We start from the raw sequence: 54,109 nt of genomic DNA on the forward strand, positions 1-54,109 counted from the left end.
GTTACATTTCGAACCCGGAAGCTAAGCCTTACAGCGCCGATGGTACTGCAGGGGGGACCCTGTGGGAGAGTAGGACGCCGCCGAACAATTCTTATCAGGGAAACCCCCGCATCGTCAGATGCGGGGGTTTTCTGCGTTCAGGGCCGGCAGGCGTAAATGAGGTGAGGAAGGTCGGGCCGGGGTACTACCTTGACCGGCATGACTTCCTCGCCTCCTGGTGACTACCTGATCCGGCCGATCCGTGCCGACGAGTGGACGGCCGTGCGGGAGTTGGCCCTGCGCATGCTGCGGGACCCGGTCGCGCACATCGCGTTCCTGGACACGTATGAGGAGGCCGTGGCGCGGCCGGACGTCTTCTGGCAGGAGCGGGCCGCCGGGGGCGCGGAGGGCTCGGAGCGGGTGCGGCAGGTGATCGCCGAGGGGCCGGGCGGGGCATGGCTCGGGACGGTGACCGTGCTGATCGAGGAGCCCGGGACGACGGACTGGGCCGGCTGTCCCGTGGAGCGCCGGCAGGGGCATGTCGTCGGGGTGTATGTGCGGCCCGAGTGGCGGGGGAGCGGGCTGACCAAGGCGCTGTTCGCCGCCGGCCTGGAGTGGGCCTGGCAGCGCCAGGTGGAGCGGATGCGGCTCTACGTGCACCAGGACAACGGGCGGGCCCAGGGGCTGTACCGCAAACTCGGGTTCATGCCGAGCGGGCGGACGGTGACCCTGCCGACGGACGCCGCGGGGAAGTGCGAGCTGGAGTACGTGCTCGACGAACGGGGCTGAGTCAGACCGGCAGTTCGTCGTGCGGCCAGCGGGCGCGGGCCTGCTCGCGGGAGCGGAGCAGGGCCAGCGTGGGCAGGCCCCGGTCCGCACCGGTGGCCAGCAGCTCCGGCAGCTGGGGGAGCGGGGCCACCGCGGCGACGTCGTCGAGGACGAGTGTCAATGGTGGGTCGAGCCGACCGGAGGATGACCGTTCGGCCATGCGCCGGCCGTGCTCGACCACGCTGGAGACGAGGGCCGTCAGGAGCGGCATCGCGCCCGGGGATGTCCTGGGGTCCTCGATGGGTTCACCTACCACGTAAAGCGTTCCCCCTTCCTGGATGAAGGAATCCAGGGCGAGGGTGTCATTTCGGTGCGGGGTGCAGCTCTCCCGGATGTTGAGGGTGGAGAGGGCGGCCAGCGCACGGGTGATCAACTGGTGGGCCATGTCGCGGCGTTCGGGGTGGGCGGTGAGGGCCGCTTCGAGTTCGCCGGCCGCGCCGGGAGCCGTTCTGGGATTGGTGCGGAGGATGCGTACGGCGTCCTGGACCTGGGTGCCCTGGGACCAGCGGTGGACGTGGCGGACGGTGCGGGTGTCCACGGCGGCGGCGTGCAGGTAGCTGCGCAGGAGGGTGACCGCGGTGTCGGTGATCGCCTGGTCCAGGCGGGCGGTGGGGCGTACGGGGGCCAGCAGGGCGGTGGCTCTGGCGGTGGCTGTTTCCTTTTCCTCGCAGCCGGTGGTGGGGGACCAGTGGAGGCGGTCCGGGGTGTCGCAGCGGTGGCTGGGGTCGTAGAGGTGGACGGGGCCGAGTTTGGCCCGGGCGTCCTTTGTCTCCTGCCAGAGGGCGGGGTTCGAGGTGAGGACGAGGGCGGGGCCCTCGGCGTCGGTGAGCGTTTCGGTCGCGGTGGTGTGGTGGGTTTCGCGGGGTGCGTAGTGGACCGCGCCCTCGGGGCGGCTTGTCTCCCACCCACCCCCACCCAGCCGTTTGCCCTCGGCCGCGGAGGTGCGGGGCTCGGGCGCGGCTTGGGTCTCCGGCAGCGGCGCCCTTGGGGTGGGGACCTCGTACGGCGGCGGTGGGGTTTCCCGCCTGCGCTGCCGCACCGCCCGCCATCTCGCCAGGGTGCCAAGGACGAAGACGGTGAGGACCACCAGGATCATCAGCTGGCCGATGAACAGGCCCCAGAACAGGCCGTAGCCGGACAGGGCGGCGGCGGGGATGCCGGGCCAGGCGCCGGGGAGGTCGTGCGGGTGGGCGATCAGGTGCCGCATGGCCAGCGGGGTGTGGGTGAAGGTGAGGCCGCCGGGCCAGGCGCCGTGCGCGAACAGGGCGGACAGGCCGGTCGCCGTCCACACCAGCACGGTCATGCCGAGGAGGAAGCCGAGGAGGCCGAGCAGCAGCCCGTCGGGGATGCCGCCGCCGCTGTGGCCGTCCGTCCGCCGGTCGTCCGGTCTCATCGGTTCGTTCCCCTTCTACGCCACCGTCGATTCGGACGAGTCGCCGAGGTGCTGTTCCACGAAGGCCGCCGCCCGTTCCTCGGCCTCCAGTTCGGCGGCGCGCAGGGCGTCGTCGGCGAAGTCGGCGGAGGACTGGGTCATCGCGCGGTCGGTGAAGACCAGGGGGCGTTCGGTCTCGGTGATCAGGTGTTTGACGACCTGCACATTGCCGTTGACGTCCCAGACGGCGATGCCGGGAGTCAGGGTCGGGATGATCTCCACCGCCCAGCGGGGGAGGCCCAGGACACGGCCGGTGGCGCGCGCCTCGTCGGCCTTCTGCGCGTAGATCGTCCTGGTCGAGGCCATCTTCAGGATCGCGGCCGCTTCCTTCGCCGCCGCGCCGTCCACCACGTCGGAGAGGTGGTGGACGACCGCGACGAAGGACAGCCCGAGCCGGCGGCCGAACTTCAGCAGGCGCTGGAAGAGCTGGGCCACGAACGGGCTGTTGATGATGTGCCAGGCTTCCTCGACCAGGAAGATGCGCTTCTTGCGGTCGGGGCGGATCCAGGTGTGCTCCAGCCACACGCCGACGATCGCCATCAGGATCGGCATGGCGATGGAGTTGCGGTCGATGTGGGAGAGGTCGAAGACGATCAGCGGGGCGTCCAGGTCGATGCCGACCGTGGTCGGGCCGTCGAACATGCCGCGCAGGTCGCCGTCGACCAGGCGGTCCAGGACCAGGGCGACGTCCAGGCCCCAGGCGCGTACGTCGTCTATGGCGACGTTCATCGCCTCGGCCGACTCGGGCTCGGGGTGGCGGAGCTGTTCGACGATGTCGGTGAGGACGGGCTGGCGTTCGACGATCGTCTCGTTGACGTAGGCGTGCGCGACCTTCAGGGCGAAGCCGGCGCGTTCGTCCAGGCCGTGGCCGAGGGCCACCTCGATGATCGTGCGCAGCAGGGCCAGCTGGCCGGTGGTGGTGATGGCCGGGTCGAGCGGGTTGAGGCGGATGCCGAGGTCCAGGGCGGCCGTCGGGTCCAGCCGGATGGGCGTTATGCCCAGCTCCTCGGCGATGAGGTTCCACTCGCCGACGCCGTCCTCGCCCTGCGCGTCCAGCACGACGACCTGGCGGTCCTTGAAGCGGAGCTGGCGCATGACGTACGTCTTCTCCAGCGCGGACTTGCCGTTGCCCGACTCGCCCAGGACCAGCCAGTGCGGGGCCGGCAGCTGCTGGCCGTAGAGCTGGAAGGGGTCGTAGATGTAGCCCTTGCCGGAGTAGACCTCGCGGCCGATGATCACGCCGGAGTCGCCGAGGCCGGGGGCGGCGGTGGGGAGGTAGACGGCCTGGGCCTGGCCCGTGGAGGTGCGGACCGGCAGGCGGGTCGTCTCCACCTTCCCGAACAGGAAGGACGTGAAGGCCTCGGTGAGGATGGTCAGCGGATCCCGCATCAGGCTCAGCCCCTACCTTCGGATGCCGGTGGCGAACGGAAGCGTGTTCACGAAGGCGCGATGGTGCTCGCGGTCGCACCACTCCAGTTTCAGGTACGACTTGCCGGCCGACGCCCTTATCGTCCGCTTGTCGCGGGCCAGGGCCTCGGGGTTGCGGGAGGAGACGGTGATGTAGCCGACCAGGTTGACGCCGGCCGCGCCGCTGGCCAGGTCCTCGCCGCGCTGGTCCAGGCGGTCGTGGGCGGCCATGTCGCGCGGGTCGACGGTGCGGTTCATCTTGGCGGCGCGGGACTGCTCGGCCACGTCGTTGGTCTTCTCGGTCAGCATGCGCTCGATGGCGACCTCGGTGGGTTCGAGGTCCATGGTGACGGCGACCGTGCGGATGACGTCCGGGGTGTGCACGAGGAGCGGGGCGAGGAAGTTGACGCCGACCGGGGTCATCGGCCACTCCTTCACCCAGGCGGTGGCGTGGCACCAGGGGGCGCGGGTGACCGACTCGCGGGTCTTGGCCTGGAGGTAGGTGGGCTCCATGGCGTCCAGTTCGGCCGGCCAGGCGTTGCGCTTGGTCATCGCCTGGATGTGGTCGATGGGGTGGTCCGGGTCGTACATGGAGTGGACCAGGGAGGCGAGCCGGCCCTGGCCGAGCGGCTGGCGGACCCGGATGTCGGCCTCCTGGAGGCGCGAGCAGATGTCGGTCAGCTCGCGGGCCATGACCACCGCCAGACCGGCGTCGCGGTCCAGCTTGCGGCCGCCGTGCGGGCGGGAGGCGCGGGCCATCGCGTTGGCCTCGGCGGCCAGTTCGCGGGTGAAGTGCATGCAGGCGACCAGGTAGGCGCGGTGCTGCTCGCTGCTCGTGGAGACCATCGACTGGAGCTGGTCGTAGGACTGCTGGAGCCAGGGCGGGGACTTCTCGTCGCCGCGCTGGGAGACGTCCTTGGCGTGCGCGTCGGGGTCGGCGGGCAGGGTGCGGGCGAGCATCTGGAGGCGGGTGACGAAGCCGTCGCCGTTGGCCACGTGCTTGAGCAGCGTGCCGAACCGGTCGACCAGGGCCTCCTGGTCCTCGGAGTCGCGCAGGCCGACGCCGGGGCCCTCGATCTCGATGGCGGCGGTGACCGTCTTGCGGTCGGCGTGCAGCAGTACGGCGATCTCGTCGGGGCCGAAGGGGGCGGCCAGCCAGGTGATGCGGCCGATGCCGGGCGGCGGGCCGACCTCGACCTCGCGGCCGTCGATGCGGGTGCCGGCCTCGACGGCGCCGGAACGGTAGGTGGTGCCGGTGCGCAGGGTGCGCTTGTAGCTGCGGTTGATCTCGAACCACTTGTAGAAGGTGCGGTGCTTGTACGGCACGTAGACCGCGGCCAGCGCGAGCATGGGGAAACCGGCGAGCAGCACGATGCGCAGGGCGAGGACGGGGACCAGCAGCCCGCACATCATGCCGAGGAAGGCGCCCACCACGATCAGCGCGATCTCGCCGGTCTCGCGGTTGCGGCCGACGATCGCGTTCGGCCGGGCGCGGCCGATCAGATACGTACGGCGGGGCGTGACCGGATGGGACACGTGGGACTCGGTCGTCAACGCCCGTCACCTCCTGTGCTCTTGCTGTTGCGGGTGTTGCCGGCGTGGGGGGAGTTCAGCGGGTTGCCGGAGCGCGGCGCGGGGGCGGCGGAGGGGACGTTTCCGCCGCCGCCCGAGGGGCGGGTGCTGTGCGCGGCGACGCCGCCGGAGGCGGGGTTGGACGGGCGGGCGGCGGCGGACTGGCCGCCGCCCCCGTCGCCGTTGTGCCGGGTGCTGTGGGTCTTGATGCCCTGGGCGACGAGGGTGGCGGGGCTGCTGATCACGGCGGCGGCCTTGTTCTCGGCGCCCTGCATCAGACGGTTGTTGCGGGAGCCGGCGATCTCGTCGCCGAAGCCGGGGACGAAGCGGTAGATCATCGCGGAGGCGAAGATGGCCAGCAGGATGATGGCGAGGCCGGAGACGACGGCGGAGAAGGCGTCCGGTCCGTCGTCGGCGGAGAGCGCGCCGGCCAGGCCGAGGACGATCACGATGACCGGTTTGACCAGGATCACGGCGATCATGATCCCGGCCCAGCGGCGGACGTGGCCCCACAGGTTCTTGTCGACCAGGCCGGCGTAGACCACGGTGCCGAGCAGGGCGCCGACGTAGAGCAGGGCGGCGCGGATGACCAGTTCCAGCCACAGGACGCCGGCCGCGAGGATGGAGACCAGGGAGACCACGATCAGCATGATCGGGCCGCCGCCGATGTCCTCGCCCTTCTCCAGGGCGCCGGAGAAGGTGCCGAAGAACGTGTCCGTCTGGTCGCCGGTGGCCTTGGCGAGGACCTCGGTGACGCCGTCGGTGGCGGAGACGACGGTGTAGAGGATCAGCGGCGTGAAGGCGGAGGCGAGGACGGTCAGCCAGAGGAAGCCGACCGCCTCGGACAGCGCGGTGGCCAGCGGGACGCCGCGCACGGCGCGCTTGGCGACCGCCAGCAGCCACAGCACCAGGGTGAGGATGGTGGAGGCGGCGAAGACGACGGCGTACTGCTGGAGGAACTTGGGGTTGGTGAAGTCGACGTTGGCGGTGTCCTTCACCGCCTCGCTGAGCTTGTCCACGGTCCAGGCGGCGGCCTCGGCGCAGCCCTTGGCGAGGGAGGAGAGGGGGTCGGCGGTGCTGTCGACGGACGGGGTGGTGCCGTCGGTGATGCCGTTGCCCTGCTCGCAGAGGTCCTTCGCCTCGCCGGAGATGTTGCTGCAGTCGAACGACGACGACGGCGAGGGGCTGCCGCTCGGTGAGGGGTCGGGGGTGGGCGCGGCGACGGCTCGCGTCGCCAGCAGGACGACAGCGGTCTGTACGGCCGTCAGCGCTCCGGCCAGCTTGAGTGCACGACGCGGGTTACCGGGCATACGTGAACCCTCCGTACTCCTCGATGGCCTTGCTGATCTCTTCGGACGTGGCGGCCCGGTCGTCGCCGGGGACCGGGGCGGGGCCGTCTTTCTGTGTGTCCTTGACGATCTTCCAGTCGCCGTCGGTCCAGCGCAGGTCGGCCGTCCAGGTGTGCCACGTCGTGGTGACGGGGAGGGTGGACTTCTCGCCGGCCATGCCCAGCAGGCCCATGGACCAGACGGAGACCTTGGCGTCGGTGGCGGTGTAGCTCTCGACGGTGGCGCCCAGCGGAGTCGTCCGGGAGACGAAGGTGCTGCCCTCGGGGGCCCCGCCGTCGGCGTCCAGTCCCAGCTTGGCGAGGAACGCGGCCGAGTACGCCGCGTCCATCGGGCCCTTGAGTTCGGCCGCCGCGGCCGGTGTGTACAGCGCGTCGACGATCTCGTGCCGGGTGTCCTTGGCGAACATGCCGGCGGAGCCGAGGGTCACCGCGTAGTTGGCCGCGGCGCTCTGCGCGCCCTGTTCGTCGTGGGCGAAGCCGGCGCCGACCGGCTGGTTCCCGGTCGGGGCGGTCGCCGAGGTCTTGGGCTTGTCGGCGGATTCCGCCGAGGTCGCGGAACCGTCTGGGCCACGGTTCGCGAAGGCGATCGCGGCGATCAGGGCGACCACCACGCCGACCACCGTGACCAGGCTCCGGGAGGAGGACCGGCCGCCTCTGCGCGGGGCGCCGTACGGGTCGCCGTCGCCCTCGGGCAGCCGGGTGCGGGTGCCGCCGTAATCGCCCAAGGCTCGCTGGTCGTCTCCGAGACTCATGCCGCGTACGCCCCCTCGACGTCGTGGGTGACCTCGTGCCCGTACCCCGTGCCGTAGTAGTACGACGGTAGCCGCGCTGGTTGCCGCGCGGGCGCGGTGTGGTGACTCGACATCAGGGTGACGCAACCTCAGCCGGGGGGCACGACGGGCGGGTGGTGGTTGGGGAGGAAGGAAACGGGAGGCCGGCGGGCCCGTGGCGGCGGGCTTCTCGGACCGGAGGCCGGCTACACGGCCATGCCGTAGACGATGGTGAACAGCGTGCCGAGCGATCCGATGATGAAGACGCCCGTCAGACCGGCGATGATCAGGCCCTTGCCCTGCTCGGCGCTGAAGGTGTCGCGCAGCGCGGTGGCGCCGATGCGCTGCTTGGCGGCGCCCCAGATGGCGATGCCGAGGCAGAGCAGGATGGCGACCGCCATGACGACCTGGACCATCGTCTTCGCCTCGGTCCCCAGCGCACCGAAGGGGCCCCAGTCCGGAGCGATCCCGCCGATGATGGTGTTGATGTCTCCCTTGTCGGCCGCAAAGAGCATGTAAGTCACCGCCCCTGGTGGGTAGTTCCGCATCCTCTGCGGTCGTGCAGAGGTCAAGCCTCATTGTCGCCGACAATGCCGCTGTCGTATGTCGACTTGGCGTCATTGATTGGCGGGTTTCGTACGAATACCTTGCCACCGGTTCACGCCGGGCGCTCACGCAGGCGCGGGGTCCGAGGGCAAGGCATCACATGGTGACTCTGTGTATCACGGCAGGTCACGCCGGGCAATCAGGCTGAAGCGGAACCTGTCGTGTGGTTTCGTCGTTAGGCCCTCCTACGGTCCGTCAGGTCCACGGGTTGGCCGGGCCGTCGGGCGAGTGGGTGAGCGGGTTCACTCGTTCCGTGGGCGAAGGCTACCTCTGTTGTGTGAGGGCCTTCGGTGCGGAGGGCGGGGGACCGGCGGTCTGTCAAGACGTCAGGTCGGTCGGTTCAAGGCTGAATAACGCCACTCTTGCGGGAAGGAGTGCTGAACAGCGGCTGGGTGGGGCAAGGTTGAGCCGTGCGAAAAGTGTGGGTGCTCGGTGGTGCGGCGGTCGGTCTCGGGACCGGCTTCGTCATGCTGCTCGTGGTCGGCGTGTACATGGTCGCCGGGAATCTGGCCAACGGCGTGAGCGGCGGCACGAAGAATCTGGCCAAGGGGTCGGTGCCCGCCGCGTACGAGGGGATGGTGGCCAAGGCGGGCCGGCTCTGCGACGCCATCAACCCGGCACTGCTCGCCGCGCAGCTCTACCAGGAGAGCGGCTTCAACCCCAAGGCGCAGAGCGCGGCGGCGGCGCAGGGGATGGCGCAGTTCATTCCCAGCACCTGGGCGGTGCACGGGGTGGACGGGGACGGGGACGGGGACCGGGACGTGTGGGACCCGGCCGACGCGATCGCGTCGGCGGCCGCCTACGACTGCTCGCTCGCGTCGTACGTGAAGTCCGTTGCCGGGAACTTGACCGAAAACATGCTGGCCGCCTACAACGCCGGTCCTGACGCGGTGATCCGCTACCGGGGCGTCCCGCCGTACGCGGAGACCCAGAACTACGTCAAGACGATCACCACGCTCGCGGAGAGCTTCGCGGCGCCCGAGACCCGGGTCGACCCCTCCGAGCAGGCCGCCGGCGCCATCACCTACGCCCAGGGCAAGCTCGGCACGCCGTATCTCTGGGGCGGCACCGGCACCGCTGACCAGGGCGGACGCTTCGACTGCTCGGGTCTGACGCAGGCCGCCTACGAGTCGGTGGGGATCACCCTGCCCCGGGTCGCCAACGACCAGTACAACGCGGGACCGCACCCCGCCCGGGACGAGCTGCTCCCCGGCGATCTGGTGTTCTTCTCGGACGACCTGACCAATTCCCGCGCAATCCGGCATGTCGGGATCTATGTCGGCGGCGGCTACATGATCGATGCGCCGCGTACGGGTGCCGTGATCCGGTTCGACCCGATCGACACCCCGGACTACTTCGGTGCCACCCGGGTGACCGAGGATGGCGCGAAAGCGCTCCCCGGCAACGCCTGAACCGAGCGTGAACCCCTCCCCTGAGCTGCGGTGATGAGTCTCTCTTCGATAACGTCTGCGTGATCATTCGGTGGAGTGTGGAACGGAACAACGGGGGCCGTGCGTTCCTGTTGGCGTAGGTGTGCGAACCGGCGGACGCCCAGCGGATCTACAACCACGGGGGTGGCAGGGGCGGCGCGCGCAAGGACGCGCCGAAGAACATGACGAAGGGGCCGCAGCACCATGGCTGGACTCGCCGAATCCGGGTCGAACCCCGACGTCGACCTGCTCTACGACATCAACGGCCTGGCCAAGGACGCGCCGCACTGGTTCGACCGGATCATGGAGTTCGTCGGCGAGTACGGGCTGCTGTTCGCCATCGTCGCGCTGGTCCTGTGGTGCTGGTGGGGCGTGCGGCGGCGGGGTGGCGAGGACGCGGCCCCGGCGGTGGCCGCGCTGGCCTGGGCACCGCTCGCGGCCGGCATCGCGGTCCTGGTCAACGTGCCGATCCGGGGGTTCGTGGAGCGGCCCCGGCCGTTCAAGGACCACCAGGGCCTGGACGTCCTCGTCGACGGCAAGAACGACTTCTCCTTCGTCAGCGACCACGCCACCCTGCTGATGGCGATGGCCATCGCGCTCTTCGTGACCCGCCGCAAGTTCGGCGTCGTCGCCATCGTGCTGGCGCTGCTCGGCGGGCTCTGCCGGGTCTACATGGGCGTGCACTACCCGACCGACGTGGTCGGCGGCTTCGCGCTGGGCACCGCGGTGGCGCTGCTGCTGTCGCCGGTCGCCATGGCCCTGCTGACCCCGCTGGCCCGGGCGATCGAGCGCTCCCCGCGCGCCGGGTGGCTGATCAGCGCGCGGGGGCGAGCCGCGCACGGGGGACGGGACGCGGTGATCCCGGGCGCCCGCGCCGAGCGGGAGCCGGCCGAGGCGGGCGAGCGGGACCTCGCCGCGTAGCCCGCTGCAGGGCCTGCCCGCTACATGGCCTGCGGGAAGGTGAACAGGCGGTCCGGGTCGTAGCGCTGCTTCACCTTCGCCAGCCGGGGCGCGGCGGCCCCGTAGTACGCCGTCCGCCAGTCCGTCAGCTCCGGGTCGGTGTAGTTCTGGTAGGCGGCGCCCGAGGCGTGCGGCCGCATGGCGCGGTGCGCGGCCCGCAGCCAGGACCGGCCGGTGGCGCCGCTCTCGCCGGCCGGCCAGGCGACCAGGTACTGGGCGAGCAGCCGGGAGCGGCGGTGCACGAAGGCGGTGGCCGTCGGGGCGACCCGGTTGACCGCCCCGCCGAGCGCGGTGAGCGCGACGCTGCCGGTGCCGCCGCGCACCGAGCGCAGCCGCGCCAGCAGGGTCTGGATGCCGGCCGCCGACAGCGAGCGGTCGAAGAAGTCCGAGCGGGCCGCGTACGTCTCCCGCTCCAGGGCGCCGTCCGGGGAGCGGCCCGGGACCGTGCCGGGCAGCCGGCACCGGGTGCCCTGGGAGAAGGCCGCGCAGCCGGCGTACGCGTCCATCGTCTCCTGGTAGGTGTGCCGGTTCAGGGTGACGCCGCTCGCCGGGGCGCCGATCCGGTCGGCGAGGCGGTCGACGGCGTTCTGGAGTCCGCCGTAGCCGCCGAGCGAGAAGGCGGAGACGGAGACGGTGGGCGGGCCGCCGGCCGCGCTGTCCAGGTGCAGTGACGACCAGATCTCGTCGGGCTGGTCCGGCCCCCACTCCTGCCAGGCGCCGACCACCGCCGCGGCCCGCTGCCAGGGCCAGGTCAGATACGCGGTGACGCCCCGGGCCGCCGGGTGGGTACGGAACCGCAGCTCGGTCACGACGCCGAAGTTGCCGTTGCCGGCGCCGCGCAGCGCCCAGAACAGGTCGCGGTGGTCGTCGGCGGTCGCGGTGAGCAGGGTGCCGTCGGCCGTGACCAGCGTCGCGCCGGTCAGGCTGTCGCAGGTCAGGCCGTAGGCGCGGGAGACGACACCGTGGCCGCCGCCGAGCGCGAGGCCGCCGATGCCGACGGTGGGGCAGGAACCGGCCGGGACGGTGACGCCCTTGGCGGCCAGCCCGCGGTAGACGTCGATCAGCCGGGCCCCGGCACCGACGACGGCCTCGTCGCCGAAGGCGCGCACCCCGTCGAGCCGCGACACGTCGACGATCAGCCGGCCGTCGCCGGAGGACCAGCCCGCGTAGGAGTGGCCGCCGCCCCGGATCGCCGGGCGGACCCCGTGGGCGCGGGCGTAGGCCAGGGCGGTGCGGATGTCGTCGGCGTGGGCGACGTAGGCGACGGCGGCGGGCCGCAGGGTGTCGAAGCGGGTGTTGTAGAGCTGCCGGGCGGGTGCCCAGCCGGCGTCGCCGGGGCGGATCAGGGTGCCGTCGAGGGAGCGGGCGAGGGCGGTCCAGTCGGCGGGGGCGGACGCGCGGGCGGAGCCGCTCGCCGGTGAGCGGCTGTTCTTGCCGTCGCCCGCGCCGCCGTCGCCCGTGCCGTCGTCGCCCGCACCGCCGCCCGCGCCGCCGCCGGTGTCGCAGGCGGCCGTCGTCGCCACCGTCGCCGTCAGGCCGGCGCCCGCGGCGCCGCCGAGGAAAGTAGCCGGTCCATGTGGAACGAGACGGGCGGCGGGGGCCGGAGGTTCCGGTGGGGGCCGGCCGGTCAGGGGCCGGCGTGCTCGCGGGCGTCGGTTCTGGCCAGACTTCTGGCCCGGCGGGCCGGGCCGCGCCAGCCGCAGGAGCAGCGGGCCGAGCAGAACGGGCCCTGCTCGACCGTCGTAGTGGTGTGTTCCGGAAGGTCCGGGAGGTCCCGGGGAGCGTCAAGACCGTCCTGCTGTGCCACGGCGACCACGTTACCGGGGTCGGCCGGGCGTCGTTAGGCCAGCCGACGGGTGGCCCGGGACGAGGGTGGGCAGGCGATGACCAGGCGGCAGGGACAGCACCGGCGGCTGGGCGCGGCGGGCGCCGCGGCCTGCCTCGCGCTGAGCGCCGGCGGCTGCTCCGACACCGCCGCCGTGGCGCCCGGGGCCCGCTCCGGCGACCCGGTCCGGACGCTGCGCGGCGCCGCCGACCGGCTGACGGCCGCGGGCAGCGCCAAGGCCCGTACGTCGATGCAGATGGCCAGCGGCGGCACCCGGGTCACCATCCGCGGCGAGGGCGTCTACGACTTCGCCGGGCGGCGCGGGCGGCTGAAGGTCCTGCTGCCCGAGGACCCGGCGGGCAGCAGCGACCGGCGCCCGATCACCGAACTGCTGACCCCCGGCGCGCTCTTCATGAAGAACCGGGGCGCCGGCGTCCCGGCCGACAAATGGGTCCGGGTCGAGACGGCGACGCTGGCCGACGGCAACCTGGTGACCGGCGGCGCCACCGATCCGCTCGCCGCCGCTGAGGTGCTGCGCGGCACCCGAAAGGCGCGGTACGTCGGACGGACGGCGGTCGCCGGGACCCCGGTGTCGCACTACCGGGGCACCGCCGACCTGGCATGGGCCGCCGCGCGGGCCACCGGCGGTGCCCGGACCTCGCTGCGCGCGGCGGCGAAAGGGTTCGCCAGCGCCCGGGTGCCGTTCGACGTCTACCTCGACGACCGGGGCCGGGTCCGCAAGCTCCGGCACCGGTTCGATTTCGCCAACAGCCGGCGGGCCGGCCCGGTCGCCGTGGCCTCGACGACCCTCCTCTACGACTTCGGCGTCCCCGTCGCCGTACGTCTGCCGGACGCGGACGACATCTACACCGGCAAGATCGCCGAGGAGCCCGCTGTCAAGGAGGACTAGCCCGTCCGTGCCATGCGCGGTGGGTGAAGCGCTCCCTACTCTAGGAAGCCGGTACTGGCAGAGACGAGGTGATGCGCGTGGCTCCGGTCGGCGGTACGGCGGTTCAGGACCACGTGGCCCTCGCCGAGATCGAACTGTGCGGGGACCTGATCATCGCCGCGTCGGCGGCGCGGGACCGGCTCAGTCCGGAGAGCATCGACGAGGTGCTGCGGGTGGCCGAGGAACGGGAACGCGCCAGGCGGGCCACCGGGAGCTGACCGCCTCAGGTGCGCAGCAGCCGCCCGATCGCCTTGGTCGCCTCCGCCACCTTGGCGTCGATCTCGGTGCCGCCCTTGAGGGCCGCGTCCGCGACGCAGTGGCGCAGGTGCTCCTCCAGCAGCTGGAGGGCGAAGGACTGGAGGGCCTTGGTGGAGGCGGAGACCTGGGTGAGTATGTCGATGCAGTAGACGTCCTCGTCGACCATCCGCTGCAGGCCCCGGATCTGGCCCTCGATCCGGCGCAGCCGCTTGAGGTGCTCGTCCTTCTGCTTGTGGTAGCCGTGCACCCCGCGGTCGTGGTCCGTGACCACGTCGGTCCCGGTGGCGGGCGCTGCGGCGCCGGCCTCTGTGGTCGTCATCGCGTCCTCCTGTGAGACAGCTCGCCGAGATATACCCCGGGTGGGTATATGGTAACGAATTTCACTGGGTATAGGGCCCTTGGCGGACAGGCCCCGAGTCGCCCCCCTGCTCATCACTGTGCCTGATGGGCGACACTGGGGGACGGCCCGTTAGCCGTGGCCGGATGATGCGCCTAGCATCAGCCTGACCGAAACCGATGCATACCGAGGACCCCACGTGCGCTTTCGTCTGACCCCCAGGGAGACGAGCTTCTACGACATGTTCGCCGCGTCCGCGGACAACATCGTCACGGGCTCGAAACTCCTGATGGAACTGCTCGGGGCGGACGCATCCGCCCGGGCCGAGATCGCAGAGCGTATGCGGGCCGCGGAACACGCCGGTGACGACGCGACGCACGCGATCTTCCACCAGCTGAACTCCTCGTTCATCACCCCGTTCGACCGTGAGGACATCTACACCCTCGCGTCGTCCCTCGACGACATCATGGACTTCATGGAGGAGGCCGTCGACCTCGTCGTCCTCTACAACGTGGAGGAGCTGCCCAAGGGCGTCGAGCAGCAGATCGAGGTGCTGGCCCGGGCCGCCGAGCTGACCGCCGAGGCGATGCCCAACCTGCGCACGATGGACAACCTCACCGAGTACTGGATCGAGGTCAACCGGCTGGAGAACCAGGCCGACCAGATCCACCGCAAGCTGCTCGCCCACCTCTTCAACGGCAAGTACGACGCGATCGAAGTGCTGAAGCTGAAGCAGATCGTGGACGTCCTGGAGGAAGCGGCCGACGCATTCGAGCACGTGGCGAACACGGTGGAGACCATCGCGGTCAAGGAGTCCTGAGCCCACGTCATGGACACCTTCGCTTTGATCGTGACCGTCGCGGTCGCGCTCTTCTTCACCTACACCAACGGCTTCCACGACTCGGCCAACGCGATCGCGACGTCCGTGTCGACCCGGGCGCTGACGCCCCGCGCGGCGCTCGCGATGGCCGCCGTGATGAACCTGGCCGGCGCGTTCCTCGGCTCCGGGGTCGCCAAGACGGTCAGCGAGGGGCTGATCGAGACGCCCGAGGGCTCGACGGGGATGGGCATCCTCTTCGCCGCGCTGATCGGGGCGATCGTCTGGAACCTCGTCACCTGGTACTTCGGCCTGCCCTCGTCCTCCTCGCACGCGCTGTTCGGCGGGATGGTGGGCGCGGCGCTGGCGGGCGGTACGAAGGTGTACTGGGGCGGCGTCGTCGACAAGATCATCCTGCCGATGTTCATCTCGCCGGTGGTCGGTCTGGTCGTCGGCTACCTGGTCATGACGGCGATCATGTGGCTGTTCCGGAAGTCCAACCCGCACAAGGCGAAGCGGGGTTTCCGGATCGCGCAGACGGTGTCGGCGGCGGGCATGGCGCTCGGGCACGGCCTCCAGGACGCGCAGAAGACGATGGGCATCGTGGTGATGGCGCTGGTCATCGCCGACGTCGAGGACTACGGCGACGCGATTCCGGTCTGGGTGAAGATCGTCTGCGCGCTGATGCTGTCGCTGGGCACGTATGCCGGCGGCTGGCGGATCATGCGGACGCTGGGGCGGAAGATCATCGAGCTGGATCCGCCGCAGGGGTTCGCGGCGGAGACGACCGGCGCGTCGATCATGTTCGCCACGTCGTTCCTCTTCCACGCGCCGATCTCCACGACGCATGTCATCACCTCGTCGATCATGGGTGTGGGAGCGACGAAGCGGGTGAACGCCGTGCGGTGGGGGGTCGCCAAGAACATCGTCCTGGGGTGGTTCATCACGATGCCGGCGGCCGCGGTGGTGGCCGCGGTGTCGTTCTGGATCGTTCGACTGGCGGTGCTCTGACGGGGGCCGGCGCCTCGGCTGTGTGTACCCGCGCCCAAGACAATGGGCCCGCCCCCGGGAGCCGGGGGCGGGCCCTTTCCTCGTGGTGGCACCGCCATGCAGCACCACGAGGAGTCGGAGAGGGCAGGCTCAGCCGAAGCGGCCGGAGATGTAGTCCTCCGTGGCCTGCACCGACGGGTTGGCGAAGATCCGCTCCGTCTCGTCGATCTCGATGAGCTTGCCGGGCTGCCCGACGGCCGCCAGGTTGAAGAACGCCGTGCGGTCCGAGACCCGGGCCGCCTGCTGCATGTTGTGCGTCACGATGACGATCGTGAAGCGCTCCTTCAGCTCCCCGATCAGGTCCTCGATGGCGAGGGTGGAGATCGGGTCCAGGGCCGAGCAGGGCTCGTCCATCAGCAGGACGTTCGGCTCGACCGCGATCGCGCGGGCGATGCACAGCCGCTGCTGCTGGCCGCCGGAGAGACCGGAGCCCGGCTTGTTGAGGCGGTCCTTCACCTCGTTCCAGAGGTTCGCGCCCTTCAGCGACTTCTCGACCACGTCGTCCATCTCGGACTTCTTGTACCGGCCGTTGAGCTTCAGGCCCGCCGCCACGTTGTCGTAGACGGACATGGTCGGGAACGGGTTCGGGCGCTGGAAGACCATGCCGACCTCGCGCCGCACCGCCACCGGGTCGATCCCGGGACCGTACAGGTTCTCGTCGTCGAGCATGACCTTGCCGTCGACCCGGCCACCGGGGGTGACCTCGTGCATGCGGTTGAGCGTGCGGAGGAACGTGGACTTGCCGCAGCCGGACGGGCCGATGAAGGCCGTCACGGAACGGGGCTCGACCGTCATCGAGATGTCCTCGATGGCCAGGAAGGAGCCGTAGTAGGCGTTGAGGCCGCTGACATCGATGCGCTTGGCCATGTGAATCACTGCTTCTTTCGGGTCGGGTCGAGGGCCTTAGCGACCGGTCTTGGGAGCCTTCCAGCGGGCGATGCCGCGGGCCACCAGGTTGAGGATCATGATGAACGCGATGAGCGTCAGGGCCGCCGCCCAGGCACGGTCGTACGCCGCGCCCTGGCCGCCGCTGTTGGTGAACTGGAGGTAGATGTACATCGGCAGCGACGCCTGCGGGTCCTTGAAGGGGTTGCTGTTGATGAAGTTCGAACCCCACACCAGCAGCAGCACCGGAGCCGTCTCACCGGCGATGCGGGCCACGGCCAGCATGATGCCGGTGGTGATGCCGCCGATGGAGGTCGGCAGGACCACCTTCAGGATCGTGCGCCACTTCGGGATGCCCAGCGCCAGCGACGCCTCGCGCAGCTCGTTCGGGACGAGCTTCAGCATCTCCTCGGTCGAGCGGACCACGACCGGGATCATCAGGATGGTCAGCGCCATCGAACCGGCGAAGCCGGAGTAGCCCATGTCCAGGATCAGGATCCACAGGCTGAGGATGAACAGACCCGCGACGATCGACGGGATGCCCGTCATCACGTCGACGAAGAAGGTGACCGCCTTGGCGAGCCGGCCCCGGCCGTACTCGACCAGGTAGACCGCGGTCAGCACACCGATCGGCACCGAGATCACGGTGGCCAGGCCGACCTGCTCCAGGGAGCCGAGGATGGCGTGGTAGATGCCGCCGCCGGGCTCGGTGTCGGCGACCACGCCCATCGAGTGGCTGAGGAAGTACCCGTCGAGGACCTTGACGCCGCGCTTGACGGTCGTCCAGACCAGGGACAGCAGCGGGATCACGGCCAGTACGAAGGCGACCCAGACCAGGCTGGTCGCCACCCGGTCCTTGGCCTGCCGGCGGCCCTCGACCCTGGCCGAGATGCCGTAGGAGCCGGCCACGAAGAGGACCGCCGCGATCAGCGCCCACTGGATGGAGCTGTCCAGGCCGGCCGCGAAGCTGATGCCGATGCCCAGCAGGACCGCGCCCGCGGCCACCGCCCACGCGAACCACTTCGGCAGGGTCGCGCCCTTGAGCGAACTGGGCGGGCGGTTGTCGGTGAGAGTCGCGTTGCTCATGCGTTGGCCCCCGAGTACTCCTTGCGGCGGGCGATGATCAGGCGGGCCGCGCCGTTGACCAGCAGGGTGATCACGAAGAGCACCAGACCGGACGCGATCAGCGCGTCCCGGCCCATCTCGGTCGCCTCGTTGAACTTGCTGGCGATGTTCTGGGCGAACGTGCCGCCGCCCGGGTCGAGCAGGCTGGCGGTGATGTCGAAGCTCGGCGACAGCACCATCGCGACGGCCATCGTCTCGCCGAGCGCGCGGCCGAGGCCCAGCATCGAGGCGGAGATGACGCCGGAGCGGCCGAACGGCAGCACCGACATCCGGATGACCTCCCAGCGCGTGGCGCCGAGGGCGAGGGCCGCCTCCTCGTGCATCTGCGGAACCTGCCGGAAGACCTCACGGCTCACGTTGGTGATGATCGGCAGGATCATGATCGCGAGCAGGATGCCGACGGTGAGCAGCGAGCGCGGGGCGCCGCCGTTCCACTGAAGGATGCCGGTCCAGCCGAGGTAGGTGTCCAGCCAGCCGTAGAGGCCGTTGAGATGCGGTACGAGGACCAGGGCGCCCCACAGGCCGTAGACGATGGACGGCACGGCGGCGAGCAGGTCGATCACGTAGGCGATCGTGCCGCCGAGCTTGCGCGGGGCGTAGTGGGTGATGAACAGCGCGATGCCGACCGCGACCGGGACCGCGATGGCCATGGCGATCACCGACGACACGACGGTGCCGAAGGCGAGGACCGCGATGCCGAACTGCGGCGGCACGCCGCTGGGGTTCCAGTCGAAGCTGGTGAAGAAGTTGGCCTCGTCCTTGCTGATCGCGATCACGGCGCGGTAGGTCAGGAACGCCGCGATGGCGGCCATCAGGACCAGGACGAAGATGCCGGAGCCGCGCGAGAGGCCGAGGAAGATCCGGTCTCCGGGGCGGGTGGCGCCGCGGGCGGCGCGCTTGGCGTCGGCCTCGGTCGGCTGCGGAGTTGGTGGGGCTGCGGGATTCTGTGTCGATATGTCCATCGGGTTCTCCGGTCTGCGGAGCCGTCGTGGGGGACGGCCCGGACGGAGCCGCCCGCGTCTCGGGGGCTCCTGGCGGCGGTGCACCGGACGGTGCGGTCAAGTCCTCCGGCGGACCGGGGAACCTGACCGCACTCGGGTCAGCTCAGGCCCGAGATGGTCTCGCGGACCTTGGTGATGATCTCGTCGGGCATCGGGGCGTAGCCGGCGTCCGCCAGCAGGCCCTGACCGTCCTCGGAGGCGATGTAGTTCAGGAAGGACTTGGTGGCCGGGAGGGTCTCGGCCTTGTTGCCCTTGTCGCAGACGATCTCGTACGTCACCAGGGTGATCGGGTACGCGCCGTCGGCGGAGGGGGTGTAGTCCAGCTCCAGCGCGAGGTCCTTGCCGGTGCCGACGACCTTGGCGGCGCCGATGGCGGCGGTCGCGTTCTCGACGGTGGCCTTGACCGGCTCGGCGGCCTCGGTCTTGATGTCGACCGTGGAGATGTCCTTGGCGTAGGACAGCTCGAAGTAGGAGATGGCGCCGGAGGTCTGCGTGACCTGCTGCGCGAGGCCGGAGGAGCCCGAGGCGGACTGGCCGCCCTTGGCCTCCCAGGACTTGCCCGGCTCGTAGCTCCAGTCGTCGGGCGCGGCGGCCTTCAGGTACTTGGTGAAGTTGTCCGTGGTGCCGGACTCGTCCGAGCGGTGGAACGCCTGGATCTTCAGGTCGGGAAGCTTCGCGTCGGGGTTGAGCTTGGCGATCGCGTCGTCGTTCCAGTTGGTGATCTTGCTGTCGAAGATCTGCGCGAGGGTGGCCGCGTCCAGGGTGAGCGAGTCGACGCCCGGGACGTTGAAGGCCACCGCGATCGGGCCGCCGACCATCGGCAGGTCGATGCCCTGGCCGCTGGAGCAGACCTTCTTGGAGGCCGTGATCTCCTCGGGCTTCAGCGCGGAGTCCGAACCGGCGAACGCGGTCTGGCCCTGGGTGAACGCCGTGACACCGGCGCCCGAACCCGTGGGGTTGTAGTTGATCTGCACGCTCTTGCACGCCGCGGCGAACTGCTTCACCCAGGCGTCGATCGCGTTCTTCTGGGCGGACGAGCCGGACGCCTGGAGCTGGCCCGAGGCGTCGCCGCAGTCGATGCTGTTGGCCTGGGTGGTGGCCGACGCGTCGCCGCTGCCGGTGTCACCGGTGTCGTCGGAGCCGCACGCCGTGAGGGCCAGGGCGCCGGAGACGGCGAGAGCACCGAGAGCGAGGGCCCGCCGGTTCTTGCGCTGAAGCTTCACTTGAGGAATTTCCTTCCTGAGGCCGCCGTCCTGATCCGGCGGCGTGCGAAAGCTGGGTTGCTGCTGGTGATGAAGACTGGGCGATACGGACGCGTTTTCTAGGTGCGACCCGTATCGGGTAAGGCCGAAATTAGGCAGAACAGGTGAAGGCGCCGATGGCCGTAAATGAACGTGGGGTGAACCCCTGGGGACGGTGCGGTGAGGTCACGGAACGCTTACGTCGAGGACACGGGGTGATTCCGGCGGGCTGTCGCGACGACTATGGCAGGCGGGCCGTGGTCAGCAGGGCGTCGACCAGGGTGCGGTCCCTCGGTCGAGTGAGCCGGGCCCGGGCGGCGTCGGGGGTCAGCCACCGGACCCGGTCGACCTCGTCGTTCGGACGGAACGCGCCGGAGACGGCCTCGGCGGCCCAGTAGCGCACCTGCTTGAGGCGGCCGTCGGCCAGGTAGCGCACGGTGGGCAGTTCCGGGCCCGGCGCGGCGGTGTGCCCGGTCTCCTCGGCGACCTCGCGCAGGGCGCCGGCGAGGGCGTCCTCGCCGCGCTTCAGCTTTCCCTTGGGGTGGGACCAGTCGTCGTACTTCGGCCGGTGGACGAGACAGATCTCGATGTCCGCCGGGTGGGCGGCGGGGTCCGGCCGGGGCGTGCGGCGCCACAGGACGCAGCCGGCTGCCAGCACCGTGCGGTCGTCCGGGCTGCTCACGGGGGCCTCCCCTGCGGTGCTCGTCTGTGGTGTTCGGCTGCGGTGCTCGGCTGCGGTGCTCGTCTGTGGTGTTCGGCTGCGGTGTTCGTCCGGGTGTTCGTCTGCGGTGCCTTTTACAGGGTGGCGGCCGGTTCCTTGCGCCAGCAGTGCTGGAACGCGTACCTCGCCGCCTCCACCTCATGCCGCTGGTCGGCGTGGAGCACGCCCAGCGCGTACGCCGTCGCCGGGGCGATCCGCGGGGTGCGGGCCGCCTGCGCGGCCGCGGCGGCGGCCTCGGCGGCGTCCCGGTGCCGGTCCAGGGCCTCGCCGGCGGCGAGCAGGCGGACACCGACGGGGGTGTCGTCGCCGACGACGGCCTCACGGGCGTAGCGGTGCAGCCGCAGCAGCAGGCGGACCTGGTGCCAAGGGGTGTCCTGCGGGTGCGGCGACGGGTCCGGGGACAGGCCGTGGATCAGGGCCGCCGCGTTGTACGGGCTGCCGGCGGTGACCAGCGGCAGCGCGGCCACGGCGTCGGTGAGCCGGTCCTCGGCGGCGGCGGCCAGCGGGCGCAGGTCGGCGCCGGCCGCGCCGGCGGCCAGCGGGACGTCGCTGGCCAGCACGGCGACCTTGTCGGCGACGGCGTGGAAGCGGCTGCTGCCGAGGGCTTGCAGCGCCGTGGAGTGGGCCCGGGTACGGGCCAGGGTCAGCTGGCGGTCCAGCAGGGCGCCGGCCTTCGCGGCGCCCACCGTGAGGGCACCGCGGTCGGGAGCGCCCCGGTCCGCGGACTGCTGGGCGGGCAGGCCGGGCGGCGGCGGGTCCGGATAGCCGGGAGAGACCGGGGAGGCCGAGCCGGACAGCCGGTGCAGGGCCTGGAGCAGGCGGTCCAGCCGGGATGCGTACGCGTGTTCGAGCGCCAGTGTGCCGGACAGCCAGGCCAGCTCCGGGCGGATGGCCTCCGACCAGTCGCCGTCCAGCAGCGTCTGGAAGGTGTGCAGGCTGCCGCTGATGCGGCGGGCCGCGCGGCGCAGGGCGCGGGGCGCGTCGGTGCCGTCCCCGACGGGGGCGCCGGCGCCGTTCTCCCGGTGCAGGCGCAGGGCGCGGAGGAACTCCGTGGCCTGGGCGCGCAGGTAGTGGGCGAGGGCGTCGGCGTCGGCGGTTACGGGGCCGGGTGCGGGTGCGGGTGCGGTGAGTGGTGCGGGTGCGTTGGGGTTCACTGGTGCCGCGTCCGGCTGGGACGGGTGCGTCGGTTCAAGGTGTCGCTGTGCCACGCCGGCGCCTCCGGGCGTCTATGAGCATCTCCTGGACGTTGCGCAGGGGGTGGCCGTCCGCGTCGGTCGCGTGCCGGGTCCACTCGCCGTCCGGGCCGAGGTGCCAGGACGCGGTGGTGTCGGACATGCCGGTTTCCAGCAGCCGGCACAGGGCCGCGCGGTGGGCCGGGTCGGTGACCCGGACCAGGGCCTCTATCCGGCGGTCGAGGTTGCGGTGCATCATGTCGGCGCTGCCGAACCACACCTCCGGCTCGCCGCCGTTGCCGAACGCGAAGACCCGGGAGTGCTCCAGGAACCGGCCGAGGACCGAGCGCACCCGGATGTTCTCCGACAGGCCGTCCACGCCGGGGCGCAGCGCGCAGATGCCGCGCACCCACACGTCGACCGGGACGCCCGCCTGACTGGCCCGGTAGCAGGCGTCGACGACGGCCTCGTCGACCATCGAGTTGACCTTGATGCGGACGTACGCGAGGCGGCCGGCGCGGTGGTGCTGGATCTCCTTGTGGATGCGGGAGACCAGGCCGTCGCGCAGCGACTTGGGGGCGACCAGGAGCCTGCGGTACGTCTCGCGGCGGGAGTAGCCGGAGAGGCGGTTGAACAGGTCCGAGAGGTCGGCGCCGACCTGCGGGTCCGCGGTGAGCAGGCCGAGGTCCTCGTAGAGGCGGGCCGTCTTCGGGTGGTAGTTGCCGGTGCCGACGTGGCTGTAGCGGCGGAGGGTCTCGCCCTCCTGGCGGACGACGAGCGAGAGCTTGCAGTGGGTTTTCAGGCCGACCAGGCCGTAGACGACGTGGCAGCCCGCCTCTTCCAGTTTGCGGGCCCACTTGATGTTGGCGTGCTCGTCGAAGCGGGCCTTGATCTCGACCAGGACCAGCACCTGCTTGCCGGCCTCGGCGGCGTCGATGAGCGCGTTGACTATGGGGGAGTCGCCGGAGGTGCGGTAGAGCGTCTGCTTGATGGCGAGGACGTCCGGGTCCTCGGCGGCCTGCTCCAGGAACGCCTGTACGGAGGTGGAGAAGGAGTCGTACGGGTGGTGCAGGAGGACGTCGCGGCCGCGCAGCGCGGCGAAGATGTCGGGGGCGGAGGCCGATTCGACTTCGGCCAGGTCGCGGTGGGTGCCGGCGACGAACTTCGGGTACTTCAGCTCCGGGCGGTCCAGGCTGTGGATGCGGAACAGGCCGGTGAGGTCGAGCGGGCCGGGGAGCGGGTAGACCTCGGCTTCGGTGATCTTGAGTTCGCGGACCAGGAGGTCCAGCACCTCGCGGTCGATGCTCTCCTCCACCTCCAGGCGGACCGGGGGGCCGAAGCGGCGCCGCATCAGTTCCTTCTCGAGGGCCTTGAGGAGGTTCTCCGCGTCGTCCTCCTCCACTTCGAGATCCTCGTTGCGGGTGACGCGGAAGGCGTGGCTCTCCAGGACCTCCATGCCCGGGAAGAGCTCTTCCAGGTGGGCGGCGATCACGTCCTCGATGGGGACGTAGCGGCCCGGGGACGCTTCGAGGAAGCGGGACAGCAGCGGGGGGACCTTCACACGGGCGAAGTGGCGGTGGCCGGTGACCGGGTTGCGGACGACGACCGCGAGGTTGAGGCTGAGGCCCGAGATGTAGGGGAAGGGGTGCGCCGGGTCGACCGCGAGCGGGGTGAGCACCGGGAAGATCTGGTGGCGGAAGAGGGTGAACAGGCGGGCCTGTTCCTTCTCGGCCAGTTCCTTCCAGCGGACCAGGTGGATGGCCTCGTCGGCCAGGGCCGGCTGGACGTCCTCCTGGAAGCAGGCCGCGTGCCGGGCCATGAGCTCGCGGGAGCGGGCCCAGATCATCTCCAGCACCTCGCGGGGCTGGAGGCCGGAGGCGGAGCGGGTGGCGACGCCGGTGGTGATACGGCGCTTGAGGCCCGCGACGCGGACCATGAAGAACTCGTCCAGGTTGCTGGCGAAGATCGCGAGGAAGTTGGCCCGCTCGAGGAGGGGGGTGTTCGGGTCCTCGGCGAGTTCCAGAACGCGTTCGTTGAACGCCAGCCAGCTGCGTTCGCGGTCGAGGAAGCGGCCCTGCGGGAGCGGGGAGCCGTCCGCCGCCCGGGCGTCCTCGGACTCCTCGTACGCGTCGAGGTCGGAGTCGATGTCCGGCTCCAGGTCGGAGACGGCGGCGGCCACCGTGTGCGGGCGGTGCGCGGCGATGGAGCCCACGGAGGGCTGCGTGTGCTTGACCTCTGCCTGGCTGTTCGGCTGGCTCATGAACCCATTCTTCCGCGCTGTCGGCGAGACAGGCGCGTCGGACGTCGCGGGTGGGAGCACGGGCTTCATTCGGTGAGCGTTGCAAGCTTGTCTGAATCGGTGGTTACGGGGAGATGGCGTGGGGGATAGCGGGGGGCGGCTTGGGGGTGCGGGGGGCGCCTCGCGGCGGGGTGGTGGGGCAGTGGGGCGGTGGGTGGCGGGGCGGTGGGTGGGTGGGTCGGGGCCGTGGGGGTACGGCGAGCCCGCCGCCGACGGACGCCCGGGTTGGGGGGAGGGGTTCTGTTCGTTGCGACCGCGTAAGCGGCGGGCTGCGCCGTACCCCCACGGCCCGCTCCCGTTGTCGGGCGGCCGCCCACCGGCCCGGGGGGCCCGGGGGGGCTTGTGAACCGGGTGAGGGGGCTTGTGCGATGAAAGGGGCGTGAGCGGAACGAGAAGCGACGGGGAGCTGTTGCGGGCCGTCGCGGGTGAGGGTGACCGGCGGGCCTTCGAGGAGCTGTACCGGCGGTACGCGCCGTGGCTGACGGCCCGGCTGCGGGGGCGCTGTGCCGATCCGGGGGTCGTCGACGACGTGGTGCAGGAGACCTTCCTCGCGGTGTGGCGCGGCAGCGCGCGGTACCGGGCGGACGGGGACGTCGCCGGGTGGCTGTGGCGGATCGGGTCGCGGCGGCTGATCGACGTGCTGCGGGGGGACGGGGCGCGGGGGCGGCTGCGGCAGGCGCTGGGGCGGCTGCGGCACCGGGAGGAGGTCTCGGCGGAGGAGCGGGTGCTCGCCGGGGTCGAGCACGGGGATCTGGCGGGTGCGCTGGTACGGCTCTCGCCCGAGCTGCGGGCGGTGCTCCAGGCGACGGTCGTCGACGGGCTGACCACCCGCGAGGCCGCCGTCCTGCTCGGTATTCCGCCGGGCACGGTCAAGACGCGGGCGATGCGGGCCCGCAAGCAACTGCGGGAGGCGCTGGCATGACGGCGGACATCGGTGACGGCGGCTGGCACGTGGGTGCGCAGGAGCTGCGGGCCTACGCGGGGGGTGGGCTGGTGGCTCCGGCGGTGTGGTCTGTCGACGCTCACCTGGCGGGCTGCGCGGTGTGCCGTGCGGCGCTCGCCGGGGTGGTCGATCCGGAGCGGGTCGAGGCGGGGTGGGAGCGGCTCGACGCCGAGCTGGACGCGCCGCGGGCCGGGTGGTTCGAGGGGCTGCTGGTGCGGGCGGGGGTGCCGGATCACACGGCTCGGCTGCTGGCGGCCACGCCCGGGCTGCGCGGGTCGTGGCTGGGGGCGGTGGCGGGCGTGCTGGTGATGTGCGTGGCGGTGGTGACGGCGGCCGGGTCGCCCGGCGGATCGCCCACCCTCTTCCTGGCACTGGCGCCGCTGCTGCCGCTGCTGGGCGTGGCGCTGTCGTACGGGCCCGCCCTCGACCCCACGTACGAGATCGCGGTGGTGGCGCCGCTGCACGGGTTCCGGCTGCTGATGATCCGTACGGTCGCCGTGCTGGGGGTGGGGGTCGCGCTGAACGGGCTGGCCACGCTCGCACTGCCCGGATACGGGCTGTCGGCGCTGGCCTGGCTGCTGCCCGCGCTGGCGCTGACCGGGGCCGGGCTGGCGCTGACGCCGCGGCTGGGGCCGGTGGTCGCGCCCTCGGTGGTCGGCGGGGGGTGGGTCGCGCTGCTGCTGGTCGCGAAGGCGGTACGGGAGTCCGGCGGCGCGCCGCTCGCGCCGTTCACGGCGGCCGGGCAGGGCGTGTGCGCCGTCGTCGCCGTGGCCGGGGCCGGGGTGCTGTTCCTGCTGCGGGACCGGTTCGACCGGTCGGCGGCTGTTCGTTGATTCGCCAATTGCTGTCTGGGTTGTGGGAGTTCCGCATGTCTGCTGCTGCTTGTACGGTTTCTGCCTCCGGGGTGAGTCTGCGTTACGGGGGGACTCGCGCGCTCGACGACGTCTCGCTGCGACTGTCGCCCGGGGTCACCGGGCTGCTGGGGCCCAACGGGGCCGGGAAGACGTCCCTGTTGCGGGTGCTGGCGACCGCGGTGCCCGCGGACCGCGGGGCGTTCACCGTGCTCGGGCATGATCCGGCGACCGCGGGCGGGCGGCGGGAAGTGCGGCGGCGGCTGGGGTATCTGCCGCAGACGCCCGGGTTCCATACGGGGTTCACCGCCTTCGAGTTCGTGGACTACGTGGCGATCCTGAAGGAGATGACCGACCGGGGCGCGCGCCACCGTGCGGTGCGGCGGGTGCTGGAGCAGGTCGGGCTGGAGGAACTGCGGGGACGGCGGATCAAGAAGTTGTCCGGGGGGATGCGGCAGCGGGTCGCGCTGGCCGCGGCGCTGGTCGGGGAACCGGGGTTCCTGGTGCTGGACGAGCCGACCGTCGGGCTCGATCCCGAGCAGCGGATGCGGTTCAGGGAGCTGATCGCGCAGGCGGGGGAAGGGCGGACCGTCCTGCTGTCCACCCATCAGACGGAGGACGTCGCCATGCTGTGCCGGCGGGTGCTGGTGATGGCCGAGGGCACCGTCCGGTTCGACGGGACGCCGGCCGAGCTGACCGCGCGGGCGGCGGGGCGGGTGTGGCGCAGCGAGCGGCGGGACGCCGGGGCGCGGGCCGGGTGGCGTACGGGGACGGGGGAGTTCCGGCATGTCGGGGATCCGCCGGCCGGGGCCGAGCTGGTCGAACCGACGCTGGAGGACGGTTACCTGTTCGTGCTCGACGGCACGGACGCGGGTTCGGGGGTGGCGGCGTGAGCGCTGTGGTCGAGGAGTCGCCGGCGGCCGTGCGGGAGGCGGCCGCGGGCGGCGGCGTACCGGCCGTGTACGCCCTGGCCCGGGTCGAGGCCCGGCGGTTGTCGCGGAGTGCGGTGGTGGTGGTCTGCTTCGTGCTGTACGCGGCATGGGTGGTGTGGCGGACCCGGGATTCCTGGGACGGTTTCCCGGCGCTCCAGAACGCCGACCGCGCCACCCAGAGCGGGCCGCTGCTGATCGGGTTCGCCGTACTGCTGGCCGCCAACTTCGCCGCGCTGCGGTCCCACCGGCACGGCACCGCCGAGTGGTTCGGGGCGCTGGTCCTGTCGCCCGGGCGGCGCACGGCCGCGCATCTGCTGTCGCTCGTGCCGGTCGTGCTGCTCACCGCGTTGTTCGTGGCCTGGCAGTTCGGCTGGGAGGCGCTGAAGCCGGGGGCGGTCGGGCACGGTTCGCCGGCCGAGTTGCTGGTCGGACCGCTGACCGTGCTGCTGCTCGGGGCGGCCGGCGTCCTGCTGGCCCGGCTGGTGCGCTCGGCGTGGGCGGCGCCGCTCGCCGCCGTGCTGTACCTGCTCACCTGCGTGGACGGTCCGTTCCCGGTCGGCGGGGACGACGGGGCCTGGCTGGGCCCGGTGGTGCCCGGGGTCACCGCCACGACCCTGCCCTCCGACCTGCTGGGCCGCCCGGCCGCCTGGCACGCCCTGTACCTGGTGGGCCTCGCCCTCTTCCTGGCGTTCCTGAGTGTGCTGGTCGCCGGCGGCCGGGGCGTGACGGTGACCGCCGGTCTCGCGGTGACGCTGGCGATGGGGCTGGTGGGCGGCGTCGCGCAGCTGGGCGGCGAGTCCGCGGCGCTGGTCGCGGCCCGGGAGCGGGTCTCGGTCGCCCCCGAGAAGGAACAGCGGTGCGTGACGCGGGACGGTTCGACGTACTGCGCCTTCCCGGAGTGGACGCCGCGGACGGGCGCCTGGGCCGAGGTGGTGCACCGGGTCCGGTCGCTGGCCGGCGGCTCCGCGCACGACCGGCCGCTGCTCGTACGGCAGCGGATCGACGCCCGCTACGGCCCGTACACCGACGTCGCGATCGAACCGGCCACCCGCCGCGACCAGGTGACCGTCGGCACCGACTGGGGCGGCAACCGGGTGCCGGAGTTCTCCGCCGCCGTGGCCGCCGTGCTGGTCACCGGCAGCGAGCGGGAAGCCGGCGTGGTCTGCGACGGACGGATGGTGACCATCATGTGGCTGGCGCTGAGCTGGCAGGACGACGAGCTGGACGCGCTGCGCCGGGTCCGCCTCGACGACAGCGTCGAGGGGTCGGCGGTCGTCCTGGCGCCGACCGATCCGCTCCAGATGACGGCGGGTCAGACCGACGTGGTACGGCGGCTGCTGGAGCGGGACCGGGACGGGGTGGGGGCGAAGGTGCGCGCGCACTGGGACGAGCTGACCTCCCCCGGGGTGGCGACGGCCCGCGCCGCCGAACTGCTGGGGGTCTCCGGAGCGGTGAAGGCGGACGTGTGCGAGGGATGACGCGGGAGCTGGTGCGGCCGGTGGCCCGGACGGTGCCCTGGCGGGCCCTGGGCGCGGCCGGCGGCGCGGGGCTGCTGCTGGTCGCGACGGCGGGGTGGGCGGACCGCGAACCGGCGGCCGGGTCGGTGCTGTTCGCGCTGCGGGGCGCCGCCCTGGCGGCCGGGCTGGGGCTGGCGTTCCTCCTGGACGACCCGGCCCGGCACACCACGGCCGCCGTCCCGGCGCCGCGCCCGGTGCGGCAGGCGCTGCGCGCGGCCCTGGTCGCGCCGCCGGTCGTGGTGTGGTGGGCGGCGGTGCTGCTCCTGGTACCGGCCGAGGTACGGCCGCCGGTGGCCGCCGTCACCCTGGAGGCGGCGGCGGTGGCGCTGCTGGGGTTCGCCGGCGCGGCGGTCGCGGTGCGGCTGACCGACCGGACGCGGCCCGGGCGGGGGGTGGCGGTCGGCCTGCTGGGCGCGGCGGTCGCCGGTCCGCCGCTGGTGCCGGCCCACTGGGCGATGTTCGTCCAGGCCGGCGATCCGCGCTGGTCCGCGTCGCACGACCGGTGGGCCGTCGTCCTGGTGGTGGCGGTGGGCGTGTGGGGCGTGTGCACCCGTGAGGCCGGGCATCGCCGACCATGCCGAACATGACGGCCTTGTACTACTTTTAACTCGTTTGGTTGAGTGTGTGGCGTCTTCCGTCTGCGGGATTGACGGTCGGGCATCAGGGGGTTGTCAGGGCACCAACAATCGCCCAGTTCGGGAGGATTTCATGGCCAGGCTTCCATCCCCCGGAGCCTCCTACGACCGGAGCGTGTCCGCCGAGGGCACCCGGATCGAGGACGGCGACTCCACCTACACCGTCGACCTGCGCGGTCACGTGCGGTTCGAGATCCGCGACACCGATGACGACGACGACCGGGACCGCGACCGGGACCGGACCGTCCGGGCGGTCGTCACCCGGTTCCGGATGACCGGGAACCCCGAGTCCGCCGGTTCCGACCTGCTCGGCGAGATCGTCGTCGAGCTGGACGACGACCGGGACGACGACCACGACGACGACCGGGACAACCTGATCCGGCTCACCGACGACGACCGGCTCGAGCACCTGCTGGCGCTCGGCCTGCGGGTGACCCTCGGCCGCCGGGGCTGGGACGCGTCCGGCGAGCAGGCGGCCGGTGCGGAGGGGGCCGACGCGGAGGCCCGCCGGCGGCGGGTCCTGCGGACCAGGGAGCCGGCCCGGCTCCGCGCCAATGACCTGGACCGGTTCCCGCCGGACCGGGACGACGAGTACCGGCTGCGGCGCGCCGTCGACCTGTACGACCGGGACGACTCCGACCGCGACGACTCCGACCGGGTCGTCGCCACGATCGAGAGGTTCCCGCTCGAGATCGGCGGTCGCGACAACGACGACGACGACTGATCTGCCTCATCCCCCACCCGCGGGGCCCGGCCCTAGGGCCGGGCCCCGTCCCCGTCCCAGGTCCCGGGTCCGGGTCCGGAACTCACGTCTCCGTCCGGTACATCAGGTCCGTCTCGTACGTCGTGAAGCCCAGCCGCTCGTACACGGACACCGCCGCCGAGTTGTCGGCGTCCACGTACAGCATCGCCGTGGGCAGCCCGCGCCCCGCCAGGTACCGCAGCCCGATCGTGGTGAGCGACTTGCCGAGGCCGCCGCCCTGCGCGTCGGGCCGGACCCCGACCACGTACACCTCGCCCAGCCCCTCCGCCGCGTGCACCTTGGTCCAGTGGAAGCCGACGAGTTCGCCGGCGCGCTCGGCCAGGAAGAAGCCGGCCGGGTCGAACCACGGCTCCGCCTCGCGGTCGTCCAGGTCCCGCTGGGTGAGCGAGCCCTGCTCGGGGTGGTGCGCGAAGGCGGCGGCGTTCACGGCCAGCCAGGCGGTGTCGTCCTGTCCGGGCACGAAGGCGCGAACCGTCACGCCGTCCGGCAGCACCGGCTCGGGCAGGTCGAGGCCGTCCAGCGGGCGCCGCAGCTGGCGCAGCTCGCGAAAGAGCGTCATGCCGAGGACCTGCGCCAGGTGCCGGGCGGCGGAGTGCCCGCCGTGCGCCCACGCCCGCAGCCGCTTGCCGGACGCGGCGAGCAGGGCCGAGCCGAGCGCCCGGCCGTGGCCCTGGCCGCGCCGCGAGGGGTGTACGACCAGCTCGGCGGCGGGCGGCTCCACCGGGTCGGTGTCCTCCAGCTGGGCGTAGCCGACGAGTTCGCCGTCGACGGTGAGCAGCAGATGGGCGACGCCTTCGCGGGCGGCCCCCCGCAACTGGAGCCGGCCCTGTTCGGACACGGCCTGCTGCCCGTCGTTGCGGGCGGCCGCCGTGAGCAGGCCGAGGACGGCCTCGATCTGCTCGGCGGTCAGGGCGTCGTACGTGTCGATCGCGCGGGGGCCGGCGGGCCTCGGGGTGTTGTCGCTGGTCATGCGTACGAGGGTAGAGGGGCGGCGCGGCGGGGGTGCGGCGTAAACCAGGATGTAACCCGTAACCCACTGTCGCGCTACGCGCGTTGACCCTAGGCTGCGGCCACCTGTCCTCAGCACACCCACAGGGGGGCGCATGTCAGCCACAACTTCCGTACACCCGCCGCGCGATCCGCGCCGCAGACGCCGTACCACCCGGCTGCTCGCGGTGGCCGTCGGCGCCCTCACCGTCGGCTCGCTGGCCGCCGCCGCGCTGCCGGCCGGCGCGGCGGAGAAGGGCGGCGGCCACGGGTCCGGGCAGCAGAGCCGCTACCAGGACGTCCAGCTCCTCTCCTTCAACGACCTGCACGGCAACCTGGAGCCGCCGGCCGGCTCCAGCGGGCGCGTCACCGAGACGCACGACGACGGCACCACCGAGACCATCGACGCGGGCGGCGTCGAGTACCTGGCCACCCATCTGCGCCAGGCCCGTAAGGGCAACCCGTACTCCATCACCGCCGCCGGCGGCGACATGGTGGGCGCCTCCCCGCTGATCTCCGGGCTGTTCCACGACGAGCCGACCATCGAGGCGCTGAACAAGCTCGACCTCGATGTCACGTCCGTCGGCAACCACGAGTTCGACGAGGGCGCCACCGAGCTGGCCCGGCTCCAGAACGGCGGCTGCCATCCCACCGACGGCTGCTACACGGACAAGGAGTTCAAGGGCGCCGACTTCCCCTACCTCGCCGCCAACGTGCTCGACGAGAAGACCGGCAAGCCGGTGCTCGCCCCCTACTGGGTGTGGAAGAAGAACGGCGTCAAGGTCGGCTTCATCGGCGTGACCCTGGAGGGCACCCCGGACATCGTCTCGGCGGAGGGCGTCAAGGGCCTCGCCTTCAAGGACGAGGTCGAGACCATCAACAAGTACGCCAAGGTGCTGGAGCGCCAGGGCGTGAAGTCGATCGTGGCGCTCGTGCACGAGGGCGGCTACCCGGCCTCCTCCTCGTACAACTACGACTGTGACGCGCCGGGGGCCGGGGACGGCGTCTCCGGGCCGATCGTCGACATCGCGAAGAACGTGACGCCGCAGGTGGACGCGCTGGTCACCGGGCACACCCACAACGCGTACGTCTGCACGATCGACGACCCGGCGGGCAACCCGCGCATGGTCACCTCGGCGGCCTCCTTCGGCCGCCTGTACACGGACACGACGCTGACCTACGACCGGCGGACCGGGGACATCGCCCGTACGGCCGTGCGGTCGGCGAACCACGTGGTCACCCGGGACGTCGCCAAGGCGCCCGACCTGACCTCGCTGATCGGCAAGTGGAACGCGCTCGCCGCGCCCATCGGCAACCGGGCCATCGGCTACATCTCCGGGGACATCGGCTCCACCGGCACCGAGTCGCCGATGGGGGACCTGATAGCCGACGCGCAACTGGCGTACGGCAAGGAGCTGGACCCGGAGACCGACCTCGCGCTGATGAACCCGGGCGGCGTCCGGGCGTCCCTGACCTACGCGGCGAGCGGGGCCGAGGGCGACGGGGTGGTGACGTACGCGGAGGGGTTCACCGTCCAGCCGTTCGCCAACACGGTCAACCTCCAGGACTTCACCGGCGCCCAGCTGATCCAGGTGCTCAAGGAGCAGGTCAGCGGGTCGAACGAGGCGGCGCCGAAGATCCTCCAGGTGTCGGACGGGCTGACGTACACGCTGGATCTGACCAGGACGGGCGCGGACCGCGTGGTGACCGACTCGATCCGGCTCGGCGGTGCGGCGATCGATCCGGCGGCCACCTACCGGGTCGCGACCAACAGCTTCCTCGCGGGCGGCGGTGACGGGTTCACCACCCTGGGGCAGGGCACGGGCGACGTCGTCGGCGCGGACGACCTGACGGCGCTGGAGCGGTACCTGACGGCGAACTCGTCGGCGACGGCGCCGATCGCGCCGCCGGCGGCGGACCGGATCACGGTCGTGCGGTAAGTCCAGCGGTCCTGCGGTAGCGGGCCACGTGCGGGTCCGGGACGGTCCACCCCGTCCTGGGCCCGCTTTTTCATGCGTAAATTCTGTGTCAGCCCCCGTCCGGTTCCCCTTCCCCAGTGAAATCTGATCTCACCTCCAATTAATCGAGGTCTCAGCGGAAACGGCATTTTCCGGGGCTGGCGTCCCGTAGTGTTTTCCATGTCGACAGCGAACGACACCAACGCAAACTACGAAGGAGAACATCATGAGCTTCCACAAGGTCACCCCGGTCAAGAAGACCCGCAAGCCCGCCGCTCAGACCGCCAAGAAGGCCGCCAAGCCCGCCGCGAAGAAGGCTGCGCCGAAGCGTCGCCCGGTCTCGCACAAGGGCTGATCTTGATTCACAGCCGTAAAGGCTGACACATACTTGGCTCCTATGGGATGCCAGGTGACGCACATAAAACACGCATAAGAAATCGTAGGGGAAAGGGACACTCATGAGCTTCCACAAGGTCGCGCCGGTGAAGAACAAGAACACCAACCGCAAGTCCGCGAAGCAGGCCGCCAAGCCGGCGCCGAAGAAGGCCGCCGCGCCGAAGCGCCGCCCGGTCTCCCGCCAGGGCTGAGCCGGCCCCGCGCCCACCACACCTCACCAACACCGCAGCTGAGAGAGGGAACACTCATGAGCTTCCACAAGGTCGCCCCCGTCAAGAAGAACGCCAACCGCAAGCCCGCCGCCAAGAAGGCCGCCAAGCCCGCCGCGAAGAAGGCCGCCGCGCCGAAGCGCCGTCCGGTGTCGCACCAGGGCTGAGCCGCAAGGGCTGAGCCGCTGGGGCTGAGCCGCCGGGGCTTGAGGCCGCCGGGGCTTGAGGCCGCTCGCGAGGCGGGGCCGCCGGAGCGTACGCGCTCCGGGGCCCCGCCTCGGGCATGTCCACGGGAGGAAACTGATCATGAGGGAAGTCCGCGCGGCGTTCCGCCGCTTCTGGCCGCTGACCCGCGGCGACCGCCGCTGGCTGGTGGTCGTCGTGGCCTGCGTGGTGGTCGCCGCGCTCGCCGAGACCGCCTCGATCCTGCTCTTCGCGGAGCTGACCGACAACGCTCTGCGGGCCGGTTCGCTCGCCGCCTTCTGGGGCCCGGCCGGCGCCTGGCTTGGCGTGGCCGTGCTCGGCGCGCTCGTCGGCTACCTCGGCAACTCCCTGGCCACCTGGACCGCCGAGAGATTCGTGCTGCGCCTGCGGGCGGGTGTCTTCCGCCACGTCCAGTCCCTGCCGCCCCACTTCTTCCAACGGCACCGCCGCGGTGACCTGGTGGAACGGCTGACGGGGGACGTGGAGGCCATCGAGCAGATGGTGGTGTCGGGTGTCGTGGGCACCGTGTCCGCGCTGTTCTCGGCCGTCTTCTACGCCGCCGCCGCCCTGTATCTGCGGTGGGACCTGGCGGTGGCCACCTTCGTCCTCGCCCCCCTCTTCCTGCTGGCCGCCCGCCGCTTCTCCGGCCGCATCAAGGAGGCGTCCACGGACGAGCGGGTCGCGGACGGCGCGATCACCTCGGTCGTGGAGGAGGCCCTCGGCAACGTCGTCCTCACCCAGGCGTACAACCGGCGCGGCGCGGAGGAGGCCCGGCTCGACCACGAGGCCCGCGCCTGGATGAAGGCGTCGGTGCGCGGCGCGCGGCTCAGCGAGCTGTACGAGCAGTTCGTCGAGGTCGTCGAGACGGTGTGCGTGCTCGCGGTGATCGGCCTGGGAGTCTGGGAGATCTCCGCCGACCGCATGACCCTGGGCCAGCTCCTCGCCTTCGCCGCGTTCGTCGGCTACCTCTACCCGCCGGTCCGCAACCTGGGGCAACTGGGCCTGACCCTGACGGCGGCCACGGCCGGCGCGCGGCGCCTGGGCGAGCTCCTCGACGCCCGCCCGGCGGTCACCGACCCGGCCGTCCCCGTCGAACCCGGGCCGGTCCGCGGCTGGGTCGCCTTCCACGACGTGAGCTTCCGCTACCCGGAGGCGGACCGGCCCTCACTGAGCGAGGTCGCCTTCACCGCCCGCCCCGGCGAACTCGTCGTCGTCACGGGCCCGAGCGGCGCCGGCAAGTCGACGCTGGCCAAGCTGCTGACCCGGTTCTACGACCCGACGGCGGGCGTGATCTGCCTGGACGGCGTGCCGCTGCCGCACCTGGGCCTGGAGTGGCTGCGCGACCAGGTCACCCTCCTTCCCCAGGAGACCCTGATCCTGCACGGCACGGTCCGCGAGAACATCGCGGCCGGGCGGCCGGGCGCGACGGACGAGGAGATCGCGGCGGCGGCCCGCGCGGCAGCGGCGCACGACTTCATCACGGCGCTTCCCGACGGGTACGGGACGCGGATCTCGCCGGGCACGGCGGCCCTCTCCGGCGGCCAGCTCAAGCGGCTGACCATCGCCCGCGCGATGCTGCGCGCGTCCCCCGTCCTGATCCTCGACGAGCCCACCGCCGGCCTCGACGCGATCGCCGCCCGCCAGGTGGTCCAGCCCCTGCGCCGCCTGATGTCCGGCCGTACGACGCTGATGATCACCCACGACCTGACCCTGGCGCCGGACGCGGACCGGATCCTGGTGGTGGACGGGGGACGGCTGGTGGAGGAGGGGACGCATGGGGAACTGGTGGCTCGGGGCGGGGCGTACGCCCGGCTCACGTCGGTTCCCTTCACCCCCGCCCTGCCCGGCTGACCGCCACCCGCAGGACGTCCTCCAGTGACTCGGCCGCCCGCGTCAGCGCGAAGCGGACGGCGCGTTCGCCGGCCTTCTGGTCGGCCAGTACGGCTCTGGCCCCGGCCAGCACCTGGGTGCCGGACGCGAGCTGGGCGTCCTCGATGTCGTCGGCGACGCGGGACATCAGGGAGTCCGGGCCGCCATCGGTGCTGAGGTAACAGGGGTTGCCTTCGGGGGTGGTCCAGGGGAGGAGGCGGTGGGTCATGAGGTCGCTCCGGGGGAGGGTGATTGCTTACGGTTCGTCGTCCAACTGTCACTGCCTGTGCGTACTCTCGTGAAGAGGGCCGGCGTTGTCTGTGCGCCAGGCAAGGGAGAGGGGCGGCATGGACGACGGGGTGTCGAAGCGCGTGATCCTGGGGCGGACGCTCCGGTTCCTGCGCGAGAAGGCGGGCAAGTCGCTCGGGCAACTGGCCGAGGAGACGTCGTACGACAAGAGCTACCTGTACCGCCTGGAGACGGGCGAACGGCTCTCCAAGCGTGCGGTGATGGAGGACCTGGACCGGTACCACGGCTCGGGGGACCTGCTGGTCGGCCTGTGGCGGGATGCGCGCAAGGAGGTCTTCAAGGACACGTACAAGGGGTTCATGGAGCTGGAGGACACGGCTCGGGTCATGTGGATGTTCCAGCTCCGGGTGCCGGGGTTGTTGCAGACGGAGGAGTACGCCCGGGCGGTGTTGTCCGGGACTGGGGCAACGTCCGGCAACGGGCCTGAAGTAGAGGAACAGGTGACCGCGCGCATGGGACGGCAGGAGCTGTTGTACCGGCAACCGACACCGAGCGTGCGCGTGATCCTGGACGAGGGTGCGGTACGCCGTCCCGTCCCCGACGCCAAAGTCTGGGCGGACCAGCTGTCGCACCTGGTGGATGCGTCGGAACTGCCGTCCGTCGCCCTCCAGGTGCTGCCCCACGCGGCCGGCGTGCACGCTCTCATGGACAGCCATCTCTGGCTCTTCTGGCAGCGCAGCGGCGACCCGGTGGCTTACGTGGAGGGCAACGGCTTCGGTGAGGTGATCGATGATCCGGACAAGGTCATGGGCTTCCGTTTGTCCTACGATCTCGTCAGGGATGCTGCCCTGACCCCGGCAGAGTCAACGGCGTTCATCAAGCGCCTGCTGAAGGAGTGCAGATCATGAACCGGATACCCGACCTGACCGGCGTCACCTGGCGCAAGTCCTCCTACAGCGACGGCGGCGGCACCAACTGCGTCGAGATAGCCGAAGGCACCCCCACCCTCGTCCCCGTCCGGGACAGCAAAGTGCCGGACGGGGACGTCGTCCTCGTCGGGCGGGACGCCTGGGCCGCGTTTCTCGGGAATGTCAGGATGCCGTAGGCGTCCAGTCGCCGAGCCAGTCCGTAAGCTCCTGGTCGGCCGCCTGCGCGTCGGTCAGGAAGGGGCGGTCGGCGGAGGCCGAGCCCGCGCCCGCGCCGGTGTTCTTGTACTCGGCGAAGCGGTCGTCCTTCCAGGAGAAGCCGCTCATGTCGGTCCAGGGCGTTGCTTTGACCGCCGCGCTGAGGGCAGTGTCGCGGACCGTCGTCTGCGGGTCCAGCGTGGCGTCGCCGCCCGCGTGCCAGGGGCGGCCCAGGTAGAAGGAACCGCTGGACACGTCACCGTTGACCGTCGAGTTGGTGATCAGGAAGCCCTTGCGGGCAGCGACCGTGCTGGGCGCGGTGATGTACCCGGCGGAGGAGCCGTCCCAGCGCTTGCGGAGCGTGATGACCGAGCGGTCGATCACCGCCGTCGCGCGGCCGAAGACGAAGTCGACGTTGCCGAGGACGTAGGAGTTGGAGACGTAGACCCGGCCGAGCTTCTCCTTGGCGGCGGTGTCCAGGAGCAGCGTGTCCTGGTCGCCGGTGACGATGACGCCGTCGAGGAAGACCTTGTCGGCGGCGGTGCGCAGGGCGACCGCCTGGTGGCCGGAGAGGGACTGGTTGGCGGCCTCGTCGAAGTCGTTCGTGATCGACAGGTTGCGGGCCTGGAAGTCGTCGGCCTCCACGGCCACCGTCGCGCTGCCGCCGGTGCCGTAGGTGCCCGAACCGTCGGGCTTCTGCGTGCCGGCCGCGTTGTTGTAGACGATCACCGTGTCTTTGCGGGACGCTCCCGTGCCCTGGATGGTGACGTGCGGCTTGTTGGACGGGACCTTGACCAGCTCGCGGTACGTGCCCGGCGCGACGGCGATGACGACGCGGGCGGCGTTGCCCGCCGGGACGGCGTTCACCGCGGCCTGCACGGTCGTGTACTGGCCGGTGCCGTCCTTGGCGACGGTGAGGGTGGTCGCGGCGGCACCCGTCGCCGCCATCGTGCCGATCGTCGAGCGGGGGCCCGCGCCCGACTTCACCACCGACGGCACGTTGGCGGTGGCGTCCAGGGAGTAGGCGTAGTACGCCTTCGGGTCGAACGCCGTGCCGCCGGACTCGTTGCGCCCGGAGGTGGAGGAGAAGACGTTGCCCTTCTGGACCAGCGAGGCGGTGCTGTCCTTGATGACGGGATTGGTGAAGCCCTGGAAGTAGCTGTTCTCCAGGACCATCGACGTGGCGCCGCGGGAGTAGTTGCCGTAGGAGGACGCGATGGACGTGCCGGGCGTGTCCTCCAGGTAGTTGTTGTAGAGGTGCGCGTGGGCGCAGTTGTCGGCGGACGGGTTGCGCTGCTCGGTCTCCCGGATCCAGTTGTGGTGGAGCGTGATGTCGGTGACGACGTTCTCGGTCCAGCCGATGCCGAACGCCTTGTTGTTGTTGCTCAGTTCGTTCCAGGACACGGTGACGTTCGTGGAGTCCTTGCGGACGTCGATCAGACCGTCGGCCATGTTCCGGAAGTCGTTGTGGTCGATCCAGACGTGGTGGGCGCCGTCCATCTGGATGGCGTCGTAGTCGTGGTCCTTGTCGTTCCAGGTGCCCTGGTAGGTGTCCCGGATCGTGAGGTTCCGGATGATCACGTTGTGCACGCCGGTGCCGAGGAAGAAGCCGCCGCCGACGATCTGCCCGGCCGTCCCGGAGCCGACGATCGTCTTGTCGGAGGCGACCTTGATCTCCTTGCCGACGGGGGACATCGCGATCGCCCCGGCGACGACGATGACGTACGGCTCGGCGGCCGTCGCGTACTTCTCCAGGTCGGCCTGGGTGCGCACGGTGACGGTGGCGCCGTCCCGGCCGCCGTACGTGCCGTTCTGTCCCAGCGCGTCGACGGAGGCGAAACCGTCGGCGGTGTCGGTGGCCCAGGCGGCGGGGGCGGCGGCGGGCGTGGCGGCGGTGGTGGCGGCGCCCGCCCGGCCGTCGGCCGTCCCGGCGGAGACGACGGCGGCGGTCAGGGCGAGCGGGACGGTCGCCGTCAGGATTCTGCGGCGCATGCTGTGGGGGTCGCGCATCGGCTGCTCCCTGTCGGGTGCGAGTGCGGGTGCGTACATGACACCCATCGGTCGCAGCCGGATGGCGGAAGGTTGCCGCATCCTGGTCATGGCCGGGCTATGGTTGCTCTATGGCTGAGACCACGACCATTCAGGTGTCCCGCGAGGCCCGCGACCACCTCGCGCAGGTGGCCAGGGAGCGGGGTGTGACGCTCGGGAAGCTCGTCGAGCAGCTCGCCGCGCAGGAGCCGACGGCCGAGCAGATCGCGGAGCGGGTGGCGGCCACCCGCGAGGTGCTGCGGGACCGGCTGGGCTGCACGCTCAGCGACGAGGAGCTGGACAACGGCCCGGATGTGCTGGCCAACGTGTATGCGATGGCCGCCGAGCAGGCGCGGGCCCGCGCGGAGCGTGCAGCGTGATCATTTTCGACACCAGTGCGGCTCTCGCGCTGGCGCATGGGCACGAGGCGCTGCACCGCCTCGCGGACAATGTGGCCCGCACCCCCGGCGACTGGCTGCACGTACCCGCGCTCTGTCTGATGAAGGCCGAGGAGAGCGACGCGGAGGTGGGCAGCGCGCTGCTGGCGCTGCCCGGCCTCCAGGTCGACCCGCTCGGCCAGGTGGCGGCCGTCACCGTGGGCGGGATGATCCGCGACGGCTGGGGCGGCGCCGACACCTGCCACGCCCTCTATGTGGCCACCCCGCACGCGGAAACCGGGGGAATGTCGATCATCCTGACCGGCCAGGAGAAGGACTACCCGCCCGGGTTCCTCACCGTCGACATCGACTCCCCCGGAATGCTCGGCTACATCTGAGCCGCGTCGCGGGACTCCGGCGGCGGCACCGGTGCCCCCGGCAGCCGGATCGTCGCCATCGCGCCGGCGCCTTCCGGGGCCGGGGACAGGGTGACCTCGCCGCCCGCCTGCTGGACCGTGCGGGCCACGATGGACAGGCCGAGGCCGGAGCCGGGCAGCGAGCGGGCCGACTCCGAGCGCCAGAAGCGGTCGAAGACGTGCGGGAGTTCGTCGGCCGAGATGCCGGGGCCGTGGTCGCGGACGGTGAGCGTGCCGGCGGTGAGGCGGACGTCGACGGTGCCGCCCTCCGGGCTGAACTTCACCGCGTTGTCCAGGATGTTGACCACCGCGCGCTCCAGCGCGGCCGGCTCGGCGCGGACGTACCAGGGCTCGACGTCCGCTGTGATGGTCAGCTCCGGACCGCGCAGCCGGGCGCGGCGCAGCGCCGACTCGACGATCTCCTGCCAGGCCACGATCTGGGTACGGCCGGTGTGCTGGCCGGTGTCGGGGCGGGAGAGTTCCTGGAGGTCGCCGATGAGCGCGGCCAGCTCCGTCATCTGCGCCTTCACCGAGGCGAGCAGCGCCTTGCGGTCGGCCTCCGGGATCGGGCGGCCGGTCTCCTCGCTGCGGGTGAGGAGTTCGATGTTGGTACGGAGGGAGGTCAGCGGGGTGCGGAGCTCGTGGCCCGCGTCGGCGATCAGCTGTTGCTGCAACTCGCGGCTGTTGGCCAGGGAGGAGGTCATCGAGTTGAAGCTGTGCGAGAGGCGGGCGATCTCGTCCTCGCTGTCGTCGCCGACCGGGATGCGGATGTTCAGGTCCTCGGTGCGGGCGACGTGTTCGACGGCCTCGGTGAGCTTGTCGACCGGGCGCAGGCCGGCCCGGGCGACGGCCAGTCCCGCCGCTCCCGCGCCGAGCACGCCGATGCCGGAGACCAGGAGGAGGAGCAGGGCCAGGTCGTTCAGGGTGGACCGGGTGCCGTCCAGGGGGACGGCGGCGATGAGGGCGGCGTCGGCGGGGGTCTGGGTGGTCCGGTTGGTGAGCGGCAGTGGCACGGTGAGTACCCGCAGCGCGTTGCCGTCCTCGTCGGTGCCGTTGCGCAGGATGCCGTTGCCCGTCCCGGACTGGGACTGGGCCACCACCTTCTTGTCGGCGTCGGTCACCTGGATCTCGCCGGCCGAGTTGGTGAACAGGCAGGTGGTGCCGTCGGCGGTGACGACCTGGGAGTAGGTGTTGTTGCCGAAGCCGCTCACCCGGGGGGTCTGCGTGCAGGTGGCCAGTGCCTCCTGGATCTGGTTGACCTGCTTGGGGTCCTTGAGGACCGTGGCCTTCTGCAACTCGGCGTCCAGCTGGTCGTACAGCTTCCCCTGCACGATGAACCAGCACGTCACCGACACCGCCGCGACCGCGAACGCGACCGCCGCCGCGACCAGCAGGGCGAGGCGCGAGCGCAGCGGCAGGGTGCGCAGCCGCTTGATCACTCCGCGCCGCCCTGGCGCAGCACGTACCCGACCCCGCGCACCGTGTGGACCAGGCGCGGTTCGCCGCCCGCCTCGGTCTTGCGGCGCAGGTACATCACGTACACGTCGAGGGAGTTGGACGACGGCTCGAAGTCGAAGCCCCAGACCGCCTTCAGGATCTGCTCCCGGGTGAGGACCTGGCGCGGGTGCGCCATGAACATCTCAAGCAGGGTGAACTCGGTGCGGGTCAGTTCCACCGACCGGCCGGCCCGGGTGACCTCGCGGGTGGAGAGGTCCATGGTGAGGTCGGCGAAGGCGAGCACGTCCTCGTTCTCGGCGGTGGCCGCCGCCGACGCCGCGTAGGAGCTGCGGCGCAGCAGGGCCCGGACCCGGGCGAAGAGTTCGTCCAGTTCGAACGGCTTGACCAGGTAGTCGTCCGCGCCGGCGTCGAGACCGGTGACCCGGTCGCCGACGGTGTCGCGGGCGGTCAGCATCAGGATCGGCGTGGTGTCGCCGGTGGCGCGGATCCGGCGGGCGGCGGTCAGGCCGTCCATCCGCGGCATCTGGATGTCGAGGACCAGCAGGTCGGGCCGGTACAGCGCGGCCTTCTGGAGGGCCTCGGCGCCGTCCACGGCGACCTCGGTGGCGTACCCCTCGAAGGCGAGGCTGCGCTGGAGGGCTTCGCGGACCGCCGGCTCGTCGTCGACGATCAGGATGCGCTGGGTGTCACGGTCGCCGTCTGCGGGGCTCATGGCTCGGGGTTCCTCGGGTGCGGTGGGGGACGGGGCTGAATCCTGTCAGCACGGGGGTGCGTCTTTTCCGCTCGGGCTGACCCCTTCAGCCTAAGCGGGCGGGGTCAGCCGCGGACGGCGGTACGGCGGCCGGCCGCCGGAACCCGGCGGGTGCGGGGCGCGCGGGGCGCCAGCTCGGGCGCCCGGGTCAGCGGCGGGTGCAGCGCGGACGCCACCTCCAGCGCCAGGGCGAACCCGGCCGGGTCGGTGCCGGCCGTGGTGTGCGGGACCTGCTCGATCATGAGATCACCTCTCAGTTGCTGTCCGCGCCGCCCGCCCGGAGGGTGTCCAGGTCGGCCTTGACGGTGTTGATGGGGATCGCGAAGCCCAGGCCCACGCTGCCCGCGTCGGCCGACGAGGAGGAGGAGCCGGAGGCCGAGTACATCGCGGAGTTGATGCCGATGATGTTGCCGTTCATGTCGATCAGCGCGCCGCCGGAGTTGCCCGGGTTGAGGGACGCGTCGGTCTGGAGCGCCTTGTACGTCGTGGTGGACGAGCCGGTGTCGCCGTTGAACTCCTGGCCGCCGAACTCGAACGGCCACTGGCCGCTGCCGCCCTGCTGCTGCTGTTCCTGCTCGCCCTCGTCCGTGGAGACGGTCACGTCCCGGTCGAGGGCGGAGACGATGCCGCTGGTCACGGTGCCGGTCAGGCCCTCGGGGGAGCCGATCGCCACCACCTCGTCACCGACCTGCACGCCGTCGGAGTCGCCGAGGGTCGCGGCGGTCAGACCGGAGGCGTCCTGGAGCTTGATCAGGGCCAGGTCCTTGGAGGCGTCGGTGCCCACCACCTCGGCGGTGTACTCCTTGCCGTCGCTGGTCGACACCTTGACGGAGGTGGCGCCGGAGACCACGTGGTTGTTGGTGATGATCTCGCCGTCACTGGTGATGATCACGCCGGAACCGGTGGAGGAACCGGCGGACGAGGTGGCGCTGATCTCGACGATGCTGGGGCTGACCGCCTTGGCCACCCCGGAGACCGTGCCCTTCTGGCTGGACGGCACCACACTGGCGCTGGTGGAGCTGGAGACGACGGTGTCGCTGCCGGTCAGTTCCTGGATGCCGTAGGCGGTGCCGCCGCCGACCGCCGCCGCGACGATCGCGACCGCCGCGAGCAGCGCGAACGGACGCCGGGAGCGCTTCTTCGGCGCGGGCGCCGAGGCCGGGTCCAGCAGCGCGGTGGGCGGCTGGGCCGGCGGGGGCGGCCACTCCGGGTTCACGGGGGAGGCGGCCTGGTGCTCGCCCTGGGCCGCGGTCTGGTACTCGCCCTGGACTGCGCCCTGGTACTCGCCCTGGCTTGCGGAGGTCTGCTGAGCGTAGGCGTGCTGCTGGGCGCCCTCGTAGGGGGTGGCGTACGGGTTCTCGGGGGTCTCGTACTCGCCGTCGCGGCGGATGCTCTCGGTCATGTCCACGAGCATTGCCGCCGACGATGAGAGCTTGCTGAGTGCTGACTGAGAAGCCCGGCAGAAGCTCGTATGCCCGATATAAAGCCCTCTGCGGCGGGGAGTTACCCGCAGCCGCAGGACCGGCGGACCACCAGCCGGGACGGGAACACCTTCAGCCGCTCGCGCCGCGAACCGGCGATCCGCAGCCCGTCGTCGAGGACCAGGTCCACCGCCGAGCGGGCCATCGCCGAGCGGTCGGAGGCGACCGTGGTCAGGCCCGGGTCGGCCAGCGCGGCCTCCTTGATGTCGTCGAACCCGGCCACCGCCAGCTCGCCCGGCACGTCCAGGCGCAGCTCCCGGGCGGCGCGCAGCACGCCGATCGCCTGGTCGTCGGTGGAGCAGAAGACGGCGGGCGGCCGGCGCGGCCCGGCGAGGATCTCCAGCGCCACGTCGTAGGCGTCGTAGCGGTTGTACGGCGCCTCGAAGAGCCGGCCCTCGGTGGGCAGCCCGGCCTCCTGCATCGCGCGCCGCCAGCCCTCGACGTGGTCGGAGACGGGGTCGCCGACGGACGGGGTCTCGGCGGTGCCGCCCATGCAGGCCACGTAGTCGTAGCCGTGCTCCAGCAGATGGCGGACGGCGAGCTGGGCGCCGCCGAGGTCGTCGGTGACGACGGCCACCTCGTCGATCGCCTCGGGCCGCTCGTGCAGCAGCACCACCCGGGCGTCCCACGCCTCGATCTCGGCGGCGGCCAGGTCGTTCAGCGCGTGGCTGGCGAGGATCAGGCCCGAGACCCGCATGCCGAGGAAGGCGCGCAGGTAGTGCACCTCGCGCTCGGCGACGTAGTCCGTGTTGCCGACCAGGACCATTTTCCCGCGCTCGGCAGCGGCCCACTCGACCGCGTGCGCCATCTCCGCGAAGAACGGCTGCCGGGCGTCCGGCACGATCAGACCTATCAGGTCGGTGCGGCGCGAGGCCATCGCCTGGGCCACCCGGTCCGGCCGGTACCCCAGTTCCTTGATCGCGGCGAGGACACGCTCGCGGGTGGCCGGGGCGACCGGCCGGGGTCCGTTGTTGATGACATAGCTGACCACGGCAGTGGAAGTCCCTGCCAGCCGCGCCACATCGTCCCTCGTCACCTTGGCCACGCGCGGAGTCTACGCGGATGGAACCGCCGTGGGCAGGGCGTATCAGACCTTGGTCAAACCCCGGTCAAGTCCGCCCCGCCCGGCTGCCGGGCGCTGTCCGCCGCCCGCGGTCAGACCTCGGCGGCCGCGGTGGTGGTGTCCGTCGCCCGGTCCGGCTCCGGCTCGGTCCGCCCGGCGGCCGTGGTGTCGTCCGCCGCCCGGGCCGGCTTCTCCGGTTTCTCGGGGGTGACGAACCGGTAGCCGACGTTGCGCACGGTGCCGATCAGCGACTCGTGCTCGGGACCGAGCTTGGCGCGCAGCCGCCGTACGTGCACGTCGACCGTCCGGGTGCCGCCGAAGTAGTCGTAGCCCCAGACCTCCTGGAGCAGCTGGGCCCGGGTGAAGACCCGGCCCGGGTGCTGCGCCAGGTACTTCAGCAGCTCGAACTCCTTGAAGGTCAGGTCCAGCACCCGGCCCTTCAGCTTGGCGCTGTACGTCGCCTCGTCCACCGACAGGTCACCGTTGCGGATCTCCATCGGCGAGTCGTCGTTGACGATCTGCTGGCGGCCCATCGCGAGCCGCAGCCGGGCCTCGACCTCGGCCGGACCGGCGGTGTCGAGGAGTACGTCGTCGATGCCCCAGTCGGCGGTGACGGCGGCCAGCCCGCCCTCGGTGACCACCAGGACCAGCGGACAGCCGGGCCCGGTGGAGCGCAGCAGCTGGCACAGGCTGCGGACCTGCGGCAGGTCGCGGCGGCCGTCGATCAGGATCACGTCGGCGCCCGGGGTGTCCACCAGGGCGGGGCCCTCCGCCGGGGCCACGCGTACGTTGTGCAGCAGCAGGCCGAGGGCGGGAAGCACCTCCGTCGACGGCTGGAGGGCGTTGGTCAGGAGCAGCAGAGAGCTCATCGCGCCCCACCCGCCCGGTTCGTCATACGTTCGTGCACGGTTCGCTCGCCCATAACGTCTGGTTCCTCCTCGGTCCCTGCGAGGACGTTTACGGCACTGCTTCGTACTGCCTCGTGCTTCGTGATGCCGCGTAAAGCACAAAAGGACCCGGGGGCTTCGCTGCCCGAGTCCTCTGCCCAGCAGAATAGCCGACATGAGCGACGGTCCGGCAGGTCATGTGGCACGTTCCACCTTTCGTCCGTATCCCGAGACGCGGCGTGAAACATCCACTCGGACGTATCTGCGCACGTCCGACGGGGTGCGGATCGATTCCGTATACGACCCTGCCCGACTTGTATACGAAAGCGGGCGGCCACCTTCCCGTGACCCGGTGTTCGTCATCGCGCACGGCTTCACCGGGGCCGTCGACCGCCCGCACATCCGGCGGATCGCGGCCGGGTTCACCCGGTACGGGGCGGTCGTCACCTTCTCCTTCCGGGGCCACGGGGCGTCCGGCGGCCGGTCCACGGTCGGCGACCGCGAGGTCCTCGACCTGGCGGCGGCGGTGGTGTGGGCCCGGCGCCTCGGCCATCGGCGCGTGGTGACCGTCGGCTTCTCCATGGGCGGCTCGGTGGTGCTGCGGCACGCGGCGCTGCACGGGGGCGTCGACGCGGTCGTCTCGGTCAGCTCGCCGGCCCGCTGGTACTACCGGGGCACCGCGCCCATGCGGCGCCTGCACTGGCTGGTGATGCGCCCCGAGGGCCGCCTCGTCGGCCGCTACGGCCTGCGCACCCGCATCCACCACCGGGACTGGGACCCGGTGCCGCTGTCCCCGGTGGAGGCGGTGCCGAAGATCGCGCCGGTGCCACTGCTGATCGTGCACGGCGACCGGGACGGCTACTTCCCGCTCGACCACCCCCGGATGCTGGCCGAGGCCGCCGGTGACCACGGCGAACTGTGGCTGGAGCACGGCATGGGCCACGCCGAGCACGCCTCCGACACCGAACTGCTGTGCCGTATCGGGGACTGGGCGGTCTCCCGGGCGGGCTAGCCTGACGGTCTACTGTCCACAGCTGGTCGACAGAGGAATCAGAAGGATTCAGATGGCAAAGGTCACGGTGCGCTACTGGGCCGCCGCGAAGGCCGCCGCCGGGGTGGCCGAGGAGCCGTACGAGGCGGCCACGCTCGCGGCGGCGCTGGACGCCGTGCGCGCGCGGCACCCGGGCGAACTCACCCGCGTACTGCTGCGCTGCTCCTTCCTCGTCGACGGCGATCCGGTGGGCACGCGCGGGCATGAGACGGTACGGCTGGCCGACGGCGGCACGGTCGAGGTGCTCCCGCCGTTCGCAGGAGGGTGACGAGCGACCGATGACCAACCAGCCGTACGACGCCGGCTCCGGCGCCGATGCCGAGCAGTACACGCAGCAGTGGCAGGGGCAGACCTGGGAGACCTCAGTGCAGCCGCCGGTACCGGCGGTCGCCGCGGAGGAGACGGCGTATCTGCCGCCGCAGCAGTATCAGCAGCAACAGCAGTACTCGCAGCAACAGCAACAGCAATATCAACAGCAGTACCAGCAGGAACAGCGGTATCAGCAGTACCAACAGCAACAGCAGCAGCAATATCCGCAGCAGCCGTACGAGCAGTCTCAGCAGTACCCACAGCAATACGGGCAGCACTACCCCCAGCCCCAGCCCCAGCCCCAGCCGCAGCCCCACCCGGCGCAGACCTACGCGCCGGCCACGGCCGCGGCCCCCGCTCCGGAGCCGACCGCGGCGCCGGCCGCGGCGCCGGACTCCGGATACGGCCCCGCCACCGTCGCCGGGAACGCCCGGATCACCGATGCCCAGCGGGCCCGCGCCGAGGGGCGGTCGCCGGTCATCGAGCCCGGCGGGCAGCCGGCCGCGCTCACCGCGCTGCTCGGGCTGCTGCTGGCCGGGGGCGCCGCGGTCGGCAGTTACGCGCTGCTGGTCCCGCTGGTCGTGCTCCAGGCGGTCACCGCGGCCGGCTGGTTCCGGCTGAACGGCATGTGGCCGGCCCGGCAGGGCATCGCGCTCGGCTTCCTCGGCGCGCTGGTCGCGGACGTGGCACTGCTGGCCGCCGACCGTTCCCCGGCGGCCCTGCTCGGCACGATCGGCGTGTGGGTGCTGCTCTCCCTGGTGCTGCACCTGCGGTCGCACGCCGATCCGGACGAGCGGATGTACGGCCTGACGGCCACCGTGGTCGCCTCGGCGCTGGCGATCGTCGCGGGCGGCTGGCTCGCCGCCGACGCGGCCGCGGTGTCCGTCGGCGCGGTCGCCGTGGCGGTCGGTGTCCTGGTCCGCGCCCTGCCGCTGCCGACGTCGGCCTCGGTGCTGGTCGCGCTGCTCGGCGCGGCCGGCGCGGGGTTCGCGGCCGGCGGGCTGACCGACCTCGGTGCGGCGCCCGGGGCGCTGCTCGGGGCGGGCGCGGCGCTCTGCGCGCTGATCGGCCACCGGGTGGCGAGCTACGACTACCCGTCCCGCTTCGTGCACTTCACCGCGGGCGTGGCCCTGCCGCTGAGCGCGGCGGCACCGGCCGTCTGGGTGCTCGGGCGGGTGCTGGGCTGACCGTGCCGTTCGACGGCCTTGTCACAGCCGATCGTCAGATTCTCCGGGGTGCGCCACGGACCGTTACCGTGGGCCTTCGTCCGTGAAGTCCGCTGGGGTGGGAAGAACATGCGCGCGTTGCGAATACTGCTGATCGTCGTCGTGATCCTGGGCGGGCTCTTCGTGGCCGCGGACCGGCTCGCGGTGAACTTCGCGGAGGGCGAGGTGGCGGACAAGCTCAAGGCCCAGGAGGGCCTGGACACCACTCCGGACGTGTCGATCAACGGTTTCCCCTTCCTCACCCAGGTCGCCGGCGGCGAGCTGGACGACGTGGAGGTCACCATGGACGGCTACGAGGCGACGGCGGGCGACGGCACCGAGAAGGTCCGGATCGACGACCTGAAGGCGCACATGAAGGGCGTCGAGTTCTCCGGCGACTACAGCTCCGCGACCGCCGCCACCGCGTCCGGCACGGCGACCGTCTCCTACGCCGAGCTGCTGAAGGCCGCGGGGTCCGAGCCGGTGCAGATCACCTCCGGCGTCACCGCGGGCATCGTCGGCCTCTCGGACGGCGGCAACGGGAAGATCGACGTGGCCGTGCAGGCGACCGTGCTCGGCACCGAGCTGCCCAAGCCGATCCACGTGCTCAGCTCGGTGACGGTCAAGGGCGACAAGGTCGGGGTGACCGCCGACGACCTGCCCTCCTTCGGGCAGGTGGACCTCTCCGACTCGCAGATCCGGCAGATCACCGACTTCCAGCAGGTGATCGACGAACTGCCCGGCGGCATCAAGCTGGACAAGGTCGAGGCGGCCAAGGACGGCGTCGAGATCACGGTGACGGGTTCGAACGTCCGGCTGGCCGGGTAGGACGGACAGCGGCCGCTCGGACGGCCACGGTCCGGCAGGTGAGACGCGTCCCGCCGCCCCACGGCGGCCGGAGGGACGCAGAGCCCCTTCCGTCCCACATTCCGGACGATCCCGTCTCAGAATCCGACACGCCGGTGACATGCCCGCCAGGACGTCCTTACGATCGGACACCATGCAGTGCCTTTTGAGCGGCCCCCGGCCGCGGGGTCAGGCGGATCTCACCAAGCGGCGGGCAGTGGACCTGTGCCGCGTAGCCGCCATGCTCTGTCGCCCGTTCTGAGCGGAAGCCCCGCCTTCCGCGTTTCCCGCTGCCCTGTTCCAGGGCGCCGGTGCGCCCTGTCCCGGAACCGGGCAGCGCACGCACCCACCGCACTCGCACGCCCCGCCGCAACTGCCCCGGAGGAGAGAACATGAGCCGCAGCGACGTCCTGGTCGACGCCGACTGGGTCCAGGACCACCTGGACGACCCGACCATCGCGATCGTCGAGGTGGACGAGGACACGTCCGCGTACGACAAGAACCACATCAAGAACGCGATCCGGATCGACTGGACCAAGGACCTCCAGGACCCGGTCCGCCGTGACTTCGTCGACCAGGAGGGCTTCGAGAAGCTGCTGTCCGCGAAGGGCATCGCCAACGACACGCTGGTGGTCCTCTACGGCGGCAACAACAACTGGTTCGCGTCCTACGCCTACTGGTACTTCAAGCTCTACGGCCACGAGAACGTCAAGCTGCTCGACGGTGGCCGCAAGAAGTGGGAGCTGGACGCCCGCGAGCTGGTCGAGGAGGTCCCGGAGCGGCCCGCCACCAGCTACAAGGCCAAGCCGCAGAACACCGCCATCCGCGCCTTCCGCGACGACGTCGTCAACGCGATCGGCAACCAGAACCTGGTCGACGTCCGCTCGCCCGACGAGTTCTCCGGCAAGCTGCTCGCCCCGGCCCACCTGCCGCAGGAGCAGTCCCAGCGCCCCGGCCACGTGCCGTCCGCGCGCAACATCCCGTGGTCGAAGAACGCCAACGACGACGGCACCTTCAAGTCGGACGAGGAGCTCAAGGAGCTCTACGCCGACGAGCAGGTCGACCTGGCCAAGGACACCATCGCCTACTGCCGCATCGGCGAGCGCTCGGCGCTGACCTGGTTCGTGCTCCACGAGCTGCTGGGCGTCGAGAACGTCAAGAACTACGACGGCTCCTGGACCGAGTACGGCTCGCTGGTCGGCGTTCCGATCGAGCTCGGCGCCGCCAAGTAACCCGCTCAACCCGCTGCGACCCTAAGGACTACGGACATGTGTGGAGCGAAGGCCGGCGGCCCGGACGCCTCGACGATCAAGCCCGGTGAGACCACCATCCAGGGACAGGTGACCCGCGACGGTGAGCCGGTGACCGGCTACGTCCGGCTGCTGGACGCCACCGGGGAGTTCACGGCGGAGGTCCCGACCTCCGCGACGGGCCAGTTCCGCTTCTACGCGGCCGAGGGCACCTGGACGGTCCGCGCCCTGGTGCCGGGCGGCACGGCCGACCGCACGGTCGTGGCCCAGCAGGGCGGTCTGGCGGAGGTCGCGATCGCCGTCTGACGGCGGCACGCGGCCGGCCGAAGGGCCGCGCCCCACGGGTTGGACGCCCGGGGCGCGGCCCTTCGGCGTGCCCGGACCTACGCTGGAGTCATGTACGGACGACGGCGGCGCGGGTACTTCGTGCTGATGGGCATCTGCATCGCGCTCTTCGTGCTGGCCTGGGGCGTGGTGCGGCTGTGGTCCGTCCCGGCGGCCGTCGGGATGTGCGTGGTCGCCATGGTCATCCCGCCGTTCGCCGCGATCGTCGCCAACCGGCGCGGCCCACAGGACCGCTGGTGGGACGAGCGGGACGGGGACGAACGCGGGCGCTGACGTACGGAGTACTGCTCGACCCCGCGGGCCACCCGTTCTGCCTCTACGTGGACCAGGAGCAGGACCCGGACTCGGACCCGGGGCGGGCTCAGTAGACGAGTGCCTGGGTGTCGTCGGCCAGTGCCTCCTGGACGAAGACCTGCGCGCCGGCGATCCGGACGCCCTCGATGACGTCCTGCTCGGTGATGTCGCGCCGGGCCGCGCACTGGGTGCACAGGGTCAGCCGGCCGCCGCTCAGCAGGGAGTCGATCAGGTCGGGCAGCGGGGCCGCGTGCGGCAGTTCGAACTCGGCGGCCCGGCCCGGCAGGGCGAACCAGGCGGACTCGCCGGTCAGCCACAGGGAGACGTCCACGCCGCTGGCCACGGCCACCGCCGCCACCGTGAACGCCTGCGAGCAGCGTTCGGGGGCATCGGCCCCCGCGGTCACCTTGATCACGAGCTTCTTAGCCATGGCCGAATCGTAATCAACGCGTCCGCAACCCCTTGTGCCGGCCATGAGTCTCCTGTGCGCGCTGCGGAATGCGCGCTTCACGTCCTGTGGGGGACACCTTGGAAGAACAAGAGCAACAAGAGCAACAAGAGCAACAAGAGCACATACCGGCGCCGGCGACCGTGCCGGCGCCGGGGCGGCGGAAGGGGCGTACGGCCCTGCTGATCTGCGCCGCCGCCGTGCTCGGTGTGATCGCCGGCACCTGCGGCGGCTACCTCGTGCAGGCCGACCGGGAGCCGACCCGGCTGGCCCCGCTGTCGCAAACCGCGCTGGCCCGGGGCACGGGCGACGGGCCCGAGCCGCTGCCGGCCTCGCGGGACCGCCAGGTACGGACCGCGGGGGACCTCCGGGAACTGCTGGTGAAGAAGCCCGCCGGGACCCGGGAGGCCGACTGGCTGGCCGACGACGGCTGGCTGGACCTGGCCGCCTACTCCGACACCTTCACCGAACCGGCCGGCGCCTTCGAGAACCTGGTCGAACAGGAGTTCCGTCGGGCGGCCGTCACCGGCTGGGAGACGGACGACGGCACGGTGGAGGTGCGGCTGATCCAGTTCCGGCAGGAGGAGTACGTCGCCGCCGCCGAGGCGGGCGACGAGGCCCACTACTGGGCCGAGCAGGACGACACCGACAGCTGGCCGATCGCCGGTACGGGGGACGGGCGGGCCTACGTCCACAACGTGCCCGACAGTGAGATGGGCGTCTCGCTGTACAGCGCGGAGGCGCACGCCTGGCGGGGGGACATCGCCATGGAGATCTGGATCTACAGCACCGAACCGATCAAGAAGCAGACGGTCACCGACCTGGCCGACCGGCAGATGGAGCGGCTGTGACCGACGAGAACGAGCAGTCCGCCGCGGAGACGCCCGCCGATGCCGCCGACGCCGATACCTTCGCCGTCTCCGACGCCCCGGCCACCGGGACGCCCGCCCCGGACGTGTCTCTCCCCGAACTCCACCCCGTGCCCGCCGCTCCCCGGAAACCCGGCCGCCGGCGCCGGATCGTCGCGGGCGCCGGCTGTCTGCTGCTGGCGGCCGCCGTGGTCGGGGGCGTCGGGTACACCGGTTACGTCGTCGACGGGGCCGACCGGGACGCCGGGGCGCCCGGCTGGGCGTCCCCGAAGACCGCCGCGGACACCAAGGAGGCCCGCGCCACCGGACTGGCCGCGGCGCTGGTGCCGTACCGCCCCGAGGGCTGGACCCGTGGCCCCGACCTCGCGGAGTTCGGCTCGGACACCGTGCTCAGCGGCGCCCAGGCGACCGCCCTGCGCAAGGAGTCGCTGCGCGGACTGCCCCGCTCCGAGCGCCGCGAGCTGGAGAAGGAGATCGACCGCCGTCCGGTCACCGGCATGGCCATGCGCAGCTACCTCCGCTCACCGGGCTTCACCGCCGACGGCGCGAAGGGCTCCGTCACCACCGGCATCGTGCTGGCGCAGATGGACAGCCGGGCGGCGGTCCGGGACATGTCGACGGTCCAGAACGAGTACCTCGAGTCCCTGGACGTCTTCCGCGCGGGCCCGCGGATCAAGGACCACCCGAACGCCCGGTGCTTCCTGCCGCCGGCCGACTCCCACGAGGACCTCGACCTGATGTTCTGTTCCGCGTACCAGGGCGACATCCTGGTCACCGCCACGGCCGAGGGCGTGAAGCCGTTCGACGCCGACGGTGTCGCCGCGCTGCTGACCGAGCAGCTCGACCGCATAGCCGAGCCCGGGGAGTCGGTGTGAGCGAGCAGACGACCACACCGGCGCAGCCGGCCGGGGCGGCGGCGGAGCAGGCTCAGCCCCTCACCCCCGCCGACCCGGCTCCCGCACCCGCCCCCGCCCCCACCTCGGAGGCCGCCCCGCCGCCGTACCCGCCGCTCCCGCCGCTCCCGCCCGCCGACCCCCCGCCCGTGCCCGCGTCCTGGCCTTCGCCCGTGCCCGCGCCCCCGAAGGACCGCCGCCTGCTGCGGGCCGCCCTGCGGTGGACGGCCGCCGTCGCCGTGTTCGCGGTGGCCGGGGCCGGGACGGCGTACGGGATCAGCCGGATGGAGCGGACCGACGTACCGGGACTGGCCACCGCGTCGGACGGCCGCTGGACCTACCCGCGGCTGACCGCGCCGCCGCTGCCCAAGGGCAGCCCCGGGCCGTTCGACGCGTCGAACCCGGCCGGCGCCCACTACGCGGACCTGCGCGAGCTGGTGCTGCCCGCGCCCGAGGGCGCCACCGAGGACAAGGCGCTGCGCGGCGACGACGGCTGGCTGGCCACCAAGGACCTGCTGGCGGAGTACGCGAAGGACGACCGGGACGAACTGCGGCAGAAGTTCACCGACTACGGCCTGCGGCACGTCGCCGCGCGCGGCTGGACCACCGCGGACGGCACCCGTACCCGGATCTACCTGCTCCGGTTCGGCACCGCCGCCGTCGTGGACGAGCTGGGCGGCGAGCAGATCGCCCAGGTCGGCAGACCCGCCTACGCCGTGCGCGGCGCCGCCGAGTCGGTCTGGGACGAGGACTTCCCCGCCAGGGCCACGGCCACCGACGTCACCCGCATGATGTACACCGAGGCCAAGCCCTACGGCGCCGAACAGGTCCGGCACGGCTACCTCAGCGCCGGCGACGTCCTCGCCCTCGTCGTGCAGTCCCGCAAGGGCAGCGCGCCCGCCGTCCCCTTCCAGCAGACCGTCGCCCTCCAGAGCCGGCTGCTCGCCTGACCCGGCAGGCGTACCTCACCCGACAGGGCCGGGCCCCGGCCGCGTAAGCTGGGGCCCGGCCCTGTGCACACCACCGCACCCCGCTCAAGGAGCACCCGTGGAGATCTTCTTCGAAACCCTGTTGGTCCTGGTCTGCGTCGGCGTCCTCGCCTTCGCCGGGCTGACCGTGAAGAAGCTGTACCAGGGCCAGCGCTGATCACCGACGCCAGGAAGTTCCGCTCATGATCGAGATCCCGTCCGACCTGCACAAGGACCTCGTCCCGCTCGCCTTTCTGCTCGGCGACTGGGCCGGCGCGGGCGTGCACGACTTCCCCGGCGCCGAGAAGTGCAACTTCGGCCAGGAGGTCGCCTTCACCCACGACGGCCGGGACTTCCTGGAGTACGCCTCCCACAGCTGGGTGCTCGACCAGGACGGCAACAAGGTCCGTCCGCTGGAGTCCGAGCACGGCTTCTGGCGCATCGACGCCGACCGCAAGGTCGAGGTGACGATGACCCGCGACGACGGCGTCATCGAGATCTGGTACGGCGAACTGGCCCAC

Annotated in this window: 59 protein-coding genes and 1 rRNA gene (1 of these 60 cut by a window edge); 34 read left to right on the plus strand and 26 right to left on the minus strand. The window is 71.7% G+C overall.

The features are described 5' to 3' along the window. Both rrf and AB0G32_RS00010 read left to right on the plus strand, forming a co-directional pair. Positions 1-86 (plus strand): 5S ribosomal RNA (gene rrf / locus AB0G32_RS00005); the annotation flags it as partial. Positions 87-198: 112 nt separating this feature from the next. Then, the gene (locus AB0G32_RS00010; RefSeq protein ID WP_361155864.1) at positions 199-768 is read left to right on the plus strand and encodes a GNAT family N-acetyltransferase; all 570 of its coding nucleotides are present in this window, start codon (positions 199-201) and stop codon (positions 766-768) included. A 1-nt stretch (position 769) separates the two neighbouring features. Here AB0G32_RS00010 and AB0G32_RS00015 read toward each other — a convergent pair whose 3' ends face one another. The 6 genes from AB0G32_RS00015 to AB0G32_RS00040 all read right to left on the minus strand — a co-directional run bounded on the left by AB0G32_RS00015 (position 770) and on the right by AB0G32_RS00040 (position 7,851). Beyond that, on the minus strand, positions 770-2,200 hold the full coding sequence (locus tag AB0G32_RS00015; RefSeq protein WP_361155866.1) for a type IV secretory system conjugative DNA transfer family protein: 1,431 nt from the start codon (positions 2,198-2,200) through the stop codon (positions 770-772). A gap of 15 nt (positions 2,201-2,215) precedes the next feature. After that, positions 2,216-3,628, minus strand: a complete 1,413-nt coding sequence (locus tag AB0G32_RS00020; RefSeq protein WP_361155868.1) for an ATP-binding protein — start codon at positions 3,626-3,628, stop codon at positions 2,216-2,218. A 12-nt stretch (positions 3,629-3,640) separates the two neighbouring features. After that, positions 3,641-5,200, minus strand: a complete 1,560-nt coding sequence (locus tag AB0G32_RS00025; RefSeq protein ID WP_361155871.1) for an SCO6880 family protein — start codon at positions 5,198-5,200, stop codon at positions 3,641-3,643. After that, positions 5,197-6,528, minus strand: coding sequence for a hypothetical protein (locus AB0G32_RS00030; RefSeq protein ID WP_361155873.1), 1,332 nt, complete (start codon positions 6,526-6,528; stop codon positions 5,197-5,199). Before AB0G32_RS00030 ends, AB0G32_RS00025 begins: the two co-directional genes overlap by 4 nt. Then, positions 6,518-7,318, minus strand: coding sequence for a hypothetical protein (locus tag AB0G32_RS00035; RefSeq protein WP_361155875.1), 801 nt, complete (start codon positions 7,316-7,318; stop codon positions 6,518-6,520). Before AB0G32_RS00035 ends, AB0G32_RS00030 begins: the two co-directional genes overlap by 11 nt. Positions 7,319-7,542: 224 nt before the next feature. Beyond that, positions 7,543-7,851 (minus strand): hypothetical protein, encoded by a 309-nt coding sequence (locus AB0G32_RS00040; protein ID WP_190204669.1) that lies wholly within the window; start codon positions 7,849-7,851, stop codon positions 7,543-7,545. 558 nt (positions 7,852-8,409) lie between these two features. Between AB0G32_RS00040 and AB0G32_RS00045 the strand changes: the two genes are divergently transcribed. Together AB0G32_RS00045 and AB0G32_RS00050 are read left to right on the plus strand one after the other, a co-directional pair. Beyond that, positions 8,410-9,354, plus strand: coding sequence for an NlpC/P60 family protein (locus AB0G32_RS00045; RefSeq protein WP_361157099.1), 945 nt, complete (start codon positions 8,410-8,412; stop codon positions 9,352-9,354). Between the two features lie 222 nt (positions 9,355-9,576). Then, on the plus strand, positions 9,577-10,293 hold the full coding sequence (locus tag AB0G32_RS00050) for a phosphatase PAP2 family protein (protein ID WP_361155877.1): 717 nt from the start codon (positions 9,577-9,579) through the stop codon (positions 10,291-10,293). A 20-nt stretch (positions 10,294-10,313) separates the two neighbouring features. Here AB0G32_RS00050 and AB0G32_RS00055 read toward each other — a convergent pair whose 3' ends face one another. Next, on the minus strand, positions 10,314-11,855 hold the full coding sequence (locus AB0G32_RS00055) for an FAD-binding oxidoreductase (RefSeq protein ID WP_361155880.1): 1,542 nt from the start codon (positions 11,853-11,855) through the stop codon (positions 10,314-10,316). Between the two features lie 104 nt (positions 11,856-11,959). Beyond that, positions 11,960-12,139, minus strand: a complete 180-nt coding sequence (locus AB0G32_RS00060; protein ID WP_361155882.1) for a hypothetical protein — start codon at positions 12,137-12,139, stop codon at positions 11,960-11,962. Between the two features lie 76 nt (positions 12,140-12,215). Here AB0G32_RS00060 and AB0G32_RS00065 point away from each other — a divergent pair, with 76 nt between their 5' ends. Next, a complete protein-coding gene (locus AB0G32_RS00065; RefSeq protein WP_361155883.1) occupies positions 12,216-13,067 on the plus strand; it encodes a hypothetical protein in 852 nt (283 codons plus the stop codon). A gap of 71 nt (positions 13,068-13,138) precedes the next feature. Then, a complete protein-coding gene (locus tag AB0G32_RS00070; protein WP_361155885.1) occupies positions 13,139-13,324 on the plus strand; it encodes a hypothetical protein in 186 nt (61 codons plus the stop codon). A gap of 5 nt (positions 13,325-13,329) precedes the next feature. Here AB0G32_RS00070 and AB0G32_RS00075 read toward each other — a convergent pair whose 3' ends face one another. Next, positions 13,330-13,683 carry a metal-sensitive transcriptional regulator gene (locus AB0G32_RS00075; RefSeq protein ID WP_361155888.1) on the minus strand — a complete coding sequence of 118 codons (354 nt, stop codon included), beginning with the start codon at positions 13,681-13,683 and terminating at the stop codon, positions 13,330-13,332. Positions 13,684-13,900: 217 nt separating this feature from the next. On the opposite strand from AB0G32_RS00075, the gene AB0G32_RS00080 reads away from it, so the two are divergent. Continuing rightward, the gene (locus tag AB0G32_RS00080) at positions 13,901-14,521 is read left to right on the plus strand and encodes a DUF47 family protein (RefSeq protein WP_189421789.1); all 621 of its coding nucleotides are present in this window, start codon (positions 13,901-13,903) and stop codon (positions 14,519-14,521) included. Positions 14,522-14,530: 9 nt separating this feature from the next. After that, positions 14,531-15,529 (plus strand): inorganic phosphate transporter, encoded by a 999-nt coding sequence (locus AB0G32_RS00085; protein WP_361155891.1) that lies wholly within the window; start codon positions 14,531-14,533, stop codon positions 15,527-15,529. 129 nt (positions 15,530-15,658) lie between these two features. On the opposite strand, the gene pstB is transcribed toward AB0G32_RS00085, so the two are convergent. The 7 genes from pstB to AB0G32_RS00120 form a co-directional block, all read right to left on the minus strand. Further along, positions 15,659-16,435 (minus strand): phosphate ABC transporter ATP-binding protein PstB, encoded by a 777-nt coding sequence (gene pstB, locus AB0G32_RS00090; protein ID WP_361155894.1) that lies wholly within the window; start codon positions 16,433-16,435, stop codon positions 15,659-15,661. A gap of 36 nt (positions 16,436-16,471) precedes the next feature. Continuing rightward, positions 16,472-17,539, minus strand: coding sequence for a phosphate ABC transporter permease PstA (gene pstA, locus AB0G32_RS00095; RefSeq protein ID WP_361155896.1), 1,068 nt, complete (start codon positions 17,537-17,539; stop codon positions 16,472-16,474). Next, positions 17,536-18,540, minus strand: a complete 1,005-nt coding sequence (pstC, locus tag AB0G32_RS00100) for a phosphate ABC transporter permease subunit PstC (protein ID WP_361155898.1) — start codon at positions 18,538-18,540, stop codon at positions 17,536-17,538. Before pstC ends, pstA begins: the two co-directional genes overlap by 4 nt. A 137-nt stretch (positions 18,541-18,677) precedes the next feature. Next, the gene (pstS, locus tag AB0G32_RS00105; protein ID WP_361155900.1) at positions 18,678-19,802 is read right to left on the minus strand and encodes a phosphate ABC transporter substrate-binding protein PstS; all 1,125 of its coding nucleotides are present in this window, start codon (positions 19,800-19,802) and stop codon (positions 18,678-18,680) included. Positions 19,803-20,061: 259 nt separating this feature from the next. Continuing rightward, a complete protein-coding gene (locus AB0G32_RS00110; protein ID WP_361155902.1) occupies positions 20,062-20,502 on the minus strand; it encodes an NUDIX hydrolase in 441 nt (146 codons plus the stop codon). A gap of 113 nt (positions 20,503-20,615) precedes the next feature. Next, positions 20,616-21,608 carry a CHAD domain-containing protein gene (locus tag AB0G32_RS00115; protein WP_361157102.1) on the minus strand — a complete coding sequence of 331 codons (993 nt, stop codon included), beginning with the start codon at positions 21,606-21,608 and terminating at the stop codon, positions 20,616-20,618. A 121-nt stretch (positions 21,609-21,729) separates the two neighbouring features. Next, on the minus strand, positions 21,730-23,973 hold the full coding sequence (locus tag AB0G32_RS00120) for an RNA degradosome polyphosphate kinase (RefSeq protein ID WP_361155905.1): 2,244 nt from the start codon (positions 23,971-23,973) through the stop codon (positions 21,730-21,732). Between the two features lie 418 nt (positions 23,974-24,391). Between AB0G32_RS00120 and AB0G32_RS00125 the strand changes: the two genes are divergently transcribed. The 6 genes from AB0G32_RS00125 to AB0G32_RS00150 all read left to right on the plus strand — a co-directional run bounded on the left by AB0G32_RS00125 (position 24,392) and on the right by AB0G32_RS00150 (position 29,614). Further along, positions 24,392-24,934 carry an RNA polymerase sigma factor gene (locus AB0G32_RS00125; RefSeq protein WP_361155907.1) on the plus strand — a complete coding sequence of 181 codons (543 nt, stop codon included), beginning with the start codon at positions 24,392-24,394 and terminating at the stop codon, positions 24,932-24,934. Beyond that, entirely contained in the window at positions 24,931-25,788 is an 858-nt protein-coding gene (locus tag AB0G32_RS00130) for a zf-HC2 domain-containing protein (RefSeq protein ID WP_361155909.1), read from the plus strand. Before AB0G32_RS00125 ends, AB0G32_RS00130 begins: the two co-directional genes overlap by 4 nt. Before the next feature lie 35 nt (positions 25,789-25,823). Beyond that, complete coding sequence (locus AB0G32_RS00135) at positions 25,824-26,699, plus strand: ABC transporter ATP-binding protein (RefSeq protein WP_361155911.1); 876 nt, start codon at positions 25,824-25,826, stop codon at positions 26,697-26,699. 5 nt (positions 26,700-26,704) lie between these two features. After that, positions 26,705-28,216, plus strand: a complete 1,512-nt coding sequence (locus AB0G32_RS00140; protein ID WP_361157105.1) for an ABC transporter permease — start codon at positions 26,705-26,707, stop codon at positions 28,214-28,216. Then, the gene (locus AB0G32_RS00145; protein WP_361157108.1) at positions 28,213-28,842 is read left to right on the plus strand and encodes an ABC transporter; all 630 of its coding nucleotides are present in this window, start codon (positions 28,213-28,215) and stop codon (positions 28,840-28,842) included. Before AB0G32_RS00140 ends, AB0G32_RS00145 begins: the two co-directional genes overlap by 4 nt. A gap of 121 nt (positions 28,843-28,963) precedes the next feature. Continuing rightward, a complete protein-coding gene (locus AB0G32_RS00150; protein ID WP_361155913.1) occupies positions 28,964-29,614 on the plus strand; it encodes a hypothetical protein in 651 nt (216 codons plus the stop codon). 82 nt (positions 29,615-29,696) lie between these two features. Here AB0G32_RS00150 and mshD read toward each other — a convergent pair whose 3' ends face one another. Further along, entirely contained in the window at positions 29,697-30,623 is a 927-nt protein-coding gene (gene mshD / locus AB0G32_RS00155) for a mycothiol synthase (protein WP_361155916.1), read from the minus strand. A 133-nt stretch (positions 30,624-30,756) separates the two neighbouring features. Between mshD and AB0G32_RS00160 the strand changes: the two genes are divergently transcribed. The 5 genes from AB0G32_RS00160 (at position 30,757) to AB0G32_RS00180 (ending at position 35,258) form a co-directional block, all read left to right on the plus strand. Beyond that, positions 30,757-32,580 carry a bifunctional metallophosphatase/5'-nucleotidase gene (locus AB0G32_RS00160; RefSeq protein WP_361155918.1) on the plus strand — a complete coding sequence of 608 codons (1,824 nt, stop codon included), beginning with the start codon at positions 30,757-30,759 and terminating at the stop codon, positions 32,578-32,580. 244 nt (positions 32,581-32,824) lie between these two features. After that, the gene (locus AB0G32_RS00165; protein ID WP_361155921.1) at positions 32,825-32,953 is read left to right on the plus strand and encodes a hypothetical protein; all 129 of its coding nucleotides are present in this window, start codon (positions 32,825-32,827) and stop codon (positions 32,951-32,953) included. A gap of 103 nt (positions 32,954-33,056) precedes the next feature. Beyond that, positions 33,057-33,185 carry a hypothetical protein gene (locus AB0G32_RS00170; RefSeq protein ID WP_361155923.1) on the plus strand — a complete coding sequence of 43 codons (129 nt, stop codon included), beginning with the start codon at positions 33,057-33,059 and terminating at the stop codon, positions 33,183-33,185. Between the two features lie 56 nt (positions 33,186-33,241). Beyond that, a complete protein-coding gene (locus tag AB0G32_RS00175; protein ID WP_361155926.1) occupies positions 33,242-33,370 on the plus strand; it encodes a hypothetical protein in 129 nt (42 codons plus the stop codon). A gap of 139 nt (positions 33,371-33,509) precedes the next feature. Next, on the plus strand, positions 33,510-35,258 hold the full coding sequence (locus AB0G32_RS00180; protein ID WP_361155929.1) for an ABC transporter ATP-binding protein: 1,749 nt from the start codon (positions 33,510-33,512) through the stop codon (positions 35,256-35,258). On the opposite strand, the gene AB0G32_RS00185 is transcribed toward AB0G32_RS00180, so the two are convergent. Then, complete coding sequence (locus AB0G32_RS00185) at positions 35,236-35,505, minus strand: hypothetical protein (protein WP_361155932.1); 270 nt, start codon at positions 35,503-35,505, stop codon at positions 35,236-35,238. The genes AB0G32_RS00180 and AB0G32_RS00185 overlap by 23 nt on opposite strands. Before the next feature lie 118 nt (positions 35,506-35,623). Here AB0G32_RS00185 and AB0G32_RS00190 point away from each other — a divergent pair, with 118 nt between their 5' ends. Beyond that, entirely contained in the window at positions 35,624-36,433 is an 810-nt protein-coding gene (locus AB0G32_RS00190; RefSeq protein ID WP_361155935.1) for a helix-turn-helix transcriptional regulator, read from the plus strand. Continuing rightward, a complete protein-coding gene (locus AB0G32_RS00195) occupies positions 36,430-36,630 on the plus strand; it encodes a DUF397 domain-containing protein (protein WP_361155938.1) in 201 nt (66 codons plus the stop codon). Before AB0G32_RS00190 ends, AB0G32_RS00195 begins: the two co-directional genes overlap by 4 nt. Here AB0G32_RS00195 and AB0G32_RS00200 read toward each other — a convergent pair. Next, positions 36,617-38,659, minus strand: a complete 2,043-nt coding sequence (locus AB0G32_RS00200; protein WP_361155941.1) for a pectinesterase family protein — start codon at positions 38,657-38,659, stop codon at positions 36,617-36,619. The genes AB0G32_RS00195 and AB0G32_RS00200 overlap by 14 nt on opposite strands. 110 nt (positions 38,660-38,769) lie before the next feature. Here AB0G32_RS00200 and AB0G32_RS00205 point away from each other — a divergent pair, with 110 nt between their 5' ends. Beyond that, a complete protein-coding gene (locus AB0G32_RS00205; protein WP_361155944.1) occupies positions 38,770-39,057 on the plus strand; it encodes a hypothetical protein in 288 nt (95 codons plus the stop codon). Further along, a complete protein-coding gene (locus tag AB0G32_RS00210) occupies positions 39,054-39,452 on the plus strand; it encodes a hypothetical protein (protein ID WP_361155945.1) in 399 nt (132 codons plus the stop codon). Before AB0G32_RS00205 ends, AB0G32_RS00210 begins: the two co-directional genes overlap by 4 nt. On the opposite strand, the gene AB0G32_RS00215 is transcribed toward AB0G32_RS00210, so the two are convergent. The 6 genes from AB0G32_RS00215 to AB0G32_RS00240 form a co-directional block, all read right to left on the minus strand. Continuing rightward, positions 39,443-40,909, minus strand: a complete 1,467-nt coding sequence (locus tag AB0G32_RS00215) for a HAMP domain-containing sensor histidine kinase (protein ID WP_361155948.1) — start codon at positions 40,907-40,909, stop codon at positions 39,443-39,445. The genes AB0G32_RS00210 and AB0G32_RS00215 overlap by 10 nt on opposite strands. Further along, positions 40,906-41,640: a response regulator transcription factor gene (locus AB0G32_RS00220; protein ID WP_361155951.1), complete on the minus strand. Its 735-nt coding sequence runs from the start codon at positions 41,638-41,640 to the stop codon at positions 40,906-40,908. The genes AB0G32_RS00215 and AB0G32_RS00220 overlap by 4 nt, the downstream gene beginning before the upstream one ends. 104 nt (positions 41,641-41,744) lie before the next feature. Then, a complete protein-coding gene (locus AB0G32_RS00225) occupies positions 41,745-41,921 on the minus strand; it encodes a hypothetical protein (RefSeq protein ID WP_361155954.1) in 177 nt (58 codons plus the stop codon). Positions 41,922-41,932: 11 nt separating this feature from the next. Then, positions 41,933-43,081: a trypsin-like peptidase domain-containing protein gene (locus AB0G32_RS00230; protein WP_361155956.1), complete on the minus strand. Its 1,149-nt coding sequence runs from the start codon at positions 43,079-43,081 to the stop codon at positions 41,933-41,935. Positions 43,082-43,182: 101 nt separating this feature from the next. Further along, positions 43,183-44,205: a LacI family DNA-binding transcriptional regulator gene (locus tag AB0G32_RS00235; RefSeq protein ID WP_361155958.1), complete on the minus strand. Its 1,023-nt coding sequence runs from the start codon at positions 44,203-44,205 to the stop codon at positions 43,183-43,185. A gap of 110 nt (positions 44,206-44,315) precedes the next feature. Further along, positions 44,316-45,092, minus strand: a complete 777-nt coding sequence (locus tag AB0G32_RS00240) for a response regulator transcription factor (RefSeq protein ID WP_361155960.1) — start codon at positions 45,090-45,092, stop codon at positions 44,316-44,318. A 193-nt stretch (positions 45,093-45,285) separates the two neighbouring features. On the opposite strand from AB0G32_RS00240, the gene AB0G32_RS00245 reads away from it, so the two are divergent. The 7 genes from AB0G32_RS00245 to AB0G32_RS00275 all read left to right on the plus strand — a co-directional run bounded on the left by AB0G32_RS00245 (position 45,286) and on the right by AB0G32_RS00275 (position 50,389). Beyond that, complete coding sequence (locus AB0G32_RS00245) at positions 45,286-46,122, plus strand: alpha/beta fold hydrolase (RefSeq protein ID WP_361155963.1); 837 nt, start codon at positions 45,286-45,288, stop codon at positions 46,120-46,122. 52 nt (positions 46,123-46,174) lie between these two features. Continuing rightward, positions 46,175-46,429, plus strand: coding sequence for a MoaD/ThiS family protein (locus AB0G32_RS00250; protein WP_361155966.1), 255 nt, complete (start codon positions 46,175-46,177; stop codon positions 46,427-46,429). Between the two features lie 10 nt (positions 46,430-46,439). Beyond that, positions 46,440-47,657, plus strand: a complete 1,218-nt coding sequence (locus tag AB0G32_RS00255; protein WP_361155969.1) for a hypothetical protein — start codon at positions 46,440-46,442, stop codon at positions 47,655-47,657. 108 nt (positions 47,658-47,765) lie between these two features. Further along, entirely contained in the window at positions 47,766-48,503 is a 738-nt protein-coding gene (locus AB0G32_RS00260) for a DUF2993 domain-containing protein (RefSeq protein WP_361155972.1), read from the plus strand. Between the two features lie 410 nt (positions 48,504-48,913). Further along, positions 48,914-49,753, plus strand: coding sequence for a sulfurtransferase (locus tag AB0G32_RS00265; RefSeq protein ID WP_361155974.1), 840 nt, complete (start codon positions 48,914-48,916; stop codon positions 49,751-49,753). Positions 49,754-49,789: 36 nt separating this feature from the next. Beyond that, positions 49,790-50,077, plus strand: a complete 288-nt coding sequence (locus AB0G32_RS00270; RefSeq protein ID WP_030187974.1) for a DUF1416 domain-containing protein — start codon at positions 49,790-49,792, stop codon at positions 50,075-50,077. A gap of 90 nt (positions 50,078-50,167) precedes the next feature. Next, positions 50,168-50,389 carry a DUF3099 domain-containing protein gene (locus tag AB0G32_RS00275; RefSeq protein ID WP_361155978.1) on the plus strand — a complete coding sequence of 74 codons (222 nt, stop codon included), beginning with the start codon at positions 50,168-50,170 and terminating at the stop codon, positions 50,387-50,389. 88 nt (positions 50,390-50,477) lie between these two features. Here AB0G32_RS00275 and AB0G32_RS00280 read toward each other — a convergent pair whose 3' ends face one another. After that, positions 50,478-50,840, minus strand: coding sequence for a DsrE family protein (locus AB0G32_RS00280; protein WP_361155981.1), 363 nt, complete (start codon positions 50,838-50,840; stop codon positions 50,478-50,480). Positions 50,841-51,001: 161 nt separating this feature from the next. On the opposite strand from AB0G32_RS00280, the gene AB0G32_RS00285 reads away from it, so the two are divergent. The 4 genes from AB0G32_RS00285 to AB0G32_RS00300 all read left to right on the plus strand — a co-directional run. Then, a complete protein-coding gene (locus AB0G32_RS00285; protein WP_361155984.1) occupies positions 51,002-51,709 on the plus strand; it encodes a hypothetical protein in 708 nt (235 codons plus the stop codon). Then, on the plus strand, positions 51,706-52,602 hold the full coding sequence (locus tag AB0G32_RS00290) for a hypothetical protein (RefSeq protein WP_361155986.1): 897 nt from the start codon (positions 51,706-51,708) through the stop codon (positions 52,600-52,602). Before AB0G32_RS00285 ends, AB0G32_RS00290 begins: the two co-directional genes overlap by 4 nt. A 167-nt stretch (positions 52,603-52,769) precedes the next feature. Further along, positions 52,770-53,570 (plus strand): hypothetical protein, encoded by an 801-nt coding sequence (locus AB0G32_RS00295; protein WP_361157111.1) that lies wholly within the window; start codon positions 52,770-52,772, stop codon positions 53,568-53,570. Between the two features lie 221 nt (positions 53,571-53,791). Beyond that, on the plus strand, positions 53,792-54,109 hold the 5' portion of the coding sequence (locus tag AB0G32_RS00300; protein ID WP_361155988.1) for an FABP family protein. The gene runs 258 nt beyond the window's last position; the window shows 318 of its 576 coding nt (coding positions 1-318); the start codon lies at positions 53,792-53,794; its stop codon lies off the right edge, out of view.

It is taken from the genome of Streptomyces sp. NPDC023723, assembly GCF_040639815.1.
Taxonomy (GTDB): Bacteria; Actinomycetota; Actinomycetes; order Streptomycetales; family Streptomycetaceae; genus Streptomyces.

Coding starts and splice junctions, on each gene's coding strand:
- AB0G32_RS00010 (WP_361155864.1), top strand. CDS start 199: ATGACTTCCTCGCCTCCTGGTGACTACCTGATCCGGCCGATCCGTGCC.
- AB0G32_RS00015 (WP_361155866.1), bottom strand. CDS start 2,200: ATGAGACCGGACGACCGGCGGACGGACGGCCACAGCGGCGGCGGCATC.
- AB0G32_RS00020 (WP_361155868.1), bottom strand. CDS start 3,628: ATGCGGGATCCGCTGACCATCCTCACCGAGGCCTTCACGTCCTTCCTG.
- AB0G32_RS00030 (WP_361155873.1), bottom strand. CDS start 6,528: ATGCCCGGTAACCCGCGTCGTGCACTCAAGCTGGCCGGAGCGCTGACG.
- AB0G32_RS00035 (WP_361155875.1), bottom strand. CDS start 7,318: ATGAGTCTCGGAGACGACCAGCGAGCCTTGGGCGATTACGGCGGCACC.
- AB0G32_RS00040 (WP_190204669.1), bottom strand. CDS start 7,851: ATGCTCTTTGCGGCCGACAAGGGAGACATCAACACCATCATCGGCGGG.
- AB0G32_RS00045 (WP_361157099.1), top strand. CDS start 8,410: ATGCTGCTCGTGGTCGGCGTGTACATGGTCGCCGGGAATCTGGCCAAC.
- AB0G32_RS00050 (WP_361155877.1), top strand. CDS start 9,577: ATGGCTGGACTCGCCGAATCCGGGTCGAACCCCGACGTCGACCTGCTC.
- AB0G32_RS00065 (WP_361155883.1), top strand. CDS start 12,216: ATGACCAGGCGGCAGGGACAGCACCGGCGGCTGGGCGCGGCGGGCGCC.
- AB0G32_RS00070 (WP_361155885.1), top strand. CDS start 13,139: ATGCGCGTGGCTCCGGTCGGCGGTACGGCGGTTCAGGACCACGTGGCC.
- AB0G32_RS00075 (WP_361155888.1), bottom strand. CDS start 13,683: ATGACGACCACAGAGGCCGGCGCCGCAGCGCCCGCCACCGGGACCGAC.
- AB0G32_RS00085 (WP_361155891.1), top strand. CDS start 14,531: ATGGACACCTTCGCTTTGATCGTGACCGTCGCGGTCGCGCTCTTCTTC.
- pstB (WP_361155894.1), bottom strand. CDS start 16,435: ATGGCCAAGCGCATCGATGTCAGCGGCCTCAACGCCTACTACGGCTCC.
- pstA (WP_361155896.1), bottom strand. CDS start 17,539: ATGAGCAACGCGACTCTCACCGACAACCGCCCGCCCAGTTCGCTCAAG.
- pstC (WP_361155898.1), bottom strand. CDS start 18,540: ATGGACATATCGACACAGAATCCCGCAGCCCCACCAACTCCGCAGCCG.
- AB0G32_RS00120 (WP_361155905.1), bottom strand. CDS start 23,973: ATGAGCCAGCCGAACAGCCAGGCAGAGGTCAAGCACACGCAGCCCTCC.
- AB0G32_RS00130 (WP_361155909.1), top strand. CDS start 24,931: ATGACGGCGGACATCGGTGACGGCGGCTGGCACGTGGGTGCGCAGGAG.
- AB0G32_RS00135 (WP_361155911.1), top strand. CDS start 25,824: ATGTCTGCTGCTGCTTGTACGGTTTCTGCCTCCGGGGTGAGTCTGCGT.
- AB0G32_RS00145 (WP_361157108.1), top strand. CDS start 28,213: ATGACGCGGGAGCTGGTGCGGCCGGTGGCCCGGACGGTGCCCTGGCGG.
- AB0G32_RS00150 (WP_361155913.1), top strand. CDS start 28,964: ATGGCCAGGCTTCCATCCCCCGGAGCCTCCTACGACCGGAGCGTGTCC.
- mshD (WP_361155916.1), bottom strand. CDS start 30,623: ATGACCAGCGACAACACCCCGAGGCCCGCCGGCCCCCGCGCGATCGAC.
- AB0G32_RS00160 (WP_361155918.1), top strand. CDS start 30,757: ATGTCAGCCACAACTTCCGTACACCCGCCGCGCGATCCGCGCCGCAGA.
- AB0G32_RS00165 (WP_361155921.1), top strand. CDS start 32,825: ATGAGCTTCCACAAGGTCACCCCGGTCAAGAAGACCCGCAAGCCCGCC.
- AB0G32_RS00170 (WP_361155923.1), top strand. CDS start 33,057: ATGAGCTTCCACAAGGTCGCGCCGGTGAAGAACAAGAACACCAACCGC.
- AB0G32_RS00175 (WP_361155926.1), top strand. CDS start 33,242: ATGAGCTTCCACAAGGTCGCCCCCGTCAAGAAGAACGCCAACCGCAAG.
- AB0G32_RS00180 (WP_361155929.1), top strand. CDS start 33,510: ATGAGGGAAGTCCGCGCGGCGTTCCGCCGCTTCTGGCCGCTGACCCGC.
- AB0G32_RS00185 (WP_361155932.1), bottom strand. CDS start 35,505: ATGACCCACCGCCTCCTCCCCTGGACCACCCCCGAAGGCAACCCCTGT.
- AB0G32_RS00190 (WP_361155935.1), top strand. CDS start 35,624: ATGGACGACGGGGTGTCGAAGCGCGTGATCCTGGGGCGGACGCTCCGG.
- AB0G32_RS00195 (WP_361155938.1), top strand. CDS start 36,430: ATGAACCGGATACCCGACCTGACCGGCGTCACCTGGCGCAAGTCCTCC.
- AB0G32_RS00200 (WP_361155941.1), bottom strand. CDS start 38,659: ATGCGCGACCCCCACAGCATGCGCCGCAGAATCCTGACGGCGACCGTC.
- AB0G32_RS00205 (WP_361155944.1), top strand. CDS start 38,770: ATGGCTGAGACCACGACCATTCAGGTGTCCCGCGAGGCCCGCGACCAC.
- AB0G32_RS00220 (WP_361155951.1), bottom strand. CDS start 41,640: ATGAGCCCCGCAGACGGCGACCGTGACACCCAGCGCATCCTGATCGTC.
- AB0G32_RS00225 (WP_361155954.1), bottom strand. CDS start 41,921: ATGATCGAGCAGGTCCCGCACACCACGGCCGGCACCGACCCGGCCGGG.
- AB0G32_RS00230 (WP_361155956.1), bottom strand. CDS start 43,081: ATGACCGAGAGCATCCGCCGCGACGGCGAGTACGAGACCCCCGAGAAC.
- AB0G32_RS00240 (WP_361155960.1), bottom strand. CDS start 45,092: ATGAGCTCTCTGCTGCTCCTGACCAACGCCCTCCAGCCGTCGACGGAG.
- AB0G32_RS00245 (WP_361155963.1), top strand. CDS start 45,286: ATGAGCGACGGTCCGGCAGGTCATGTGGCACGTTCCACCTTTCGTCCG.
- AB0G32_RS00250 (WP_361155966.1), top strand. CDS start 46,175: ATGGCAAAGGTCACGGTGCGCTACTGGGCCGCCGCGAAGGCCGCCGCC.
- AB0G32_RS00255 (WP_361155969.1), top strand. CDS start 46,440: ATGACCAACCAGCCGTACGACGCCGGCTCCGGCGCCGATGCCGAGCAG.
- AB0G32_RS00260 (WP_361155972.1), top strand. CDS start 47,766: ATGCGCGCGTTGCGAATACTGCTGATCGTCGTCGTGATCCTGGGCGGG.
- AB0G32_RS00265 (WP_361155974.1), top strand. CDS start 48,914: ATGAGCCGCAGCGACGTCCTGGTCGACGCCGACTGGGTCCAGGACCAC.
- AB0G32_RS00270 (WP_030187974.1), top strand. CDS start 49,790: ATGTGTGGAGCGAAGGCCGGCGGCCCGGACGCCTCGACGATCAAGCCC.
- AB0G32_RS00275 (WP_361155978.1), top strand. CDS start 50,168: ATGTACGGACGACGGCGGCGCGGGTACTTCGTGCTGATGGGCATCTGC.
- AB0G32_RS00280 (WP_361155981.1), bottom strand. CDS start 50,840: ATGGCTAAGAAGCTCGTGATCAAGGTGACCGCGGGGGCCGATGCCCCC.